This is a genomic window from Deinococcus alpinitundrae (assembly GCF_009982895.1).
Lineage (GTDB): Bacteria > Deinococcota > Deinococci > Deinococcales > Deinococcaceae > Deinococcus > Deinococcus alpinitundrae.
In genome coordinates, this window is record NZ_WXZL01000004.1 from 1 (window position 1) to 54,041 (window position 54,041).

Here is a 54,041-nt window from a genome sequence, read left to right on the forward strand (position 1 = left end):
CACGCCTGAAGGTCGGGTGGCAGCGCGTCCGATATGTGCGCCTCCCTGATCGCCTCCTGCACAGCTACCTCCCATCGTGAACTTCAGCCGAGATCAATAGCCCTCAGCTTGCACCGACAGATTCTGAGCGAGTTGCCGCAGTTGCCCCCGCAACCCGCTCACGTCCAGTCCCTCTGTCAGCAGCTCCATATACACCTCGTCGAAGCGCTCCTGCCCCAACCGCACCGCACCGCTGCGCCGCCCAATCTCCTGGAAGCCCACCTTCCGGTACGCCCGAATCGCCCGCTCGTTGAAGGCGAACACCTTGAGCATGATGTTGTAGAGGCCCAGGTGAAAGGCCCCGTACTGGCAGATCAGCCGGGTGGCCGCCGGGCCGTAGCCCTGGCCCCAGTGGGCCGGGTCGTAGAGGGCGATGCCCAGTTCGGCGGTGCCGACGCGGTGGTCGATGTCGCGCAGGGCCACGCTGCCGATCAGGGTCTCGGCGGCGTCGTAGATGCCGAACATGACCTGCTGGGGCGTGCCTTTGAGATTGGCTTCGAGCCATTCGGCCTGCTCGGCCTCACTGGCGCTGAAGCCGAAGCCGCGCAGATAGGTGGTCAGTTCCAGGTTGTGAAACGCCTCGACGATCTGCGGCAGGTCCTGGCGGCGCAGACGCGACAGCACAAAGGGCGCTCCGCTTGAAGTCTCGCCAGTCATGATCGGGAAGAGGGCCATCACTCAAGAGTAGAGTGCCCGCAGCCACACCTCGCGCTCACGGGGACTCCGGAGCCGGACGACGTGCAGGTGCGGATACTGAGCGAGCAGCGTGGGCGTGGTTCGGCGGCGCTGCCAGTGGGTCTTGAAAAACCACAGCAGAATATTGTTGCGGCTCAGAAAGGTGCGCCACTCTTCGCGGTTGCCGTTCCAGAGTTCCTCGCGGCTGGACATGCGCCGCAAGGTACGCCTGAGCAGTTGCCAGAACACCACGCCCGCCGGGTAGTCGAGCCAGATCAGGGTGTCGGCCCGCGCCAGGCCGAGGTCATGCGCTTTGGTGTAGTTGCCGTCCATCACCCAGGCGGGGCCAGCGGTAAAGGCGTCGACCTGCGCCCGGAACGCCTCCTGCGGCGCTTCCTGCCAGCCGGGGAGGTGGTTCCAGGCATCTTGCTCGGCATAGGGAAGCTGCCAGCCTTCGGCCAGACGGCGGGCCAGGGTCGTTTTACCGCTGCCAGTGGTGCCGATGATCAGGGTGCGCCGGGGCATGGAAGAGGGCATGGGCTCAGCCTGCCGCCCGACCACCGTGCCCAGCATCCGCTGAATGACGTAGCGCTGGCAGCGGCGCGGCATACTACTTTCCATGACCCTTCCCTCAAGTCCGAGGCTGCCGAGTCCCTGGACCCTCTCGGCGTTCTGGTTCGGTACGGCCTTCATGTGGCTGTTGCTGCTGCTGATCCTGATGCCCGCCGAGGTGGTGCACTTCGTGGGCGACGCCGACAAGGGCAAGTACCTGGGCCTGCTCGGCGGCATCGGGGCGATTGTGGCGCTAGTCTTGCCGCCCATCGTCGGCAATTATTCCGACCGCATCGGCAAACGGCTGCCACTCATCCGGCTGGGCGTGGTGGTCAATCTGGTGGGCCTGGCTGTCATGGGCTACGCGGCGGCGGCCCTGGGCGGCCTGACCGGCTTCTGGGTCTACGTCACCGGATTCTTGCTGGTGCAGTTCGGCAACAACTATGCCACCGCCCCTTACAGCGCCCTGGTGCCGGAACTGGTGCCCACCGAGCAGCGCGGGCGCTACAGCGGCGTCATGGGCATGCTCCAGGCGGGCGGGCAACTGCTCGGCGGCGTGGGGGCACTCGTCATCGGGCTGCTGAAGTTGCCGGACGCCCTGAGTTACGTCCTGATCGCCGCCGTGCTGTTGATCAGCGCCGTCATCACCCTGCGCGGCGTGCCGGAAACCCAGCTCAAGCCCAACCCGGAAGCACGTGCCCAGCGGCCCAGTATTGCCCAGTTGTTCGCCCATCAACCGTTTCTGTGGGTCTTCGTCACGCGGGGGCTGTTTGCGCTGGGCCAGTACAGCGTGCAGCCGTTCTTGCAGTTCTACGCGGGCGACGTACTCAAGCAGGCCAACCCCGGCACTGCCACCAGTATTCTGCTGATGGCGATTATTGCCGCGTCCATCGTCACGGCGCTGATCGGTGGGCGGGTCTCGGACCGGATCGGGCGCAAGCCGGTGATTTACCTGGCAGGCACCGTCATGGCGGTCATGGCAATCGCACTGCTGTTCGCGCCGAATTTTTACGTGGCAGTGGGCATCGCACTTGTTTTCGGGCTGGGCTTCGGGGCCTTTTCGAGTGTGGACTGGGCGCTGGGCAGCGACGCCATGCCGAGCAGCAGCAGCTACGCCCGCGACATGGGCATCTGGCACGTGGCCTTCGTGGGGCCGCAGCTCATCGAGACGCCGCAGGGCGCGCTGCTCGACTGGGGCAACCACCAGGGCGGAAATCTGGGCTACTCACTGGTGTTCGGCATCGCCGCCGCCTGCTTCGTGCTGGGTGTGCTGCTGGTCCGCAACGTGCCGGAAACCGTAAGGCCCGCCGGTGCCAAAGCCGTTACGTAGTCTGAACGCGGCCTGAAGCAGACCTTTATCCGGTGGGCTAACTTGCAAAGTCGGCGTCGGCGCAGAGGTCAGAATCGGTCCATGACCACTTCACAAAACGATCAGGGCCACAATCAGCCGAGCCGCGAGGAAGGCGTTCAGACCATCGCCAAACTCATCAAGGGCATCAAATTCGCCATGATGACCTTTACGACCGAAGCGGGCCACCTGCACTCGCAGCCGATGACCACCCAGGAGCAGGAATTCGACGGCGACGTGTGGTTTATCGGCAGCAAGGAATCCGATCTGGTACATAGCCTCGCCAAGAAGGCGCAGGTCAATCTGTCGTACTCCGAGTCGGGCAAGGGCTACGTGAGCCTGTACGGCGACGCCGAACTGATCGAGGACGCCGCCAAACTCGACGAACTGTGGAGCGATTTTTACAAGGCCTACTTCCCGCAGGGCAAGACCGACCCCAACATCCAGCTGATCAAGGTGGAGGCCAAGGGCGCGCACTACTGGGAGAGCGACGGCAAATTGCAGGGCCTGTTTCAGATGGCCAAGGCCGCCGTCACGGGCAGCCAGCCCAACCACGGTGACAGCGACAGCGTCAAGCTGTAATCCCCTAACAGTCAACGAAAAAGCCCCGCTCGCACTGGCCGGGGCTTTTTCGTTGATCGGGGGCGGCTTAGGCCAGGCCCGCCTGACTCAAAAATGCGTTCATCTTGACGATGGAGAAGCCGCTGAGGCTGGCGGCCGTATCGCCGTAGACCAGGGTGGGCACACTGCGCTTGCCACCGTTGACGCGCATCACGGCTTCGGCGGCGTCCTCGACTTCCTCGATGTTGATCTCAGTGTAGGCCAAGCCCTTGCTGTCGAGCGCACGCTTGGCGGCCTTGCAATCGGGGCACCAGCTGGTCGTGTACATGGTGATCGGAGTGGAGGAAGTGGTCATGACCTGACTGTAAAGGCTCACGGGCCAGCATGTAAGGACAGCGCTTACAAAGAGGGCGGTGTCTGCTGCTGGTAGGCCCGCCACTTGATTAAAAGCTGAGGCAGTTCGGCGCGCATGAATTCGAAGAACTGCCGCGTTTCTTCGAGGCGCTGGCCCGCCGACGATTCCTCGCCCAGCGCGGCGATCCCCTCACTGAGCGCGTCGATCCAGCGCGTCAACTGCTCCTCGCGGTTGGTCATCGGCTCATACCACAGATCATTCTGCACCCGGTAATGGTCGCGTCGCTGGCCTGGTTCACGCTCACGGACGACCAGGCCGACCTGCGTCAGGTAACGCACCGCGCCCGAAATGGCCGCCGGGCTGACCTTGAGTTGCTCGCTGAGTTCGGCGGCCGTGAGTTGTCCCTGCGGTGAGACCAGCAGTCCGACAAAAATCCGGGCAGGCATTCTGGGCACGCCTGCCTCACTGAAAATCAGTGCGAAGCGCTCCACGAAACGGGCGACGGCAGCGGGCGGCAGCTCAGCTTGATCCGGCATCTGCACGGCAGTATAGCGGCTCCACAGGCTGGGTATTTATAAGTTTCACAAAGTTGTGAAAAAAGTGTAGAGTCTGGAGATGGACGCCGCGATTGAAGTGTCGGACCTGCACAAGTCGTTTGACCGCGTTTCCGCGCTGGCGGGCCTTAATCTGCGGGTGGAGCACGGCGAGCTTCACGGCTTTCCGGGGCCGAACGGCGCAGGCAAAACCACCACACTGCGGGTGCTGCTGGGCTTCCTGCAGGCAGACCGGGGCCAAGTCAGGCTGCTGGGCGGCGATCCCTGGACGAACGCGGTGGCCCTGCACCGCCGCCTCGCCTACGTTCCCGGTGACGTGACGCTGTGGCCGAACCTGACCGGCGGCGAAACCATCAATCTGCTCGGCAAACTGCACGGCGGCCTCGCCAGCAACAAACGCAAAGCCTTGCTGGAGCGCTTCGAGCTTGATCCACGCAAATACGGGCGCAGTTATTCCAAGGGCAACCGCCAGAAAGTCGCGTTGATCGCCGCCCTCGCCAGCGACACCGAGTTACTGCTGCTCGACGAGCCCACGGCGGGACTTGATCCATTGATGGAAGCTGAATTTCAGCGCTGCATCCAGGAGGAGCAGCGCTCCGGGCGCACCGTCTTGCTGTCGAGCCACATTCTGGCTGAGGTGGAGGCGTTGTGTGACCGCCTCAGCATCATCCGGGCGGGCCGCACGGTGGAAACCGGTACGCTGGCCGAGTTGCGCCACCTGACCCGCACGGCTGTTCACGCCGAGCTGACCCATGCGCCCGAGACGCTCATTCACGATCTGGCCCAGCTCGGCGGCGTGAGCGACCTCAAGCTCGACGGCCTGACGCTGACCTGCCAGGTGGAGGGCGAGCAGGTGGGGCCGCTGCTCTCGGCGCTGACGCCGCTGGGCCTGCGGGCGCTGACGGCCCAGCCGCCCACCCTGGAAGCGCTGTTCTTGCGGCACTACCAGACCGACCAGCCCCAGCGCGGGGAGCGTCCGGCATGAACGGCTTGGGGGTGCTGCTGAAACTGATCCTGCGCCGCGAACGACTGGCCCTGCCGCTGTGGTTGCTGTCCTTTCCGCTGGTCATGGTCGCCAACCTGATGAGCACCCGCAAGCTGTATTCCGCGCCCGAAGCGCTGGCCGCCCTGGCCGCGCAGATCAACCGCTCGCCCGCCGAGGTGGCGCTCTACGGACAGGTCTGGACCCCGACGCTGGCAGGCCTGGCCGAGTGAAAACTGGGCGGCACCCTGGGCGTGCTGGCGGGTCTGCTGAGCCTGCTGCTGGTCACGCGCCACACCAGGGATGAGGAGGAGGACGGGCGCAGCGAGCTGCTGCTTTCCGGGGCAGTGGCGCGCTCGGTGCCGCTGACGGCGGCGCTGCTGCTGGTTCTGGGCGTCAATGCGCTCCTGGCGCTCCTACTGTTCACGGCCCAGGTGTCGCAGGGCCTGGAGGTGGGCGGGGCACTGGCCCTCAGCCCCGGCGTGGCAGGCAACGGTCTGGTCTTTGCGGGCGCGGGCGCGCTGCTTTCGCAGGTGTTCCCGAATGCCCGCACCATCAATTTGCTCGGCGGCGGGCTATTGGGCCTGGCCTTTGCGCTGAGGGTACTGGGCAATGTTGGGGCAGCAGCGCTGGGCTGGCTCTCGCCGCTGACCTGGGGCCACGCCCTGAGGCCATTTGCAGACGAACGCTGGAGCGTGCTGCTCACGTTCGTTTTGCTCAGTGCCGTTTTAATGGCCCTGGCAGTGGGGCTAAATCGGCGGCGCGATCTGGGCGCAGGCCTGCTGCCTGCCCGACTTGCCCCAGCACAGCCTTCGGCAGGACTGAGTGGACTTTGGGCGCTGGCCTGGCGCACCCAGCGCGGGGTGATCTGGTTCTGGACAGTGGCGCTGGGTTTGCTCGGCGCCTTGCTGGGCGGTGTGGCGGTGAGCGCGGCCGGGCAGCTTCCGTTGGGGCAGGTCTTCGCTGCTCGGGGCGCAGGCCCGCTGCCCTCCTCCACCGACACTCTGCTGACACTCTCGCTGGTCATTTTCGGCGGCCTGGTTCCAGCGGCGCTGGCCCTGCAACTGGCACTGCGCCCCCGCCACGAGGAGGTCAGCGGCCTCGCCGAAACGCTGCTGGGCCTGCCCGTCACGCGGCAGCGCTGGCTCGCTCCCCACCTGGCACTGACGCTGCTCAGCCCCGCGTTGGCCCTCAGCGCTTTCGCGCTGGCGGCGGGCCTGACCGGCGGCGGCCCCTGGATGCACACGCGGCGGCTGTGGCTGGCGGCACTCGCCTACCTCCCCGCCGTGTGGCTGCTGGGTGCAGCGGCGCTGGCCCTGTTCGGCTGGTGGCCGCGCCTCGCCGGGCTGAGCTGGGGACTGCTGGGCCTGACGGCGCTGGCCGAGATGCTCGGCGACCTGCACGTTTTCGGCGCGGCGCTCACCCTCTCGCCGTTTGCCCACATTCCCAAACTGCTGCTGGGCGAACAACCGGGCGCGGCACTCTGGACCGAACTGGCACTGGCCGCCGCGTTCATCGGGGCCGCTTTCGCCGGTCTGCGGCAACGCGACCTGAGAGAATGATCGGGAGCGCTGTTGTTGCGGGGCTTACACCCGCACCGTCACCCGCGCGCCGTCGTCTTCCAGATGCACCGAGTCGATAAAGCGCACCACGCGGGTGGCGTAGCCCATCACCAGGGTGTGGGTGCGCGCTCCGCCGCCGAAGCGCCGCACGCCGCTGAGCAGTTCGCCGTGGGTGATGCCGGTGCCGGAAAAGACGATCTGACGGCCCGGCGCGAGTTCCTCGGTTTTGTAGACCCGGCCCTCCTCAACGCCCATCAACTTGAAGCGCTCACGCTGCTCGTCGTTCTCGGCGATCAATCGGCCCTGGATTTCCGCACCCAGGCACTTCATGGCCGCCGCCGTGATGACCCCTTCCGGCGCGCCACCCAGCCCCATCAGCGCGTGAATGCCGGTGCCGCGCACACCCACGGCAAGACTGGAAATCACGTCGCCGCTGGTGATCAGGTTGACCCTGGCTCCGGCCCGCCGCACCCGCCCGATCAGCTCTTGGTGGCGCTCGCGGTCCAGGATACTGATCAGCAGATCGCTGGACTTGCGGCTGAGGGCCTGGGCCAGCGCGGCGATGTTGGCCTCCACCGGCCAGTCGAGATGCACCCGTCCGGCGGCGGGCGGCGGCACCACCAGCTTTTCCATGTAGCAGTCGGGGGCCTTCATCAGCCCGCCCTTCTCGCTGAGCGCGATGACTGCCAGGCCGTTGGGGAGTCCGTTGGCCGTGACCTCGGTGCCCTCCACCGGATCGACGGCGATATCGACCGAGTACTGACCGCGCCCAAGCTTTTCGCCGATGTAGAGCATGGGGGCCTCGTCCATCTCGCCCTCGCCGATCACGACCTCGCCCTGAATGTCCATTTCATTCAGCACGTCGCGCATGGCCTGGGTGCCCGCTTCGTCCACAGCGTGCTTGTCGCCCATACCGACAAAGCGGCTGGCGGCCAGCGCAGCGGCCTCGGTGACGCGGGCCGTTTCCAGCACCAGGGCGTGTTCCAGATCCGATTTCCGGCGGGTGAGGGTCATGTCCGCCAGCTTAACACAATGCTTAGACGGCTAATTAATGGGAGCGCTTCCAAACCCGCTCGGCCCGTTACTTGAAGACCCCAGCCCACAGCAGCAGCAGGTACAGCACCAGGGGAATGGCCACCGAGCCCGCGATCAGCTTGAACAGCCGCCACCAGTAGTCCCAGAACTCACGCATCTGTTCAGACTAACAAACCCCGCCGGGAAGCTCTGGGGGCAAGCTGACAGCGGCGAGGAGAGGGAGCCGCCTGAAGACTCTCCGAAACCCGAATCCGGGCCATGGCCGTTAAACTGGGGTACGGAGGCACCACATGGCGATTTCTGAACTGGCGGGCAAGCTGGCCCCCGAAGCGATTCTGACGAATATTCCGCTGCTGCTGACCCGCTATTACGAGGTCACGCCCGACATGAGCGACCCGGCCCAGCACGTCAGCTTCGGCACCAGCGGCCACCGGGGCAGCAGCCTGGGCGGCTCGTTTACCGAGAGCCATATCTTTGCCATCTCGCAGGCGGTGGCCGAGTACCGCGCTTCGGCAGGCATTCACGGCCCGCTGTTCATCGGGGCCGACACCCACGCCCTCAGCGAACCGGCGCTGGCCTCGGCGCTGCGGGTGCTGGTCGCCAACGGGGTGGACGTGCGCCGCAGCCAGGGCGGGGCTTACACCCCCACGCCGCTGATCAGCCGGGCCATCCTAGACTACAACCGGGGCAAGGAGCACCACATTGCTCAATCCGACGGCATCGTCATCACGCCCAGCCACAACCCCCCGCAAGACGGCGGCTTCAAGTACAACCCGCCCAGTGGCGGCCCCGCCGACACCGACATCACCAGGGCGGTGCAAAACCGCGCCAACGAACTGCTGCGAGAAGGCAACAAAAGCGTCAAGAAAGTCAGCTACGCAGAGGCCCTGCAACAGGGCAAAGAGTTCGACTTCATCACGCCTTACGTGGAGGAGCTGCCCGGCATCGTCGATCTGGACGCCATCCGTGAGGCCGGAGTCAACATCGGCGTTGATCCACTGGGCGGCAGCAGCCTACCGGTCTGGGAAGCCATCAAGGAGCGCTGGAATCTCAAGCTGACCATCGTCAATCGCAAAGTCGACCCGATGTTCGCCTTCATGACCGTCGACAAGGACGGCAAGATCCGGATGGACTGCTCCAGCCCCTACGCGATGGCGAGCCTGCTGGCCCTCAAGGACGACTTCGACGTGGCCATCGGCAACGACCCCGACGCCGACCGGCACGGCATCGTGACGCCCGACGGCCTGATGAACCCGAACCACTACCTGGCCGTCGCCATTCATTACCTGTTCGCCAACCGCCCCGGCTGGCCCACGTCGGCGGGCGTGGGCAAGACGCTGGTGTCGAGCAGCTTGATCGACAAGGTGGCCGCCGACCTGGGGCGCACCTTGGTGGAAGTGCCGGTGGGCTTCAAGTACTTCGTGGAAGGCCTGCTGACCGGCACGCTGGGCTTCGGCGGCGAGGAATCGGCGGGCGCGAGCTTCCTGAAGATGGACGGCAAGCCCTGGAGCACCGACAAGGACGGCCTGATCATGGGCTTGCTGGCCGCCGAGATCACCGCGAAGACCGGCAAGACGCCCAGCCAGCACTTCACTGACCTGAGCGAGAAGTTCGGCACCAGCGCCTACAACCGCGCGGACGCTCCGGCCAGCAGCGAGGCCAAGAAGGTGCTCTCCAATCTCAGCCCTGAGCAGGTCACGGCCACGGCACTGGCGGGTGACCCGATCACCGCCAAGCTGACCCGCGCTCCTGGCAACGACGAGCCGATTGGCGGTCTGAAAGTCACGACTGATTCGGCCTGGTTCGCGGCGCGGCCCAGCGGCACCGAGGACATCTACAAGATCTACGCCGAGAGCTGGAAGGGTGAAGCGCACCTCGAAGAAGTCATGCGCGAGGCCGAGCAGGTGGTCAACGCCGCCCTGGGAGCTGGGAAATGACGGACACGGCGGCCCAAGCCGAGCCGCACACCGTCATCACGCGCGAGGAAATCCGGGACGTGGAGTTCGACTGGTTCGCCCGCGACGAAGCCGGGCACGTCGCCCAGTTTCTGGCAGCCGGTGACGACACCGTGCCATCGGCGGCGCTCGCCAGCGAGGAACTACTCGAAGCGCTGCACGTCTTCATCGACACCCGGCCGGAAAGCGAGCCGGTCAACGCTCCGGCGGGCGGCTTCGACGCGCATCTGGCCGGGCCGCAGCAGCGCGGGGCTTTCGTGTACGACGCCGTGCCAGGCGAAGCGGGCCTGTACCGTCTGGCGGCCCTGCCAGTCAAACCGCTGATGGTGGACACGCTGCCACAGCACTTGCAGGCTTACCTGGGCACCCTGGTTCTGGCCGTGCCCCTGGGATCGCCGCTGCTGCGGATCGATGCGGAAGGTGGAGCAGTGGCCGTACCAAAGTCCACTTCAGCAGAGTTGAGTTCCGCTGAGTTCACCTCAATCTGAATCCGTGCCGACTCGAAGCGCCCACCGCCCTCCCCTGTTCGGAAGGCGGGCGCTCGGCGTTCTCGGGCCAGTGACTGAACTTCAGTCGCCCCGGAAAATCTTACCGATCTTGTCGAAGAAGCCGTGCTGCTCTGAGACGTCCTCGCCGGTGGCGCGGGCGTAAGCGGCCAGCGCTTCCCTCGCCTCGGGGGTAAAAGTCTTGGGCACCACCACCTCGTAGACGACCACCAGATCACCCGTGCCGCTGCCCTGCAACCGGGGCATGCCCTGGCCGCGCAGCCTGTACAGTTCGCCGTGCTGAGTGCCGGGTTTCACGTCCACCGTCTGGGGGCCGTCGAGGGTCGGCACGCTGATCTGGCCGCCCAGCGCTGCCTTGGGAAAGCTGATTTTGGCCGGGAAAATCAGATGCTCGGCCTCGCGCTGGAGTTCCGCGTGCTTGGCCATCTCGATATGCACGTAGAGGTCGCCCGCGCCGCCGGGTCCCTCGTGGCCCATGCCCGCCACCCGGATGCGGTAGCCCTCGTCGATCCCCTTGGGCAAGGCCACCTTCACCGTCTCGGACTTGAGGGTGCGCCCGCGTCCCCGGCAGACCTTGCAGGGTTCCTCAATGAGCTGCCCCTCGCCCCGGCAGGTCGGGCAGGGCTGCTGGGTCATGATGTTGCCGAAAATGGTGCGCGCCTGGGCCTGCACCTGTCCGGCTCCCTTGCAGGTGGGACAGGTCTTGGGCGGCTTGCCGCCGGGTTCGGACTTCTGGCCGTGGCAGTGCTCGCACTCGCTGAGGCGGTCCACCTGCACCGGCACTTCCGCGCCTACACGGGCCTGCTCCAGCGTCACGGTGATCTCGGTCTCGATGTCGTCGCCGCGTGCCGGGCCGCGCCGTCCGCCGCGCCCACCCACCGCGCCGCCGAAGAGCTGCTCGAAGATGTCCATGGGGTCGAAGCCCGCGCCGCCGAACGGATCGCCGCCGGGCATCCCCGAAGCGCTCGGCGCGCTGCCGAAGCGGTCGTAGTGGGCGCGCTTGTCGGCGTCACTCAGCACCGCATAGGCCTCGTTGATTCTGGCAAACTGCTCGGCGGCCCCCGGTTCCTTGTTGCGATCCGGGTGAAACTTCAGGGCCAGCTTGCGGTAGGAACTCTTGATCTCATCGCCGCTGGCGGTGCGCGTAACCTCCAGCAGTTCGTAATAATCCACGTTCATAGCACCTCGTTGACAGCATTCCAGACAAACACAAAATTTGCGGGGCCGGGTCCGGACAGGGCCGCCGCGTTGCCCATAATCCTAACACGGGGGCACTCAAGAAAGGTGACTTGTTTGGGGAAGTCGTCCCTTTCGCATGCAACTCTCTACACTGACCCTATGAGCGATCTGCGCCCCGGTGAGAAGCGTCCCCTGACCCAGACCCGGTTTGAGCTGCACGTGCAACACGACCTGCCGGGCCTGGACCTGAGCCTCTTCGCGCTCAGCGGCGAGCGCCTGATGGCCGGAGACGAAAGCATCGTCTTTTACAACAGTCCAGCGCTGCCCAGCGGCGGCGTCACGGGGCGCTTCAGCGAGTTCGAGGCGCACTTCAGCATTGACCTGACCCGGCTCGGCAGCGCCACTGGCATCGGCCCCGATACCGGCAGCGTCGAGCGCCTGATGCTGACCGCCAGCCACGACGAGTGGCCGCTCAAGCGGGCCGGCCATCTGCGGGCCGAGGTCGCAGGACTGGTGTTCGAGCCACTACCCACACTCCAGAACGAGAAGGCCGCCATGCTGCTGGAATTTTACCGCTACCGGGGCGAGTGGCGCGTCGCCGCCATCGGGGAGGGGTTCGCGGGCGGACTGGCCGACCTGATCGCGCTGTTCGGCGGCGAGGTGGAGGAGACGCCCGCGCCTGCCTCCACTCGCGCCGTCGCCGCGCTCGCCCAGCCCAGCCCGGACCGCCTCAACTTGGTCAAGGTGGTCAGCCTGAGCAAGTCACTGAGCCTGGAAAAAGGCGAGCGGGTGTCGCTGTGCAAGGAAGACGGCGCGCCCGAACTCGGCCGCGTCAGCCTGGGCCTGGGCTGGGACGCGGCCAGCGACAGGAACATCGATCTGGACGCCGGGTGCCTGCTATTTGATGCTCAGTTCAAGCACCTGGAAACGGTGTTTTTTATGCGCCTGAACAGCAGCAACAACTCGGTCAAGCACTCCGGCGACAACCTGACCGGTGAGGGCGAGGGCGACGACGAGGTGATCGAGGTCGATCTGAGCGCCGTGCCGGAGCGGGCGGTTCATCTGGTGTTCGTGGTCAACTCGTTTTCGGGCCACAAGTTCAGCGACGTGAAGCGGGCTTTTTGCCGCCTGTTTATCATTGGGTCGGGCCACGAACTCGCCCGTTTCGATCTCAGCGGCGGAGAAGCCACCACCGGTATGCTGATGGCCCGCCTGAGCCGCTCAGACAGCGGGCGTCAATCTGGCGGCTGGCAGATGACGGCCCTGGGCCTCAGCGCACCGGGCATGACCGCACGCGGCAGCATCAAGCGGGCGCAGCAGGAACTGCGGGAAGCGCGGGAAAAAGGCGGGTAGCAGGTCTCAGCGGCTGGCCCACAGCTCGACCAACCCGCGCAGGGTCAGGGTGTCGTCGTAGTGCTCGATCTCGGTGCAGATGCCCTCGACGGTGCGGGCAAAGCCGCCGGTCGCCACCGTCACGGCACTTGAGGGCAACTCGGCGCGGATGCGGCGCAGCAGGCCGTCCACCATCTCGGCGTAACCGAAGACCAGACCCGATTGCAGGGCGTGTACCGTGTTCTTGCCGATGGTGCTCGCCGGCGCTTGCAGATTGATACGCGGCAGCTTGGCCGCGCGGGAAAACAGCGCGTCCGCCGACACCTGCGCGCCGGTCGCCAGCACCCCGCCGACGAAACGCCTGCCCCTGCCGATCACGTCGAAATTGGTGCTGGTGCCGAAATCCACGACGACGGCGTACTCGTGCGCGCCGAGGTAGCGCTCGGCCCCGAAGAGGTTGCACAGCCGGTCTGCGCCCAGGTTGCCCGGCTGATCGAGTTCCACGGTCACGTCCGGCAAATTGGCGGTGTTGACCTCGAACGGCTCGATGCCGAAGTGCTGACGCAGGGCCAGCAGATAGTTCTCGCCCACCGGCGGAGCCACGCTGCTCAGCACCGCGCTGCGCGGCCAGGACTGAACACTTGGACTTGGACCCAACGGAGCACCCAGATCAAACAGCCCGCCGAGTTGCAGCGCCAGATCGTCGGGCAGCAGTTCGCGGTTGGTGCGCACCCGCCAGGTCCGGGTCAGGGTCAGGGTCTCGTCGGCCAGACCCAGCACCGTGCTGGTGTTGCCGATGTCGATGACCAGCAGCGGAAAGCGGGCCGTCTGAAGCGGGGAGGACATGCGGGCAGTCTAGAGCCGCTGGAGCGGCTGACGGGTTACTGGCCGCCGGACGGCTCGGCGCTGCGCCTGCCCTCGCGGCGCGGATGCTCGTTGAGGCGGGTCCAGAACTCGGAGGTGGCGCTGAGGGTGTTCAGGAACTGCTCGAACTCGACCGGCTTGACCACGTAGGCGCTCGCGCCGCGCGCGTAGCAGGCGCGGATGTCGCGCTCCTCGCGGCTGGTCGAGAGGATGACCACCGGCAGCCCGGCCAGCCTCGGCTGCTCCCGGATGGCCTCCAGGACCGCCAGACCGTCCATCTGCGGCATGTTGAGATCGAGCAGCACCACGTCCGGCAACTGCTCGCCGCTCACCTGACCCAGCAGCCGCATGGCTTCCTGACCGCTGCGCGCCACGATCACTTCCGGCGAGCGCCCGGCCTTTTCGAAAGCGATCAGTGCCAGTTCCAGATCGTTGGGATTGTCGTCTACCAGTAGTATTCGCCCGCGCGCCTGCATCGTCTTCCTCCACCCGGCTGAGCTGCCCCGACTTCTCACCAATCTTTACCTGCTCTTAAGTTTAGCGGACCTTTATGATGGAGATGTGCCGGGAAGTCACGGTCCGCCGCTCAGAAGACCTGGCGCAAGCGGCTGGACCTCCGGCAGGGCGGCAAGCAGGCGGTGCGCAGACGGTGAGCCGGACCCCTGACAGCGGCCTAGACGGAGCGCCGCGCACAGGCCATCTGGGGCCGCCGCACTCTAAACTCTAGAGATGCTTGCCAAACGCATCATTCCCTGCCTGGACGTTCAGAATGGCCGGGTGGTCAAGAACGTCCGGTTTTTCGAGAACCACCGCGACGCGGGCGATCCGCTGGTGCTGGCCCAGCGCTACGAGGCCCAGCAGGCCGACGAACTGGTGTTCTACGACATCACTGCCAGCCATGAGGGCCGCCGACTGATGCTGGACGTGGCCGCCCGCGTGGCCGAGCAGGTCATGATGCCGCTGACGGTGGGCGGCGGCGTCAGCAACTTGGGCGAATTCCGGCAGTTGCTGCTGGCCGGGGCCGACAAGATCAGCGTCAACAGTGCCGCCGTGCGCACGCCGCAGCTCATCCGCGAGGCCAGCGACCACCACGGCGCGCAGTGCGTGATGCTGAGCATCGATGCCAAGCGCCGCCCGGACGGCTCCGGCTGGAACGTCTACGTGGGCGGCGGGCGCGTCGATACTGGCCTCGACCTGCTGCACTGGGCCGAGGAAGGCCAGCGGCTGGGTGCGGGCGAGATCTGCTTGAACGTGATGGACGCCGACGGCACCCGCGCGGGCTTCGATCTGGCAGCCACCCGCGCGGTGGCGCAGGCGGTCGACCTGCCGGTCATCGCCTCGGGCGGCGCGGGCAAGCTCGAAGACTTCCGCGACGTCCTGCGGGGCGGCGCGGCGGGCGGACAGGCCGACGCTGCGCTGGCCGCCAGCGTGTTTCATTTCGGTGAGCTGAGCGTGCCGCAGATCAAGGCGTACTTGCAGACCCAGGACGTACCGGTGCGCCCCGAGTGGCACGATTTCGAAGGACAGCGCGGGGGGGCAGCGTGATGGCCGGGACCCTGAATCTCGACGCCGTGAAGTTCGGCCCCGACGGGCTGGTGCCGGTGGTGGTGCAAGACGCCCGGACCGGCGCGGTGCTGATGCAGGCCTATGCCGACCGAGCGGCCCTCGAACACGCGTTGACGACCCGGCAGGGCACCTACTTCTCTCGCTCACGCGGTGAGCAGTGGATCAAGGGACTGACCAGCGGCCACCTCCAGCACATCGAGAGCGTCTCGCTCGACTGCGACGGTGACAGCGTGCTCTACCGGGTGCGTCAGACGGGTCCGGCCTGCCACACCGGCGAATACAGCTGCTTTCACAGGCCCCTGTTGGACGAAACGGGCGACACGCCTGACACCTCGGGCGGCCTGGACGGCACGCTGGAGCGGGTCTACGCCACCATCCAGGAGCGGCTGATCACGCTGCCGGAACAGAGCTACGTGGCGCGGCTGCACGCAGGCGGCCTCGACCGGGTGCTCAAGAAGATCAGTGAGGAGGCCGGGGAGGTGCTGCTGGCCGCCAAGAACGGCGACAAGGCCGAGCTCGCCACCGAGGTGGCCGATCTGCTGTTTCACACCCTCTTCGCGCTGGCCGAGGTCGGCGTGACGCCCGGCGACGTGGCGAGCGTATTGCAGGGCCGCGAGGGCCGCAGTGGCCTCAAGGGTCCCAAGGAAATCGGCTGAACATCGCCTGCCGCTGCTGGCCTGCTGTCACCCGCCGGGGAACGGCAAGTCAAGGGCTGCACGGTTTCCCACGTATGGCGGCGCAGTCCGTTTACAATAATGCAGCACGCCTCCCACCGCCCGCTTCGGCCCTTTCGCCCGGTATTCCATTTCCCGGAGGAGACTTCTTTCATGCCAATCAACCGTGGGCCTTTGATGGTCTTTTCCGGCCAGAGTAACCGCCCTCTCGCGCAGGCCATCTGCGACAATCTGGGCATTCCGCTGGGCCACAGCAAAACCGAGAAGTTCACCAACGAGAACATCATCGTCCACTTCGAGGATTCGCTGCGCGAGGGCGACGTGTTCATCGTGCAGAGTTTCGCGAACCCGGTCAGCGACTCGATTCTGGAACTCTTCCTGATGCTCGACGCCGCCAAGAGCGCGTCTGCCGGGCGCGTCACCGCCGTGATTCCGTATTACAGCTACGCCCGCAGTGACAAGAAGGATGCGCCGCGTATCAGCATCGCCGGACGGCTAATGGCCGACCTGATTCAGGAAGCCGGAGCCGACCGGGTGCTGACCATGACCCTGCACTCGCCGCAGGTTCACGGCTTTTTCAAGGTGCCGGTCGATCACCTCTCGGCGGACGTGGTGATCAGCGAACACCTCAAATCGCGGGTCCCCAATGCCCACGAGGGCGTGGTGCTGGCCCCCGACGCGGGCAGCATCAAACGGGCCTCGGCGATTGCCCGCCGCCTCGACTCGGGCCTGGCCTTTATCGACAAGCAGCGCGTCTCCGACACTGCCGTCGATCCGCGCGCTTTGATCGGTGACGTGGCGGGCAAGACGGTCTTTATCGTGGACGACGAGATCGCCACCGCCGGTTCACTGGTCGAGGCCGTCAACTTCTCCAAGAACATGGGCGCGAAGGAAGTGTACGTGGCCGTCTCACACGGCGTCTACAGCGGCCCGGCCATCGAGCGCATCGCGGGCCTCGACGCCGTGGAGGTCGCCAGCACTAACACCGTGCATGTCTCGGAGGACAAGATCGCGCGGGCGAACGGCAAACTGGCGCTGCTCAACGTGGCCCCGCTGTTTGCCAACGCCATCAGCAACATCCACACCGGCGAGAGCGTCAGCACCCTGTTCGAGTAAACAAGAAAAGACATGAGCGGCCACCTCGACGGGTGGCCGCTCACGTCTTTGTTACCGCTTCAGGCCTTGACTTCCACACCCTTCCAGAACGCCAGACGGTCGGTGATCTCCTTGGCGGCGTCCTTGGGCTGCGGGTAGTACCAGGCGGCGTCGGGGTTGCTCTTGCCGTCCACCGTCAGGGTGTGGTAGCTGGCTGTGCCTTTCCAGGGACACACCGAATGGGTCTGGCTGTCGGTCAGGTACTCGCTCCTGACACTACTGCGCGGAAAGTAGTGGTTGCCTTCCACGACCACCGTGTCGTCACTCTCGGCAATCACCTGATTGTTCCAAATGGCTTTCATGGGTCCGAGTCTAGAAGGCTTGGGCGGCCGGGTGTGTCGGGAAGCTGACGGTTGGACAGATCCTTATTTGCCGGGCCGCTCGATCACGTCGGGAAACTCCTTGACGGGCCGGATCGGCAGCAGACCCGGCAGATCGAGCTTGAAGCTGAGCGCCGCCGCCGTGCCGAGTTGCAGGCTGTAGACCCCGCCGGAGTAGGTATTGACGCCCGCCACACCCCCGACCTGGAGGCGCTCCAGATCGGCCAGCGCCAGCCAGGGACCACGCTGGGTACCGGCACCCAGAAAGCGCAGGGGCAGGGTGCTGATGTCCTTGCCGCGCTGAACCGTCACGCTGCGCGGCGTCTGCAGCGTGACGCTGGCCCCCAGCGCCCCCAGTACTTCCGGCAGCGGCACCACGATCTGGCCATGGTCGGCCCTGGCCCTCGCGCCTGCCGTCTGGGCCAGCGCGGCAGGGTCCGGCGCGGGAACGGGCGGCTTGACAGCGGCCGGGGGGACTGGAGCCGCCGCAGGCTGGGTCGGTGCTTGGGCAACCGGTGGTTTGGTGACGGGTGTCTGGGCGACGGGCGGCTGTGACGCTGGAGCGGTTGGAACCGCAGGCGGCTTGACCGGCTGGGCGGCAGGAGCCTGGGCCACCACCGGCGGCTGGGTGACTGGCGGCTGGGCAGCCAGGGCCAGCGCCTTGAGGGCAGCGGGGCGCTTGAGGGTCGTCAGGCTGGCAGCCTCGGTGTCGCTCAGGCGACGGCCCGCGCCGGACGCGACGCTGCGGTAGGAGGTCCAGGGACCGTCGGCCAGCGGTGCAAAGCCTGACACGGCGCTGAGCTGACCGCTGGCGGCGGCAAAGTAGAGGGTCCCGGCGGGGCTGGCGTTCACGCTGGTGTCCATCCGCTCGCCCACCTTGAGGGTCCACAGCGCCTGCCCCCCCCCGCCGATGGCGTGCAGCTTACCGCCCATGTCGCCCACCAGGAGCGTGCCGCCCGCGAGTTCGGCGGCTGGGGCCGCCACCGCCGCGCCCGCCGGATACACCCAGGCGTCCTTGCCCTCGGTGCTCAGGGCGTAGACGTTGCCGTCGTAGCTGCCCACCACCACCAGATTCTGTGAGGTGACAATCGGGCTGGCGTTCACGAACGAGGCGGTGGCCCGTGACCACCTGAGCTCGCCGCCGGGAGTCAGGCTATAAATTTTCTTGTCACCGGAGCCGAAGTACAGATTGCCCACCGCGTCGAGGGCCGGACTGCTGAACACCGTGCCGCCGGTCCGGAAGCGCCAGCTCAACTGACCGTCCGCCGTTAGGGCCACCACCTGATTGCCCTGGGTGCCGAACACGACGCTGCCGTCCGGCGTGACGACCGGCGAGCTGAAGACCGGTGCGCCGACCTTGTACTTCCACAGCTGCCCGCCCTGGGCATTCAGGGCGTACACCGTGCCGCCGCTGCTGGCGACAATGATGCTGCCGTCGGCGCGCAGGGTGGGCGAGGCATAGAGGTCGCCGTCGAGGCGTACGCTCCACAGCTTCTGGCCTTTGGCGTCAATGGCGTACAGGGTGTCGTCGTAGGCCACCGCCAGCGTCACATTCTGTGGCGTGATGACCGGCGCGGCGCGGCCAATGTCGCCGAGCGCGAAGGCCCAGACTTCCTTGCCGCTGCTGTCGAAACGGTGGAGCTTGGCATCCGAGCCGATCAGCACCACGTCGCCGTTGTCGGCCACGCTCAGCGCGCTGAGAGCCTTGACATTCTTCGACCAGCTCAGGGCAGGCGCGGCGGCCTGGGCAGTAGAGAGCGCAGCAACGATCAGCAAAGACGGGAAAAGCAGCGCACGAAGCACAAAACGGGTCGGCGTCAAAATGGATTCTCCTTTACATTCTCTTAAAGCAGTTGATCTGGGTATGGTAAATCGTAGACGCCCGCACACTAGCGTCTTAAGATGGGCATTGATATGAAAAAGATTCTCATCTTGACCGCTTTTGCCCTGGCTGGCCTAGCCGCCGCGCAAGATACACCCGCTGACCCCGCGATGGACAGCACGACCCCTATGAGCGCCGCCGATCACTTTACCCGCGCCAGCGAACTGGCCGTGCAGGCTGACGTGGCCTACCCCGCCGCCTTCTACGACCGCACCCTCTGGAAAGCGGCGGTCGATCAGGCCTACACCGCCTCGACCATGAGCACCGACCGCGCTTACGGCGCTTACCTCGCGCAGCTCTACACCAAGACCCAGTGGTGGATCAACGCCTACAACGCTTGGTCGAACCTCGACGACCTGAACGACACCGAAAAGCAGTGGGCCTCGCTGAGCGCCGCCAAGCTGGCCTACATCGCCCTGCAACGCGGCGACCGCGACAGCGCTATGACCTACGCGCAGGCCGGAATGGACTGGGCCGACTCGCAGAGCCTGCAAGACATCATGAAGCGCTTGCAGTAAGCAGAGCAAAAAAGAGCAAGGAAAGCGGGCCGCCCAATACTCTGGGCGGCCCGCTCGATTTGGTTTGAAGGTTACTTGAGGCTGCTCAGGCGCAGCTTGGTGTACTTGCCGTCCTGAATGAAGCCTGCCAGAACGTCGGCGTCCATGTGGCCCTGGGCCGTGACGCTCTTGAGGCTGTAGACGGTCTTGTTGCGCGGCAGTGAGGTGGCGGCCTGGCCCAGCTTGGCGCGGATCGCCGCCGGATCGTCAGTGGTTCCAGCCAGTTCCATCGCCTTGGCGACCACGTTCATGCCCATGTAGTTGAGGGCCGCCTCGCTGGTGGGAATCTTCTTGTAGAGGCGCTGGTACTGGGCGCTGAAGACCTGGGTGCCAGGGAATTCGGCCACCGGCATCACACCGACCGAGCCGTTGAGATACGAGGTGGGGACGATGCTGCCCATCTGCTCGAACTTGGCCTGATCCATGACGATGAAGCCGCCCTTGAAGCCCTGTTCGCGGGCCGCCTTGATGACCAGCGCAGTGGGCTGTGACGGCCCGCCGATAAACAGCACGTCAGGCTTCTCGGAAAGAGCCTTGGTGACGGCGCTGGAGTAGTCCACGGTGGTGCCGTAATCGACGCCGTTGTTGGTGCCGATGGTGCCGCCCTGCTTCTTCCACTCTGCCGACACCACGTCGCCCCAGGCTTTGCCGTAGGCCGAGGTCGTGCCGACCATGCCGAGCTTCTTGCCGAAAGCGGCCATCTCTTTTTTGACGAACGGCGTGACGTACACGTCGTAGCGCGGCGGCAGCATGAAGGTGAGCGGGTTGTTGGCTTCCAGGATCTTGGGTTCGGAGGAGTAGGCCACCAGCAAGAAATTGGGGTCGCGGGTGTTGAGGGCCTGCGCCACCTGAATGCCCCCGGCGTGCGGCACGACAATCACGTTGATGCCCTGCGAGGTCAGCCGCTTGACGTTGGTGCCGGTCTCGTTGGGCAGGTACTTGTCATCGAGCGCCGCCAGCTTGAAGGTGACCTTCTCGCCCTTGACCGTGATGCCGCCCGCCTTGTTGATCTCGCCGATGGCCATATCCAGGCCTGACTGTACGTCCTTGCCGTAGAAAGCCGCGCCGCCGGAGAGTGGGCCACTGTAGCCGATACTGACCACCTTGTCGGCCAGGGCCGCGCCGAGCAGTGAAAAGCCGAGGAGCGCGAGGGTACGGGAGCGAAGTCGCTGATTCATAAGGAACCTCCAGAGGAAGAACTCACCCGCCGATTTCAGCAACACTGACCTGAAAAACGGCGACATTGAACGATGTGGGTGAGTCATGGTGGCACGCGCGCCGCACGCTGTCAAATGCCCAGGTCACGCTGCTCGACGCCGTGCTGGACGGAAATTTTTTGTTGCACAATAAGCCGAAGGCGGCGCAGTGTGGCGGACGCGGCTCAGTCGCCCTGACCGCTGGCCGTTTCGATTGCTTGCAGTTCGGCGGCAATCTGGGCAGCCACCACCGCGTTGTTCCTGACCAGGGCAATATTGGCTGTGAGGCTGCGGCCCCCGGTGATCTCCACGATGCGGCCCAGCAGGTAAGGGGTGGTGTCCTTGCCCTTGATGCCCCGCTCGGCCATATCCGAGAGCGCCTGCTCGATCACCGGGTCGATCTCGGCGCGGCTGATCTCGGCCTCCGCCGGAATCGGGTTGGCGATCAAGACTCCGCCCCCCGTGCGGCCCGGCAAGGTCAGCGACCACTGGGCAAACAGAGCGCGGGCCACCCCGGAAGCGTCTTCGACCATCAGCGGCGCACCGAAGCCCGACTCACGGCTGTAAAAGGCCGGGAACCCGCCGGCGCCAAACCCGATCACCGGCACGCCCTGGGTTTCCAGGTACTCCAGCGTCAGGCCGATGTCGAGAATGCTCTTGACCCCGGCGCTGACGACCGCCACCGGCGTGCGGGCCAGTTCCATCAGGTCGGCGCTGATGTCGAAGGTCTGCCCGGCTCCCCGGTGAACGCCCCCAGTGCCCCCGGTGGCGAACACCCGAATACCCGCGAGTGCGGCCACCCGCATGGTGGTGGCCACAGTGGTGGCGCCGTGACCGCCCATCGCCACTGTCATGGGCAGATCACGCACGCTGATCTTCTGCACGGCCTTGTCGGTGCCGAGGATTTCGAGTTCGTCGTCGCTCAGGCCCGCCTTGAGCCGCCCGGCGATCACGGCGATGGTGGCGGGCACGGCTCCGGAGAGGCGAATCAGGCTCTCGACCTCGCGGGCGGTTTCCACGTTCTGCGGGTACGGCATGCCGTGACTGATGATGGTGCTTTCCAGCGCCACCAGCGGGCGGCGGTCTTGAATGGCCTGGGCCACTTCGGGCGCGAAATCGAGCAGGGGATGAGGCATGCCGATCAGGGTAACGGGTTTGCGGGGCAAATGGTTCAGGGGTCTGTGTCAGTGGTCTGGGACCGCAGGGCAGGCACCAGCACCGCCCGACCCCGCTCGGCCAGCAGCAGGGCGGGCGACAGACCAGGCCGCACCGCGCCCGGCGCTTCGATGGTCAGCGCGGCACAGAGGTGGGCCTGCTTCAAAGCTTCGGGCCACGCCTGGCCGTGCCAGCAAGCGGCGATCAGCCCGGCCAGCAGGGCGTCGCCCGCCCCGGTCACATCCTGCACCTGCGCCTCGTAGGCGGGCGTGGCGATCGGCGGCCCCTCCCCCACCAGCCAGCTGCCGCGCTGGCCGAGGGTGATCAGCACGTATTCAGCCCCGCGCTGCCGCAGTTGCCGGGCGGCGTCCAGGAGGGCGCCTTCTTCCGCGTCGATCAGGTCCAGCCCGGTCAGTGCGGCGAGTTCGGCCCGGTCGGGACTGAGCAGCCACAGCGGGCGCGCGGGCGAGAGCAGCTCTCGCAGCCGCCCGGCTTTGGGCGCGCTGACCGGCTCCAGCACGCTGGGCACGCCGCGCTGGGCCGCTTCGTCCAGCAGCCGGGCCACCACCTCGGGCGGCAGGTTGGCGTCCACGATCAGGGCGCTGGCGCTGCCCAGGGCACTGGCCCAGTGCTGCGCGTCGGCGTCGGTCAGGCCAGCGGTCAGGGCCATGCTGCTCAACCCGGCGTGGAGTTCGCCCTGCTCGGTCAGGACCGCCAGGTAGCTGCCGCTGGGGCCGTCTCTGCGCAGCACCCCCGACATGTCCACCCCGCTGGCGGCGGTGAAGCTCAGCAGGCTGTGGCCGAAGGCGTCGTCGCCCACCACCCCCAGCAACCGGGTCGGCACGCCGAGCTGCGCCAGATTCTGCGCCAGATTGCGGCCCACCCCGCCGGGCGAGAAGGTCGTGTGGGCGGGGTTGCTGGTGCCGAGTTGCAGCGGCGCGGGCAGGCGGCTGAGAATATCGGTGTTGAGACCACCCGCCACCACCACCGGCCCGGACTTCATCACCTGTCTTCCACTCTGCTTGGACTCACCGCCGCACAATACAGGCATGAAGCTGCCCGACGCCCTCGCCCGCGAGATCATCGCCTCGCACCAGCAGCGCCCGCGCAATGTCGGCACGCTGCCGGACGCGCCTCACGCCGAGCGCCAGAATCCCGGCTGCGGCGATCAGATCACGGTCTGGGTTCGTCTGGAGAGCGAGCGACTGCGCCTGAGCTTCGAGGGCAAAGGCTGCGCCATCTCGCAGGCCAGCGCCAGCTTGATGACCGAGCGGCTCGGCGGCCTGACCCGCCCTCAGGCGGCGGAGGTGGCCGCCCAGTTCCGGGCGATGGTGCAGGGCGAGCCGCCCGCCGAGACGCTGGGCGAACTGGCGGCGCTTTCGGGCGTCAGCAAGCTGCTGGCCCGCCGCCGCTGCGCCCTGCTGGCCTGGGACGCACTGGCGCAGGCGCTGGGCGACGCCACTTGAAGGCCAAAGCCGGCACGCTCAGAACTACACCCCGGCTTGCTATTCCGTAAATAGCAGAATTGAGCTACACTGAGCAGTATGTCGCAGCCCGAGAACACCGACGCCGCCCTGCGGCCCAAGACCCTGGCCGAATACGTGGGACAGGTCAAGCTCAAAGACAAGCTGGGCGTGTACCTGCAGGCCGCCCGTGGCCGCCGCGAGGCGCTCGACCACACCCTGCTGTTCGGGCCGCCGGGCCTGGGCAAAACCACCCTGGCGCACATCATCGCCCATGAACTCGGCGTCAATGTCCGGGTCACCTCCGGCCCGGCCATCGAGAAGCCCGGAGATCTGGCGGCCATTCTGACCAACAGCCTGGAAGAAGGCGACGTGCTGTTTATCGACGAGATTCACCGGCTGGGCCGGGTCGCCGAGGAGCACCTCTATCCAGCGATGGAGGATTTCAAGCTCGACATCGTGCTGGGCCAGGGACCGGCGGCGCGCACCATCGAGCTGCCGCTGCCGCGCTTTACCCTGGTCGGTGCGACCACCCGCCCCGGCCTGATCAGCGCGCCGATGCGCAGCCGCTTTGGGATCATCGAGCATCTGGAGTACTACACGCCGCAGGAACTCGCCCTCAACCTGCTGCGCGACGCCCGGCTACTGGGCTTCGGGCTCGAAGAGGAAGCGGCCCTGGAAGTCGGGGCGCGCTCACGCGGCACCATGCGCATTGCCAAGCGGCTGCTGCGACGGGTACGCGACTACGCCGAGGTGGCGGGCGAGAAGGTCATTGGCCTGGAGCGCACCTTCAGCGCCCTCGACAAGCTGGGCCTTGATGCGGCAGGCCTGGACGACCGCGACAAGAAGTACCTGGAGACCCTGATTCACCGCTTCGCGGGCGGCCCGGTGGGGGTAGACACCCTCGCCACCGCCATTAGCGAGGACGGTCTGACCCTGGAAGACGTGTACGAGCCGTACCTGATTCAGCTCGGATTCATCAAGCGCACGCCCAGAGGCCGGGTCGCGACCGCCCACGCTTACCAGCACCTCGGCCTGCCCGTCGCGGGTCACCCGGACGACGATCTGCCGCTGTTTATCAACTGAAGCTATCAACGAAAACGGCCGCCTCGATCATGAGGCGGCCCGTTTGGCGATGGGTTTCAGGCGCTGGGAATCTTGATGACCTGGCCGGCCTGAATGGCATCGGGGTTGGAAATGTTGTTGAAGTGGGCGATGTCCTTGTAGCGCATGGCGTCGCCGAAGTACTTCTGGGCGATGGCGCTAAGGGTGTCGCCCGCCTTGATGGTGTAGGTGGCGTCACCGCTGGCCGCGTCACGGTCCTTGTGCATTTCCTTGGCCTGGGCGACCACCTTGAGGTCGCTCACATCCACGCCCGCCACGCCGGCCACACCGCGCGCGACCTGCTCGGCCAGCCGCTGCTCGTGGTCGCTGTCGACTGCGCCGCGCAGAATGACGCTCTTGCCGCTTTGCAGCACGTCAATGGGGTCGTCGGCCAGTTCGCCGTTGCTGCGAATGGCATGGTAGACGGCTTTGGCGATTTTGCTGCTCTCGACCGCTTGGGCGATGGCGTCGTCGGCGCTGGTGCTCTTGCTGACCGGGCTAGGCACCGGGTCGCTCTGCATGACGCTGCCGCCCTGTGAGCCGGTTTCGGTGACGCTGCTGGCGTCGTCCTGCGTGCTGCCGACCTCAACGCTGCCCACCTCAACACTGGGCGTGGGCGCGCTCACCTGCACCTCGCTGGCCTGCTGGGCCACCAGCCCGCTGATGTCCACATTCTTGACGCCATTGATGCCCTCGGCGATCACCGTGACGAGCTGGCCGTAGCGGTCGGTGGGCACCATACCCGAAACCGCCACGTTGCCGCCGCTTTCGCTGACCTGGAGTCCCAGATCCTTGAGATGGGGCTGGGCGTTGAGAGCTTCCTTGACGCGATCTGCCGTCGATTTTCCAAAGGGCCACATGGGTTCAGGGTACCCTGCCGGAAGTTCAGAATGTAAGAAGATTACTTTTGATGAAGAATTGTTCCGGGCGTTCCTCATCTCGACAGGGTCGAGGCATCATCAATGGCGAAACACTTTTCCAGTACAGGGTGTGACTTTTTTCTCACCTTGCTTCCTTCCCTTCGCCTGCTGCCCTGGTCAGGCGGAGGCTCTGCCTGAGAGCAGACACGAAAGGGAAAGCTATTGCGGCAATCCTGAGAAAAGCGACTTGTCATTCTGCCCAAAACGTAATACAATCGCCCGAGTTATGACGTACGCTCTCCAATCCGCAGCCCGCCAGCATATCGAAAGCCGGTTCCGGGCAGCCATTGACCGCGACATCAGCGGAGTGGCCGCCGACGAGTGCCTGATGCGCGGGCTGATCACGCCGGAAGGCACCCCGGCAGCGCGGCTGTGCCTGGGCAGCCATCCCGCCGTGAGCGATCTGCTGTTCCGTCAGCTGGCCCTCGACTGGGACGCTGTGGTATATGTCTACGACGGCACGCGCGGCGAGCAGTCGCGCTACCTCAAGGCCAAGCTCGACCTCACGGTGGCGCTGGCGGCGAGCGGCGACGAGCTGACCCCCGCCGTCGAGCAGCACCTGGACGCGGCGCACCGGGCGCTGGAAAAACTCTGGCGGGTGTGGGCTGGGTATCAGGCGACCACCACCGACGATCTGGCGCGGGCGGTGGACGAGTTCGGGGAAGTGGGCTAACCAGACGAGAAGTCCGGCTTCACAGCCCGAAACGCCGGTAGATGTGATCCACCTCGCGCAGATACCAGGCCAGATCGAACGCCTCGCCGAGTTCGGTGTCGCTCAGTGGGTTGGCGGGGTCGGCGGCCAGCAGCTCGCGCAGGCCCTCGCCGGTCTCCCAGCTTCGCAGGGCGTTGCGCTGCACGATCTCGTAAGCCGCCTCGCGAGAGAGCTGCTTGTCGTCGATCAGCAGGTGCAAGACCCGCTGGCTGAACACCAGCCCGCCCAGGTCGTTGAGGTTGTGAAGCATCCGCTCTGGGAATACCACCAACCCCTCCAGCACCCCCATCAGGCGGCGGGCGGCGTAGCTGGCCAGCCCTGTCGCGTCCGGCAAGATGACCCGCTCAGCGCTCGAATGACTGATGTCGCGCTCGTGCCACAGCGGCACGTTTTCCAGCGCCGTGACCAGGTAGCCGCGCAGCAGCCGGCTCATCCCGGTCACGTTCTCGGTGAGAATCGGGTTTTTCTTGTGCGGCATACTGGAACTGCCCTTCTGACCTTTGCCGAACGGCTCCATCGCCTCGCGCACCTCACTGCGCTGAAGGTGGCGGATTTCCACTGAAATCTTCTCTAAGGTGGTGCCAAAAATCGCCAGGGCCGACAGCACCTCGGCGTGGCGGTCGCGCGCCAGTGTCTGGTTGGTGACGGGCGCCACCTGCCAGCCCCAGGCCGCCGCCACCTGCTCTTCCACCTGCGGGCTGACGTGGGCGTAGGTGCCCACCGACCCCGAGAGCATCACCACCCGCACCCGCTCGCGGGCCGCATTCAAGCGCTCCAGATCGCGGTCCAGGGTGGTCATCCAGTTGAGAAACTTGAGGCCGAAGGTCATCGGCTCAGCGTGAATGCCGTGGGTGCGGCCAATCGTGGGCGTGTGCTTGTACGTCACGGCCTGGGCGCGGCAGACCGCCCGCAGCGCCTCTGCATCGGCCATGATGAGACCCAGCGCCTCGTCAAGCAGCAGATTCTGGGCCGTGTCCACCACGTCGGTGCTGGTCAGACCGTGGTGCACGAAACGGGCCGCCTCGCCGTAGCGCTCGGTCAGGGCGGTGGTGAAGGCCACGATGTCGTGGCGGGTCACGCTCTCGATCTCGGCCACCCGCACCGCGAAGGCGGCGTCGAGGGGGTCGGCGTCGGTCAGGGGCAGCAGATCGTGGTACGCGCCGGGCGGCACCTCGTCGATCTCGGCCTGCACCTTGAGGGCGCTCAGCTCGACCTTGAGCCAAGCCCGGTAGCGGCTGGCCTCACTCCACAGCTCTTTCATCTCGGGGGTCAGGTAACGGTCAATCATCGGTGCTCAGCCTACACGCTCAGCCCGGCTCTGCAGGTTCAGAACTGGGCCGAGTCGTTGACGCCCACCCACAGCACCTTCACGCCCGGCACCTTGAGTGCGTCTGAGGGCAGCAGGGCGTTCCAGGCGGCGCTGAACGCCACCGCGTCGGGCAGGCCGAGCGAGCGCTGCAAGTCGTTCTGGTAATCCGAGCAGTAGCTGGCCCCCAGCGCACCGCTGAGGCTGTACATCTGGCCCGTGAGCTGCCGCACCCGGCTTTCCAGCGCCGCGAACTGGGCTGGGCGCACGCCCACGTCGAGCACCACGACGGCGTAGCGGGGCAGCAGCGCGTCGGTGGAGCGCACCCCCGCCACCTGGGTAATACCCGGCTGGTCGGCCATCTGGCCCGGCCCCAGCTTGCGGGCCAGGTGCGAACACGGTCCCCAGAAATTGGCCAGGTTGGTGGTGCGCCAGCACGGCAGCAGCAAGCTGCCCTCCGGCGCGCGGGCCAGCGCCTCGGCCACGCTCACGAGTTTGTCCTCGGGCACCTGCCCGCTTTCCAGCAGGTTCGCCGCCCGAAGCTCGCTCCCTGCTGGAACCGCCCGAAAATTGAGGGTGCGCGGCTCGATGGCCGGAAGGCGCAGGCAACCGGAGAGCAGCAGGGCGAGCAGCGGCAAGGCCAGCAGGCGAGAGGCAAGCAGAGAACGGAGCATGGCTCAGTTTGGCGCACAGCTGTGACGTAAAGGTGACGGCGTGCTGCCCGCGTGTCAGGCAGCTCACCTTGTCGGCGTGAACAGAGGCGCGGGCTGACTGCGCCGCTACACTGATCAGCATGACCACGCCGCCCGCTGAGATGGCCCCCACCGCTCTGGCCGCCTTTCTGGACACTGCCGTTGCCGCCGCCCTGGCCGCCGGGGCGATTCAGCTCGCCCGCGCCGGCCTGCCGCACGAGGTCCGGGCCAAGTCCATCTTCAGCGACCTGGTGACCGAGGTGGACGCGCTGTGCGAGGCCGAGATCCGCCGCATCATTCTGGCCGCCCACCCAGACCACGCGGTGCTGGGCGAGGAGGAAGGCCAGGCTGGAGACGGTGAATTCCTGTGGGTCGTCGATCCGCTGGACGGCACCGTAAATTACGCGCGCGGCTACCCGGTCTACTGCGCCTCGGTGGCGCTGGAGGTGCGCGGCGTGCGGGTGGTGGGGGCCGTCTACGATCCGACCCGGCGCGAACTGTTCACCGCCTCACTCGGCGGCGGCGCGTTTCTCAACGGCGCGCGCATCCGGCCCTCCGAGACGCCCCGGTTGCAAAGCCCGGCGCTGATCTCCACGGGCTTTCCCTACAACGTGGCCGACGACGCCAGCAACCTGACCCGGCTGGGCAAGCTGCTGGCACTCGGCGTGCCGGTGCGGCGGCCCGGCGCGGCGGCGCTCGATTTGTGCAACGTGGCCTGCGGGCGGATGGACGGCTACTGGGAGTCGGGCCTCAAGCGGTGGGACTCGGCGGCGGCCAGCTTGATCGTCGAGGAGGCGGGCGGCGTCGTCAGCGATTTGGCCGGCGCACCGACCCCCTACGGCCTGGGCATCGTGGCGGCCAACCCAGCGCTGCACGCCGAACTGCGCTCGGTCCTGGGGCACTCCGACCAACCGGAATGAACAGCCGCGTCGTGGGATGGATGGTGGCGCTGCTGGTGCTGCTCAACGTGGGCGGGGCCGCCTCGGTGCTGCTGAGCCTGGGGCGCGGCGACTGGGGCGGCCTGGGCACCCTGGCCTGGGTGCTGGGGCTGGATGTGGCCGGTTTCTGGTTGCTGCGGCAACTGAGAGACTAAACTGAGGAGTGTGGCGGCCAACGCCTCCAGCACGCTGTATCCTACCGGCCTCCCCTTCGTTGTTTTCGATCTCTGAACCACTTCATTTTCACGGTAAGGGAGGGCGTCTCGTTGGCCTCGGACATGCTGCAAGCTCTGGTTCGCCGTGTGGAGCGCACTTGCTCACGCCGGGGCCGCCTGGCGCTGGGACTGGTGGGTGAACCGGGCATCGGCAAAACCCATCTGGGTCACCAGTTGATGGCCGGGGTGGACGCCTTCAAATTGACGCTGCCTGCCCGCGCCTACGAAACGGGATTCGCTGCGCTGCGCCGAGTTCAAGACGGACCGGTGTGGGCGCAGCGCACCCTGGAGCGCAGTCTGGCCGGACAGTCGGTGGAGGCGGGGGGGCTGGCCAGCGCCGTCGGCGCTCTGCTGGGTAAAGTCGCTCCGGCAGTGGTCTGGGCCGAGGATTTTCACGAGGTGGGTGAACAAGCGGCGGAGTTCTGGACAGCGCTGGCCCGCAGTTTGCCAGCGGGCCTGGGCGTGGCGCTGATTCTCAGCAGCCGCACGCCGCTGCCCGACACCTTCAGTGAGCAGCGCCTGACGCCGCTGAGCCAGACCGAGGCCCGCGAACTTCTCGCTGAGCAAGCGGGCGGGCCGCTGCCCCCGGCGGCACTGAAGTGGATCGAAGCGCGTGGGCACGGCAATCCGCTGTTTCTGATGGAATTTTTCCGCTTCCTCAGCCGCAGCGGAGCACTCTACCGGGACGCCGCTGAAGGGCGCTGGCACTGGCGTGAGCCGCACACGGCGGCGCTGCCGATGGGTGTGGAAGCCTTGATCGCCGAGCATCTGGCCCGCCTGTCGTCCGGAACGAACCACCCGCACGCCGAGCGCTTGCTGGGTCTGTGGGCGCTGTGGGACAGTGCTTTGCCCGCAGAAGCGCTGAGCGTTGAGCTGGCCGCACACCTCAGCGGACTGAGTGCGGCGCAGAGTGCCGCGCTCGACGCCGTGGGGCAAGCCAGCGGCGTGCGCACCGCTGAGGGCTTTGCCCACCCCCTGTTTCGGGAAGTGGCGCTGCGGGAGTTACCTCAGTCCACCCGGCGCGAACTGGCCCGCCGCTGTGCAGAGGCCCTGACGGATCAGCCGGAGCAGGCCGCCGCGTTTCTGAAGTGGGCCGAGTGGCCGGCGGCTGAGGTCGCGGCGCGGCTCAGCAGCGCCCTCGGCGCGGCCCAGGCGCGGGGTGCGCTGCGGCGCGTGGCGACTTACCTGGACGCCCTGGTGGATGTGGTATCCCCCCAGGAGCGGGCCGGGGCCGCCCTGGCCGCCGCTGCGGCGCTGCAGCCCATTCATACCGAACACGCCCTGACCCGCGCCCGCCAGGCCCAGGCGCTTGAGCCGGGCAGCCCGGAGGCGCTTTACTTATGCGCCCGCTTGCTGGCCCAGACGGGACGCGGACAGGAAGCCGAGCGGCTGCTGAGCGAGGCCCCAAGCCCCATCAGCCTTCAACCCAAGTACTGGGCGACCTTGCTGGAAACGCGGGTCAGCGCGGCGGATTTCAGCGGGGTCATGCAGGTCTGGCAGGCCCACGCGGCCGAGCTGGAACGCTGGCCACTGCTTCAGACTGGGGTGGCGCTGGCCCGCGTGCGGCTGGGCGAGCCTGAGGCGGCGGTGGCGGGCATTCGGGAGGCACTGGGCCGCAGCACGGATGCGGGCGAACAGGTCGCGCTGCTGCACGCACTGTCGCGGGCGCAGATTGCCCAGGCCGATCCCGAGATGCTCAGCAGCATGGGCCGCGCCCTGGAGATTGCCGCTGAGGCGGGCCTGAACGGGCCGCGCACCGAGATCCTGCTTGACCGGACGCGGGTGCTGACCTGGGCAGCCCAGCTGCGCGGCGCGGCGGCAGACGCCAGCGAGGCGGTTCGTCTGGCCGAGGCCCACGGCGACTTGCGGTTACTGGCCCGCGCCCAGAGCGACCTGGCCAATTGCCTGACGAATCTCGGCGAGTTTGAGCAGGCCGAGGAATTGCTGCTGGCGGCCCTGGAGGTCCTCGGCAGCGAAGAGGCTTCACGCTACACCGTGCTGACCCAGCTGTATTTGACCAACCTGTATCTGGAATGGGCCAGACCGCCGGACGCCCTGTTGGCGGTGCGCCACGCCCGCAGGACCTTGAAGCTGGCCCGCGAGGTTCACGACACGGCCTTCTTGACCTGGATGCTGAGCATCGTCGCCTGGGCCGAAGCGGTTCACGGCGACCTCGAGCGTGCCGAGGCCCTGATCGAGGAGGGCGAAACGCTGATACGCCGCAGCAGCCAGCGCGCCACCCAGCCGTTTTACTCGTTTGCACGCGGCTTTGTGCTGGAGCGCCAGCAGCACCCCGAAGCCGCCGCCGAGATGTTTGACACCGCTTACCAGCAAGCCGCCGCGCTGCGAATGCTGAACTACGCCGAGCGCTTCGGCCTGGAAGCGGACCGGCTGCGCGGCGACCGGGCGCGGGCCGAGACACGGCTGGCCTTTTTTCAGGACCATCAGCTGCTGGGAGCGGCCCACACCGCCCTGATTTATTTTCCGCCGCTTCAGGGCACGGCCAGCCCGTCGCCTGCGCCGAGTGCCCCGCTGCGCCTCGAGGTGCTGGGCGAGGTGAGGGTGACGCTGGCTGGGCAGCCGCTGGCCTTCAACTCTCCCCGCGGGCTGCGCCTGCTGGTACGGTTGCTGGAAGCGCGGCTGGCGGGGCGTCCGGGCCTGGCGCAGGCTGAGCTGCTCGACCTGCTCTACCCCGACGATGATCCGCAGCGCGCCGCGGCCAAACTGCGTCAGCAAGTCCACCGCCTGCGCTCGGTGCTGGGCGCGAGCAGCATCGTGGGCCGCCAGAGCTCTCTGGGAAGCGCTGACGGCTACGCTCTGGGCGAGCTCAGCAGCGACGCCGAGGACTTTCTCAAGACCCGTGAGCCGCAGCTCTGGCGCGGCGCATACCTGGCTGGCCTTGACGACGACCTCTCCAGCGCCCGCGACGTACTGCTCTACGGCCTGCGCAGCGCGGCCTTCACCGCCGGGACCCACGACCCCCGCGAGGCTGCGCGGCTGGGGCGCATCGTGCTGGAGATGGAACCCTTTGATTGGCCCGCGCTCTCCATGACGCTGACCAGCTTGCGTGAGAGCGGCGAGATCATGGCCCTGCTTTCGGTGTACGCCGAGGTTCGTCAGCGCTGCGCCCTGATCGGTGAGCGGCTGCCCGAAACCTGGGAAGATTTTTTGGAAACCCAGCAGATGAGTGTTCTCTGAGCCCACACAACCGTTGACCTGAAGAACCAACTTAGGAGCCGCCGCAGACAGCATCGGCCGCGGCGCTGCGGGGGTGTCACGGGCATGTCACCGCCGCCCATTAGGCTTGGCGCAGTTCAAAACGCAGCTGTTGACCGCACAGCGGTCAGCTCCCTTCATCCAACGGTCGGTCGTGGGTGGCTGCCTTTTGGCTGCCGCGTTCCCGCAACATCAGCTGATGTGTTGACCCTCTGCTTCAAAGGAGAACCGAAATGAGAAGTGTAGCGATTATCGGCGCAGGACAAGCGGGCCTTCAACTGGCGCTGGGCCTGCAATCTCAGGGTTACCGCGTCACAGTGGTCAGTGACCGCAGCGCCGAGCAACTGGAGACGGGCCGGATCATGAGTACCCAGGCCCTCTTTCACGACGCCTGCGCCACCGAGCGCGCCCAGGGCCTCGATTTCTGGTCCTCGCAGTGTCCGCCGATCGAGGGGATCGCCGTGAACGTGTCGCCGCCCGGCGCTCGGGGTCAGCCTGCCCTGTCGTTCGCCGCCCGCCTGGATCAGCCTGCCTACAGCGTCGATCAGCGGCTCAAGTTCGGGGCCTGGCTGCGCGAATTTGAGCGGCGCGGCGGCGCGGTCCTGATTGAGCAAGCCGACATCCAGCGCACCGACCTGCTCAGCGCTGAGCACGACCTGACGCTGATTGCCAGCGGCAAAGGCGATCTGGGCCGCTTGTTTGAGAACGATCCCCAGCGCAGCCCCTTTCACGCTCCCCAGCGCCATCTGGCCCTGGCCTACCTCAAGTCGGCGCGGCCCAGAGCGGGTCACAGCGCGGTGAGTTTCACCCTGATTCCGGGTGCGGGCGAAATCTTTGTGCTGCCGGGGCTGACCCGCACCGCCCAGGGCCACACCCAGCCTTACGAAAATGTCTTGATCGAGGCCGTGCCCGGCGGCTCCTTAGACGTGTTCGGGGGTGTGCGTGAGCCACAAGAACACCTAAGGCTGATGCTCGAGTTGCTGCGCGAGTACTGTCCGTGGGACTACGACCGCCTCAAGGACGCCGAACTCACTGACGAGCAGGCCACCCTGAGCGGCAAAGTCACGCCGCAGGTGCGCCGCCCGGTGGCCCGCTTGCCGTCGGGCCGCTGCGTCCTGGGTCTGGGCGACACCCTGGTGATCAACGATCCCATCACCGGCCAGGGCGCGGGCAGTGCGGCCAAAGCGGCGGCGCTGTACCAGGAACGGATCATCTGGCGGGGCCAGCAGCCGTTTGACCGCGTCTGGATGGAACAGACCTTCGAGGAGTACTGGAGCTACGCCCGCTACGTCACCCGCTGGACCAATGCCATGCTCGGCCCGCCGCCGCCGCACATTCTGGCGGTGCTGAACGCGGCCCAGTCGCGCCCAGGGTTGGCCCACGCCTTTGTCAATGCCTTCAATCACCCGCCGCAGTTTTTTCCCTGGTTGGAGCACCCCTCGGAAGCCGAGCGCCTGATCGAGCAGCACCAGGTGGCCTAGCGGTAGCGGCCTGCCCCTGACCGTCCACGGCCACCGCCCCTTGCCATGAAGGAGTTTGACCATGAAAATGACCCGTAACGCCCTGATCTGCAGCGTCCTGATCAGTGTCCTGGCCGTGTCGTGTGGCAGCACCGCGCCGCCGATCACCCCGCCCGACAGCGACTTTACTGCGCCCGCCGACACCACCCTGTCGCCCGACACCCGCGTCCTGACGTCCGCCGCCCGCACAGCGCTGGTCTACGCTTCTGCCGACCTCAGCGTGCTGCGCTTCCAGGACGCCGGCCTCAACTTTGCGCCGGGGCAGATTCTGGTGTCCGAAGACACTGCCGTCATTCCCGACGGAATGTTGCGCCGGGTGCTGTCTGTCAAGGCTGTCGGGAACCTCACCGAACTGCAAACCGAGCAGGCCAGCTTGGAAGACGCCATCGAGAACGGCGACCTGCAAGCAGTCGAGCCGCTGAGCCTGGACGACATCGAGGAGCGGACCATCGCCACCGAAGGTGTGGAGGTCCTGATCAACGGACAGCCCCTCCCGCCCCTCATCCCGCAAGGTCTGGGCCACCCCGCCGCGTCCCTGACACCCCAGGCGACCAAGACCGTCGGCAAACTGGAACTCAAGATCAAGGACAAAGTGCTGTGTCAGCTTGACGGCGACAGCAAAGTGGTCATGAACGGCTCGTTTTACGCCGACTTCAAGGTGTTTGCCAGCGCCAAATTGAAATTGTTCAAGCTCAAACACTTTGACGCGGGCGTGGAGATGAACGAGAAATCCACCATTCGGCTCACCGGCGAGTGCAGCAAAACCCTCTTTGAAAAGGAAGTCGAGCTGGCCCGCTTCAAGATGCGGGTCAGAACCTACTGGATCGGCCCGGTGCCGATCGTGGTGCGCCCTGAAGTCGTGATGACGGCGGGTGCGAACGGCAAAATCTCGGCCAAGGTGGACTTCACCGCCACCCACGAGTTTCATGCCCGCTACGGCGTCAAGTGGGACAAAGGCGACGGCTGGAACTGGATTAACGAAAAAAGTCAGTCCTTTACCTTCACGCCGCCCAAGTTCTCGGTCAGCCTCAACGCCGAAGGCTACATCGGGGCGCGCGCGGGCCTGCGCTTTTACGGCCTGGCCTCGGCCTTCGTGCACCCCAAAATCTTCGCCGAGTTCGATGCCAGCGTGACTGCGCCGCAAAATACCTACAAGTGGGGCCTTGACGCCGGATTCCGGGTGGGCGTGGGCGCGGAGGCCAGCTTGTTTGGCCGTGAACTGGGCAAGGTGGAAAAAGACCTGGTGGAGTTCCGCAAAACGCTGGCCTCGGGGTCGGGCAAGCTCTAAGAATTTAAGATGAAGTCGCGTCTAGCCTGCCTGTGCTAGACGCGACTTTACTGGAACAAATGGAGGGGAAGGGAGGTGATTCTGGTCATGGACTGCCCGGCAACTGCTGGGGCGTCACACCCAGGGCCACCAGCACCAGAGCGGCGATAAAGCCCGCGCAGATCAGAGCGATCAGCAGCATGAATCCGCCCAGCAGCACGCTCAAGGCCGACTTGAGTACGCTCAGGCGCTGAGCGGCGGCCAGCGACTGCACGAGCAGCAGCAAGGTCCAGCCGCTGAGCAGTAAGCTCAGGCCGCTCAGCAGCGCTGCCCCCGCCGATTCTCCGTTCATCAGCGGCGAGAGCAAGTACGACACCAGCACCGGCAAGCTGCTCCAGGCCGCCGCCAGCCGCGAGGCCCGCAGACTGCCCTGACCGCCCAGCAACCGGGCCGCGCCCTGCAACATCAGCGGCCAGCCCAGCGCCTGTAGGGTGCCCAGCACCAGCCCGCTGACGAGCGCCACGTTCAAGACGTTGGTGCCCGCCGGGAGCAGCGGGGCCAGCGCTTCCCTGACCTGCGGCGCGAGCGACGAGAGGAGCCCCGCGCCGAGCAGCAGTGGCCGTGCCCAGCTGTCACCCTGCCCGAACTGAAGCAGGTTGAGCAGGGTGGAGGCCGGGGCCGTCCACATACGCTGCCAGGGATTGACCGGACCGGACGACGGCGCGGGAGCAGAGGGAGACACAGGCATCCGGGTATTTTGGCACGGCCCGCCGCCCGGCCCACTTCATCCGTTGTCCGCTCAGGAGTTGCCGACCCGCTGCGCGCACTCGGGCGCTGGAAACAGTCCGGTAAAGCGCAACGACCCGGCCAGCGGCCCCGAGCGCGCGCGCAGCGCGGCGGGCGACAGCACCGCGTCCTGAAAGGCCAGGACCAGCGGCTGACGACTGGCCTGCACCGTCGCCACGCTGCCGACGGTGCGCCATAGTGGAGCGGGCAGCGGGTAGGCTTGCAGGCCCGACGGCAGCGGCCACACCACCAAGCGGGTCAGCACCGTGAAGCCGTGGCCCTCGGCCACCATGCCCAGCGCCACCTGCGCGTCTTTAAGGCGCACGGCGGGCGTGGGCGGGCGCGAGTGGAGGGCGATGTGGGCCGCGATGTGCGGCGCGCAGTCTTCCTCGCAGACGATGTAGGCGGCGCGGTGAAAGGCGTCCCAGGTCTTCAGCCGCGGCTGCCCGGCAGCGGCGACGATCAGGTACTCGTCGGCGAAGAGCGGCTGGCTGCACAGCTCGGGGCGCATCGGCAATCGGCCCAGCCCCAGGTCGGCCTCGCCCGACGCCACCATCCGCTCGATGTCGTCGTGCTCGCCGCTGGTGTCGTGCAAGACGACCTGCACCTGCGGATAGCGGCGCTGAAAGCCGCCCAGGGCCGGGGTCAGGAAATGGCGGATGACGCTGCGGCATGACACGATATGCAGCGGCCCGCAAAGGTCGGCGGTCTGGTGGTCTGCCGGGTGGTGTGTGCCCTGGTCTGACGCGGCCCGGCGCAGATCATCCAGCGCGGCGGCGGCGCGGCGGGCATGGATCAGCACCCGCACGCCTGCTGGGGTCGGGAACGCGCCGCGTCGGCCCCGCTCGAACAGGCGCGTGCCGAGCTCCTTTTCGGCCGCCTGCACTGCCTGGCTGACGGTGGACTGCGCCACGCCCAGCCTCAGGGCCGCCTCGCTGAAGCTGCCGGTATCGGCCACCCCGATCAGCGCGGCCAGATGATGGGTGCCCAGTGCGGGTAGGCGACCTGGCAGGGATTCGGCTTCAGCGTCGGGCGCGGGCAGACTCAACCGCAGCGTGCCCGGCCCAGACACGGCGACAGGGGCGGGAGGCACAACACTTCGGGAGTCGGTCACCGCCGCAGTCTAGCGCCCGACTTCCATAGGCAGAACCGATACAACCTCGCTCCTGGCATCGGCAGCGTGCTTTGTTTCTCTGCAGCCCAAGCGCCACAATAGCCGCAAGCACGCTTCTCCAGCCCGGCCCAGCTCTCTCCACGCCCGCACCAGAAGGAAGGCCCCATGACCCGTGACAGCCGATCCCACGACTGCCGACCTGCTGACTCCTGCTCAGAGCGGCTCCCAGGTTCTTTCGCTGCCCGGCTCCCGGCGAAGCTGAGCGCGGCGCTCCTCACCGCCCTGCTGCTGCCAGCAGCGCTCGCAGGCGGCGCGGGCGGGCCGCCGCTGCCCAGGGCCACCGCCCTGCCCGCGCCCGCCGACCTGAGACAGCCGGTACGCGAACTGCAATTCGCCGCCGCCCCGGACGGCAGCCTGATTCTGGCGGCGCTCAGCGATTCGGGCGAATTTTTCAGCGGCCGCGGCTGGTTCACGGGCCGCAACCTGACGGCCTGGAAGTACGGCAGCGGCGCGTGGCAGCAACTTGGCGGGGTGCTCAACTACGATGTGCCGCGCCCCGCCTCGACCCTCAATCTGGCGCTCGACGAGCAGGGCCAGCCGCTCCTGGTCTGGAACGAGAACTACGGCGACAACGACGTGGTGGTGATGCGGGCCTACCTTGGGGGCACGTGGACCAACTGGCACATTCGCTACCTGGGTGACGACCTGCCGTATGCCGCCCGCACCAGAGCGGTGGCGATGCACGGCGGCGAGCCGCAGATCGCCTGGGGCGAGTACCTGCGCAAGCCCTACGGCAGCCGCCTGACCGTGCGCAACTGGGACGGCAAGACCTCCTGGGTGCGCAGCCCGGCCTTCAACGATGTCAAGGCGTTCTCGCGCACGCCTGCACTGGCGCTGGACGCCGGAGGCGAGCCGACCGTGGCCTGGCTGCAAGGAGAGGTGCTGGCCAGCAACGTCTACGCCTCGCGCTGGACCGGCGCGAGCTGGCAACCACTCGGCGGCTCGCTCAACCGCCATCCCGGCAGCTACGTCGCCTCCACCCGGATGGTCATGGACCCCACAGGGCAGCCGACCGTGGCCTGGCTGGAAGACCTGGGTGGGCAGGACACCCTCTACGCCTCGCGCTGGACCGGCACGAACTGGCAGGCGCTGGGTGGCCCGGTCAACCAGCACTTCGCCTCGGCCCCCAGCCTGACGATCAACTCCCAGGGTCAGCCGGTGCTGGCCTGGGTGGAGGAACAGGGCGGCCTCGGTCAGATCCGGCTGGCCCGCTGGACGGGAACGGCCTGGCAGGACTTCGGGGTGCAGAACGTCAGTCCCCGCAAAGACGCCCGCTCGCCCGCCGTGGCGGTGGAGCCGGACGGCACGCTGGCGCTGGCCTGGCGCGAGGACGTGAACGGGATTTATCAGGTGCAGGTGCGGCAGTTCGGGCCGTGAATCTGGCAACCCCAGATTGATCAACGCTGGGCTGCTACACTCCGGGCCATGCTGCCCGCGCCGCCCGAAGAGTGGTTCCAGATCCCCATCCTGAGCGGTCAGGTCGTACGGCTGGAACCGCTCACTCCCGCGCACGCTGCTGGCATCACCCGGCACGCCACCCCGGAAACGGTGGCCTTTCTATCGCGGGGCGGGCCAGCCGAGAACACGCCGCAGGAATGGGCCGCCTACATCGAGCGTCTCAATGCCCTGCCCAACCGCCTCAATTTTGCGGTACTCATCGACAATGAGGTGGCGGGGCGAATCAGTTACAGCGAGGTGCGTCCCAGCGATTTGTGGCTGGAAATCGGCACCATGCTGACCCCACCGTTTCAGGGAACGGCTGCCAACCCGGAGGCCAAATTGCTGCTGCTCACCCGGGCCTTTGAGGTGCTGGGCGCAAACCGGGTTCACTTCAAGGTCGATGAGCGCAATGCCCGCAGCTTGAGGGCCCTGGACAACCTCGGCGCGGTGCGGGAAGGCACCCTGCGTCAGTATCAGGTGCGGCCCGGCGGCTATGCCCGCAACAGTGTGATGTTCAGCATTCTGAGCGGCGAGTGGCTCACCGTGCGGGCACGGCTCATGCAACGTTTAGAAGCGCTCACGAAGCAGCCGCTAAGCTAAGACCATGCGCCTCCCCTTTGCCCGCTCGCTGACCACCTGCGCCCTGCTCAGCGGCGCGGCCCTGGCCCTCACGCCCCCGCCCGGCTGGGTCCAGGTCGGCCCGAACTTCTGGCGCGATGCCAGCGGCGCGTGCGTGCTGCGCGAGCAGGCCTACCCACAGGACTTCGCACCGATTCAGAGTCAGCAAGACGCCCTGAGCTTGGGCAACAAGCTGCAAAAGACCCTCGCCAAAGAAGGCATGACCCGTCTCAGCATGCAGCCGGTGTCGCAGCAAAGCGACTGGAGCGTGCTGCTGGCCTACACCTATGCCCAGGGCGGCGTGAAATACCAGATCGCCCAGCTGTACCTCTCGCAGGGCGGCAAGCTGCACACGATTAGCGGCAGCAACGCCGAGAGCGAGGCCAGCGCCTGCGTGGGCGTGATGCGCAATTTTCTGAAAGGAAAATGACTCGAAAGGTGAGTTGATCGGCCAGTGGGCTGTGCCGAGCCTCTAAGCTGGGTCGAGATGCCGTCCCGCGCCCTGCCTGCCCCCACCCGCGCCGCCGAGCATCTGCGCGATCTGGCACTCGACCTCGGCTTCGACGTGGCGGGTTGGGCCTCGGGGCAGGTGCCGAGGAGCGCCTGGCAGAACTACGGCGAGTGGCTGGCCAGCGGGCGGCAGGCGGGCATGACCTACCTGGAAACCGGGGCGTGGCGGCGCGCTGACCTCTCGACCTCGCTGCACGCCGCGCCGCGCGTGGGCCAGGTGCTGGCGCTGGGCATCAGTCACGCCTTCGGAGAGGTGGCGGTGCCTGCGGGCGGCCTGCGCGCCGGGCGGGTGGCCCGTTACGCCTGGACACCGGATTACCACGCCCAGATCGAGCCGCTGCTGGAGAGATTGGTGAGCGAGGCCGCATCCTTGGGTATCCGGGCACGCGGCTACGTCGATCACGGCCCGATCATGGAGCGCGATCTGGGCGGGCGGGCCTTTCTGGGCTGGCACGCCAAGTCGGGCATGCTGGTCAGCACCGAACTGGGCGCGTTCGTGACGCTGGCCGCCGTGCTCACCGATTTGCCTGACCAGCCCGACGAACCGGCCCACCCTGACCGCTGCGGGCGCTGCACCCGCTGCATCTCGGCCTGTCCCACCGGAGCGATTGACCCGGACCGGGCCATCGACGCCCGCAAGTGCGTGTCGTACCTGACCATTGAGCACCGGGGGCCGGTGGACTGGGCCATGCGCTCCGGCATCGGCGGGTGGCTGCTGGGCTGCGACGTGTGCTGCGCGGTGTGTCCGTGGAGCGTGAAGGCCGGAGCGGTCGCTCGCAGCCTGACACCCGACCCCGACCTGGCCCACCCCGATCTGCTGGGCTTCTTCGGCATCTCGGAGCGCGAGTTCCTGCGGCGCTATGGCAACGCCGCTCACGCCCGCCCGCGCCGCAAGGGCATGGCCCGCAACGCCGTCACCGTGGCCGGGAACCTGCGCGAAGATCGGCTGCGCCCAGTGCTCGACCGAGGGATGGTTGACCCGGCCTGGGAAGTGCGTGAGACCGCCGCCTACGCCTTGATGCGCTGGGAAGACGTGGCGGGCCTGGACAAATTGCGCCGCGATTCGCATCCCGAAGTCCGGGCCGGGGCCGAGCGCGGGCTATCCGAACTGGGTGAGAACGGGGCAATTGCAAGCCGCTCGGCCACCCGCCCGGACCCAACCCCCTAGAATGCCTCACGTGCGCCTCGCCTTTATCGCTGACATTCACGGCAATCAGGATGCTCTGGAAGCGGTGCTGGCCGACCTTCAGGCACAGGGAGCCGAGCGGCTCTACGTCAACGGCGACGTGGTCAACCGGGGACCGGACAGTGTGCAGGCGCTCGAAACCCTGCTCAATCTGACGCCGCAGCCGATGTTCGTGCTGGGCAACCACGACGACCTGATGCGGCTGTGGCTGACCCGAGATGAGGCGCTGCCCGGCGACTGGTTCGATGATCCCTTCTGGGCCGCCACCGCCTGGAGCGCCGGGCAACTCGAACAGGCCGGGCTGATCGACGCCATGCTGAGCTGGCCGCTAACGCAGCACCTGAGCTGGAGCGGGATGCCCACCATCGAGCTGGCGCACGGCACCGCTGCCCACTACCGCGAGAGCCTCAGTCCCCACACCCCCGAGAGCCGCCTGATCGAATTGCTCGACGAATCGGGCACGGGCCTGCTGATCGGCTCGCACACCCACAAGCCAATGGTGCGGACCGTGGAGGGCGGGCGGCTGGTCCTCAATACCGGGGCGGTAGGCGCACCCTTCAACGAGGACCCGCGTGCCCAGTACCTGCTGCTCGACAGCGCCCAGGGCCGCTGGGAACCCATCCTGCGGGCCGTACCGTATGACCGCTCGGGGGTGCTCTCGCGCTTTGAGAAGAGCGGTCTGCTGGCCGAGGGCGGAGTCAGCGCCGAGATTTTCCGCGAGGAGGTCCGGCTGGCACGCAGCCTCTACACGCCGTACTGGATGTGGACCGAGAACGCCGGAAAACCCCGCACCCCGGAAAGTTGGAGTCAATTTCGGGCCGAGTTTCCCGAACGCTTCATGTAAGAGCACTCAGCCGTTCTTCGGAGCGGCGGGAACCGGTGAACACCGCTGGCTGCCCAGAAGTTTGAGCTGCATGATTGCCGCACCATCAACCAGAGCGGCGCAGCCCCTGATGCCGAAGGAAGCACTCGACCACACCGCGTGACTGGGCCTGAGCGCCCGAACTTCTATAGCCCCCCTTACTCCAGCACGTAGCGCAGGCCTTCCTCGAAGCCCACCCTGGCCCACTCGCCCTTACTCAGCACCACGTTGCGCCGCCAGGGCATCCACTCGGTCTGCCCGGTCACCGAGCGCAGAAACCCGCGCAGGCCGACCTCGATGCGGGTCGCGTCGCCTCCCTCCAGCAGGGCGCGGAGCTGCTCGGCAGCCAGCCCACGCTCCACCTGGCCGGTGACGCGCGCGCCGCGCACTTCCTCGGTGCCGTACGGCTCGATGTGAGCGCCGAAACCGCGCAGCAAAACCATGACCTCCCCGGCGGGGCGCGGACGGCTGAGCGTGATGTGCGCGTCGAACTCGAAGCCCCGGACCCCTTTGGACGGCGGCTCGGTGCTCAAGCGCTGGCCTCCGCAGGAGCAGTCTCGGGCGTGCCAGCCTCGAGCGTGCTGAGGCCCGCGTCGAGCAGCTTGCGGTGGTGGCGCACATGGTAGGCCGCCATCCTCAGCCAGTCGAGAGCCGTCAGTTCGCCCATCGCGCCGTGCCAGAACTTGCGCTCCGAGCCGTCCTGCGCCCGCAGCGCCGCGCCCTGCAGAGCGGTCAGCGAGGCCGTATGACGCGCTTCGAGTTCGCTCCAAGCCAGCCCCTCCCCGGGCACGGTGCCGGGGGGGGCCAGGCGGCGGCCCTGCGCGTCGGGCTCAATCACCTGCTGCGGCGTGGGTCTCAGCGGCTTGTCGGAGAGCAGCAGCGCAGCCACCTTGGCGCTGCCCTCATTTACCAGGATGGTATGCTCGACTTCCTGCGCGGGCGTCCAGGTGCGCTCCGGCAAATGGGTGTGCCAGTACGGCTGGGCGCGGGCCACCGACGCCGTGAACTGGCTGGACTCGCGCTCCAGACGCTCGGACACTTCCGCAGGCGTCTTGCCGAAAGCCCGCAGCCAGGCAAGGCGATGATCGTATTCGGTTTGGGTCATGAAAGCAGTTTATCCGGGTTACGGGCCGCAGGTGCGGTAGGGCCGGGCCGCGTGGTGCAGCAAGCGCTGGGGCCTTTGCCACCGAACACGCAAAAAGCGCGAGGTCGCCCCCACGCTTTTTGAACCTGATGAAGTCGGCGCTGCAACCGCGCCCTTCCTTTCATTTTTTTAGTACGGCTGGGCCTCGCGGCTGCGGTCCTGGGCCTGCTTGACCGCTCCTTCCTCCGCCTGCGCTTTGCTCACATTCTCTCTGTTCATCTTCGCCTGCGCCAGACCGTCTTGCACGCGCTGGCCGTAGTCCTGATCGCACTTGAAGAACAATTCGACCATCTTGTCCTGAATGACCTGCTGAGCGCCACTCAGGTTGGCGACGATATTGCTGATCAGCTCGTCGCGCTCCCAGGTCTCGAAGGTGCGGTAGCGCTCGCCCGCCTGACCGAAATCATTGGTGCGGTCGATCGTTTGGCGCACCAGGTTGCCCTCCACGCGCGGGCTGTGATCCGGCAGATCGCGGGGCGCTTCCTTGAGGGCGCTCAGGTTGCTCGGCTCGTAGTTGACGTGGTTGTTCTGGCCCTGGGCGGTGTCGACCCGGTAGGTCATCTGGCCGTCACGCTGGTTGGTGGCCGCCTGCATGCGCGGCGCGTTGATCGGCAATTGCAGGTAGTTGGGGCCGACCCGGTAGCGCTGGGTGTCGGAGTACGAGAAGGTGCGGCCCTGGAGCATCTTGTCGTCGCTGAAGTCCAGCCCGTCCACGAGGACGCCGGTGCCGAAGGCGGCCTGCTCCACCTCGGCGAAGTAGTTCTCGGGGTTGCGGTTGAGGGTCATCTTGCCGACCTTCAGAAACGGGAACTGCTCCTCCGGCCACAGCTTGGTGTCGTCGAGCGGATCGAAGTCGAGTTCGGGATGCTCGCCGTCGCTCATGATTTGCACGCACAGTTCCCACTGCGGAAAGTCGCCGCGCTCGATGGCCTCGTAGAGGTCCTGGGTAGCATGATTGAAGTTCTTGGCCTGAATCGCCTCGGCCTCGGCCTGGATCAGGTTGCGAATTTCCTGCAAAGGCTCCCAGTGGTACTTGATCAGCACGCCCTCGCCCTTGTCGTTGACCCATTTGTAGGTGTTGACGCCCGATCCCTGCATCTGGCGGTAGTTGGCCGGAATGCCCCAGGGCGAGAACAGGAAGGTGACCATGTGCATGGCCTCAGGCGTGTTGGAAATAAAGTCGAAGATACGCTCGCCGCTCTGGCGGTTGTGCACCGGGTCGGGCTTTTGCGAGTGGATGAAGTCGGGAAACTTGATGGCGTCGCGGATAAAGAACACCTTGAGGTTGTTGCCGACCAGGTCCCAGTTGCCGTCCTCGGTGTAGAACTTGACGGCAAAGCCGCGTGGGTCGCGCAGGGTCTCCGGCGAGTGGGTGCCGTGCCCCACTGTCGAGAAGCGCACGAACACCGGGGTCTCTTTCCCCGCTTCCTGAAACAGCTTGGCCCGGGTGTACTTGCTGATGGCCTCGTCGCCGACCTTGCCGTACGCCTCGAAGACGCCGTGCGCTCCGGCCCCGCGTGCGTGCACCACCCGCTCGGGAATGCGCTCACGGTCGAAGTGGCTGAGCTTTTCCATCAGGTGGTAATTTTCCATGGTGGTGGGGCCGCGACTGCCCACCGTGCGCGAATTCTGGTTGTTGCTGACGGGATGGCCCTGGCGGGTGGTCAGCGTATTGCTCTCGGCATGGGCAGAACCGTTTTTCTCGATCATGAAAACTCCTCGTGTGGGTGCACCGCAGTGAAGTGGGCGACGGTCCGGTACATACTTAGTCGTCTAAATACTACCATATCCGCCCTTCTGTTTCAAAGGCAGCCGCTCCAGGCAACACCGACAATGCAGGTCGCATTTTATAGAAATGCCGCCTCCGACTCGGTAGGCTGGAACCGAGTCGGAGGCGCGGGTAAAATCCGGGGCGGCGAAGTTACAGCCGCGTACCGGGCGGAGCGCTCAGCCCCTGACCAGCTCGATGCCCGCCAGCTCGTCGACCTTGAGACCCCAGCGGTTCATCTCGGCCACGAACGGATCGGGGTCGAACTCCTCGACGTTGTGCACGCCGACCTTGTTCCAGACGCCCGTGAGCATCAGCGCCGCACCGATCATGGCCGGAACACCAGTGGTATAGCTGACGCCCTGCGCCTGCACTTCTTTGTAGGTCTCGGCGTGGTCGCAGACGTTGTAGACGAAATGCACCTTCGGCTGGCCGTCCAGCCCCAACCCCTTGGCCTGCACACCGATGCAGGTCTGCCCGGTGTAGTTCTCAGCCAGCGATTCGGGCGCGGGCAGCACGGCTTTCAGGAACTCGATCGGCGCGATCTTCTGGCCCCGGAAGTCGATCGGCACGATGCTGGTCATCCCGATGCCCTCCAGCGCGCTGAGGTGCTTGATGTAGCTCTCGCCGAAGGTCATCCAGAAACGGGCGCGCTTGATGGTCGGGAAGTTGAGCACCAGCGATTCGAGTTCCTCGTGATACAGCACGAAGCTCTTGCGGGTGGCGACCTTGGGGTAGTAGATATCCTGCGAAATCTCCAGCGGGGCCGTCTCGACCCACTCGCCGTTCTCGAAGTAGCGTCCGTTGGCGGTAATTTCGCGGATGTTGATTTCCGGATTGAAGTTGGTGGCAAAGGCCTTGCCGTGGTCGCCGTTGTTACAGTCCACGATGTCGAGATAGTGGATCTCGGAGAAGTGGTGCTTGGCGTGGTGGGCGGTAAAAATGTTGGTCGCGCCGGGGTCGAAGCCGCAGCCGAGCAGCGCCATCAATCCGGCTTCCTCGAAACGCTGGCGGTAAGCCCACTGCCAGGAATATTCGAACTTGGCCACGTCGAGCGGCTCGTAGTTGGCCGTGTCGAGGTAGTGCACCCCGGTTTCCAGGCAGGCGTCCATGATGGTGAGATCCTGGTAGGGCAGCGCCACGTTGATGACGAGTTCGGGCTTGAAGCTGTTGAACAGTTCCACCAGCGCTGGAACATTGTCGGCGTCCACACTGGCGGTGCTGAAGCGGGTCTTGGAGTCCGGCAGGTGCCGGTGAATCTCGGCCACGATCTTGTCGGCCTTGCTGACGGTGCGGGTTGCGATCAGCACTTCGGTAAACACGCTGTCGTTCTGGGCGCACTTCTTGGCGACGACGTTGCCCACGCCGCCCGCGCCGATGATGATGACTCTGCTCATGCCGAGCAGTCTAAGCGATTCTGGAAGAATGGGCGGCCCGTCAAGCCAGCAAAACGCCCCCAACGAGGGGAGCGCCGTGCTTGCCATGATTCGCTGGGCTTACTTGTTGAGGTTCAGGCCCACCAGCACCGGGTCATGATCGCTGGCGCGGAAGGGGCCAGGGCCGAAGAGGTCCTGCCCCGTGCAGGTGTTTCCCTTGGGCGTGTTGACGACGCAGCCGGGCACGTTCTTGAACTCGAAGTTGTAGTCGGCCACCGTCGGCTCGTCACTGTTGATGTGCCATTCGGTGATGCCGGTCACCTGACTGCTCAGGCTGGCGCTGGCGAGCGCGTGGTCGAGGTAGCCGAACTGTCCGCTGAACTGGTAGCTGTAACGCTCCGCAGCGGGAATGCGCTTGTTGAGGCTCTCGAAGTTGCCCTTGACCAGCGTCTGAATCGGGTCCTCGTCGCCGTAAGCGTTGAGGTCGCCCATCACCAGCACGTCGGGATCATTGCTGAGGGTCTTGAGCTTGTCCACGAAGGTCAGCACCGCCGAGGCCTGCTGCACCCGCAGCTTGTTCCAGCAGCCCTGGCCCAGATCAGGGTCGGCGTTCTCGCAGCTGCCCTTGCTCTTGAAGTGGTTGGCGATCACCGTCAGCACGCCGCCCTGGGTGTCCTTGAAGGTCTGGGCCACCGGGGGGCGCGAGTAGACGGGGTCGGTGTCGATCTGGACCGCGCCCACCGGGGTCACGCGGGCGGGCTTGTAGATGATGGCGACGTGAATGGCGTCACTGCCGACGGTGCCAGTCTTGACCAGATCGTAGGTACCCGCACCGACTTCCTTGTTGAGCGCCGCCACCAGCGCCGTGAGGGCCGTGTCGCCGTTGTTCTCGACTTCCATCAGGGTCACGATGTCGGCGTCAAGCCCTTTCAAGGACGCCACGATCTTGGCCTGCTGACGCTCGAATTCGCCCGCCGAGTTGGCTCCGCGCGGCCCGGTGCTGCTGTAGGTGGGATTGAGATCGGTGAAGTAGTTGAGCACGTTCGCGCCCGCCACCCTCAAAGTGCCGCCCACCGCTGCGGGTGCGTCCGGGCGCGGGTTGGCCGCTGAGAAGACCGGCGCTTCGACGGGTTCAAGCATATAGCCGCCCGCGTTCTGCACCCACACGCCGCTGACGCCCGAGACCGTATCGCCGGTGCGCCGAGTCTGCTGACCATTCTTGTCAGCACCCAGGTACGGCAGCGCCGCCGGGTTCTGGGCGCTCACACCGTCGTCGATGACGATCTTGCGTTCATCGTTGCTGGCCTGGGTCGAGGTGTCGTTGCCGTTGGTGGGGTTGAACAGCCGCCCACCTGCGCTGAGGCCGAGCTGCCCATAGCGGCCGTAGCCGAAGTTGTCAGTGACGGTCAGGGACTGCGGAAAATTCAGGCGCATGCCCTCGTACTTCTCCCAGCTGCCACTGTAGGGCAGGGTCACGGTGATGGCCTTAGGCAGCGGCTGATTGGAGGCCACCACCGTCTGGGCCGTCACGGTGTCGAGCTGGGTGCCCTTGGCGAACTCCTTGACGGTGCCGCTGACCTGCACCCGGTCCCCGACGTTGACCTGGCCGCAAGTCGTGACGCTGCCGCAGAACACGAACAGCCCCTCGGAGGTGTTGGGGTCGCTGTCGGCCACGCTGTCGGCGTCCTGCACGGCGTAGCCGCTGAGGCTGGGAAAGACCCCCACCACGATGCTCTCGATGCTGACCGCCTGACCGACTTTCGGCGAGGCCACATCGGCGTCCAGCGTCGCGCCCTGAATGTCATGAATGCGGGTGCCGCCGTAGGGCAATTCGGGCGTGACGAGTTCGGCGCAGGCGCCCAGGCCGAGGGTCAGCAGGGTCAGAGCGGCGATAGAAAAGGGTTTTGTGGGCATGGATTCTCCTGAAAGGCGAGCGGGAAGACTGAGGCGAAAGGGGTTCGCCTTCCACCTTAAGCGAAAAGCGTCAGCCGGAGGCCAGCCGTTCATGACTCCTCGTTCATGAGAAGGTGGGGCATGAGAACGCGCGCGCCGGGGTAACCTGAGTGATGCGCTCGCCGCCACCCTCCCCGCTGGCCGCCGTCATCACCGCTGGCGGCGCGTCAAGGCGCTTCGGCAGCGACAAGGCACTGGCCCGGCTGGACGGACAAACGCTGCTGGAACGGGTGGCCCTGAGCTTGCCCGCCTGCTCGCCACGTTTGATTGTCACGCCGCCGGGCAAGTACGTTCTCGGCGGCTGGCTCCCCGTGCCCGACACCCGCCCCGGCGAGGGGCCACTGGCCGGACTGGAAGCCGGGCTGGGCGCGCTGGACCCCGGCACCTGGACCGCCTTCAGCGCCGTGGATTTGCCACACCTGACGCCGGAATTCTGGCGGCGGCTCGCAGCCTTCGTTCGGCCCGGCGGGCAGGTGGTCATCGGCCTGAGTGCCGACGGGCGCAGGCAACCGCTGGCGGCGCTGTACCACACCTCTGCGCTGGGACAGGTCACGGCACTGCTGGACGCGGGTGAGCGGCGCATGCTGGCCCTGCTGGAGCGAGTCCGCGTCGTGGAGGTCAGCTGGGCCGAGCTGGAAGAAACCGCGCCACGGGCCTACCGAAACGTGAACCGTCAAGAAGACCTCGGCTGAGCGCCGAAGCTAGACCTTCTGGAACAGGCGGCTGGAAACGTAAGCCCGCCAAGCCGGAACGCTGACGAGTTCGCGCTCCGGGTAGCGCAGAGCTGTCAGCGCGCCGCCGTAAATGCAGCCGGTATCGAGGTTGAGCGCCTCTCCCCTGCCGGGCTGCCCGGACCAGCGGGGTCGCCGCACTGGGCTGTGGCCGCTGACGATCAGGTGCGGGCCGCCGTGCCGCGCCGCCCAGTCCTCGCGCCGCAGGTGGCCGAAATCGTCGAGCTCGCCAGAGTCCAGGCCGTGCACGTTGTAGTCGTCGCGCTCGCTTCCGCGCAGATCGGCCCGGTCCCCGGCGTGGGCGACGAGCAGGCGGCCCTCGTCGAGCGGGAGGCGCGTGGGCAGGTTCAGCAAGAAGGCGGCGGCGCGGCGACGAAAGGCGGGCGACTCGCCCGAAAGCTGCACCAGGCTCTGCACCAGGCGGGGACTCGGCTTGCGGACGTGCGCGCCCGACAGTGCCTGGCCCAGCCGCTCGTCGTGGTTGCCGCGTGCGGCCAGCGCCTGACCCGCCGACACGGCCTGCATTATCAGTTTCAGCACGCCCGGCGTGTCCGGCCCCCGGTCGACCAGATCGCCCACGAACACCAGTTGACGGTCAACGGGCGGCGTGAGGCGCAGCTCCCCGTCCACCCCGTAGCCCAGCTTGGCGAGCAAGGTCAGCAGTTCGGGCAGGCAGCCGTGAACGTCACCGACGATGTCGAACCCGCTCACACTCAAAAGAGCTGCCCGCCCTCGCGCAGCAGCATCGGCGCGGCGAAATACCCTTCCGGCACCTCCGGCGACATCACGATGACCTGCGGCGGACAGGAATCGGCGCAGGCCCGGCAGCCGGTGCAGGCCGCCAGATCGAGATGCAGGGTGATCCGCCCGTCCGGCTCAACCTCGCGCTCGATGGCCTCGGTGGGGCAGACGTTGGTGCACACCGGACAGTCGATGCAGCCCGGCTCGATGCGCGGCGAGGCCCAGGCCACCAAAGTGTCGGGCGCGGGGGTGGGCTTGAGAGCCCGCCGCCGCCACAGCCACTCGGCGGGGCGGCGCTCCTCCGGCACACTCCAGTCCACGAACGGCAGCGGGCTTTCGGGAATGACCTGGGCCACCACCCGCCCGGCCCCACGGGCCAGCGCGCCGAACATGCCCCTACGCGAGACCTGCGGCCCCTTGAGCTGCTCGCCCGCCGCCTTGCGAATGCTGACGCGCGCAGGCCGCCCCGTCGCGGCCCGGAGCTGCTGGGCATCGGCCACCACCGCTGCCAGGCGCTCCGGCACGTCCGGGCGGCCTACCGCGCAGCTCGGGCAGTCGCCGTGCAGCAGGGTCAACTCGATATCCCAGCCGCCAGCGGCGACCACCGCGCTGGGCGTCACCCGGCCCAGGCAGGTCAGGCTCTGGCCGCCCGCGCCGCTCTGCGAGCAGGTCAGGGTGGCCCCGCTCTCGCCGTGCGCCTTGATGGCTCCCAGGGTGGCGGTCACGTCGTATTCGAGCGCGCCGGAAGGACACACCTGCACGCACAGCCCGCAACTGGTGCACTTGGCCGGGTCGATACTCACGCCGCGGTCAATGCTCACGGCCTCATGCGGGCAGACCTGCTGACACAGATCGCAGCCGCCCACCGCCATGCGCTCGACCAGACAACGCTGGCCGGTGTAGCGCGGCACCGGGTTGCCGTACTCGCCGAGCAATTTGAACATCCCTTCTAACATGGGCAAAGTATGCACCGCGCCGGACCGCCGCAATGAGGAGTCAGGACAGCTTCAGGTGCCCCTTACGGCACGTTGCCCGCGAAGTCGGGGTTGTCGCGGGTCAGGGCGGCCACGGCGGGCCGGGCGGCAGGTTGCAAGTCAAAGTGGCTGCCGCTGAAGGTGTACGTCAGACGGTAGGTCCGACTGGGCGCGGCACTCAGCTTGCCCGCGCATGGACCCTCCGACTTCGCGCCGCCCTGGGCGCGGGTAAAGGTGGCCGACTCGATACGAACGTCCAGACCGGCAACGCCTCCTGACTCAGGCAGTAGCTTCCAGTCCACGATGTGCTGAATGCTGCCGCTGGGGGAGCAGGCTTCGGCAGTGTCGGAGGTGCTGAAGAAGTTCTGGACCAGCACGTCCGACCTCGTCAGGTCGAGCAGCATCAGATTCTCGACCACCGTGCCCATGCCGCCGTAGTTGCCCTGGCACAGCAGCAGGTCGCGGCCACCTGCGGCAGGTACTTTCGAGCACTGGTCAGTGCGAAAACCCTGCACATATCGGATCAGCTTCCAGCTCGTCAGGCCCTGCCAGCGCAGCAGCAGACTGCCGCCGAAGTTGTTGGCATGTGGTTCGCAACCATCCATATCGACCAGGGCGTCGGTGAACTTGGGACCCGCGAAGTGGCCATAGTTGACAGCGGTGGGGGTCAGCCGCTCTTCCGGGTTGTCGTGAAATGAGGTGAGCACCGGGCAGGGCGTGCAGGCTCCGGTCGCGGCCCCGCTGGCGCAGACCGGGGCCAGCAGCTCACGGGCCACTTTGGAGGTTATCTTCTGGCTGGCCGCACCCGCCGGGGCCGCCTGGGCACCCAGGGCAACCAGTCCCAGCAGCGCGACCTGAAGGCCCAGTCCTGGCGGGAATAACCTCATTTGTAGTCAGGCCAGCCCGCCACCTTGAAGGTCACGTCGTTCCACTTGGGATGCATGCCCTCGTCTTCCTGCAAGCTGGTGAGTTTGGACTTGGCGCAGGCCTGGTACTTGAGCAGCTGCGCACGCTTTTCAGGCGTCTTGAAGTCGCGGGTCACCAGCAGACTCTGCACGCTGAAAGTGTCGACCGCCGCGCCGAAATCCGGGTAGATCAGCTTGGCCTTCTGGTAAAACCCGCTGACCTTGTCGGGGTTGAGGTCTAGCGGCAATAAGTTGTACTGCTGCGGACTGAGTGCCTTGACCCAGTCGGCGGGCTGGCCCACCACCGCCAGCACCGCGTCCACCTGTCCGCTGGCGAGGGCGGCCAGCGCCGCGTCGCGGGTGGGAAAGGCAGCGACCTCGAAGTTCACGCCCGACTTGGCGCGCAGTACGCTGGCCGTGACCACGCTGCCGCCCCAGGCCCCCACCTTCTTCCTGGCGAGTTCGCTGAATTTGGTGACGCCGCTGAGACGCCCCAGAAATCCCTTGGTGGGCTTCTTGGCGATCAGATGCACTTCTTCCTGGTGCAGCGGCAGCAGGGTGCGAATCTCCTTGGCGCGCGGGTCGCCGTCGATCTGGTCGCGGGCCTTGAGCACGTCAAGCTGTACGAAGGCCAGGGACACCTGATTGCTCAGCAGCAAGTCCACGTTCTCCACGCTGCCGGACGTCTGACGCTCGCGCAGCCACGAGGCCGAAGTGCAGATGTCACCGAGATTCTTGTACATGGTGGCGTAGGTGCCGCCCTTGCTGCCGGTGGCGACGTTCAGCACGCTGATGGCCTGGGCCAGCGCCGGGCTGCCCAGACTCAGCAGCAATGCGCCGCTCAGGGCCAGGTGGGTCATGGTGGGGCGCTTCATTTCAGACCTCCGTAGGGATCGTCGGTGGTGCCGGAGCCGGATGAGCCGGAGGAACCCGAAGTGGACGAGCCGGACGACCCCAGGTTGCCGAGCATGCCGGTCTGGTCGAGGTACACCAGCCCCGCGCACAGCAGCAGGATGCCCAGCAGTACGCCGATCAAGAGGCGGGGGCGTTTCACGGCTTGTCCGTCCTGACGCTGACCGGCTCTGCCCTACCGGACCCACCACCGAGGCTGGCCGATAAATCTGGCAGTGGCCTGCCTCCATTCCGGCGCTGCTGGTTGGTCGCCTGGGTCAGCAGGGCGGCGTCAAGCAGCTCGGCGGTGCGCCCGGAGCGGCGAGTGATTTCCGACAGAGCCGCCTCGGTGGTGTGCTGCTCCGTAACACTGAGACGGGCCACCTGCAAGGCTCCGGCCACATTGCCGCGTGCCTCGGCCAGCCGCATGTCGATGCGGGCCTTCTTGATGACCAGATCGAACTCGCGCAGATCGTCCTGCATGGTCGCGTAGTAGCTCTGGGCCTGGGCGAAGGCGGCGTTACTGGCTTCCAGCTCCTGCTGCCAGTTCTCGATGTCGGCTTCCGGCAACTGGCCCCGGCTCTCGTCAATGACCCGCTTGAAATCCTGCAGGTAGCCGCGCGCGTTGGCGAGTTGCTGACCCTTCTGGGCGATCAGCTGTTCCATGTCGCCGCGCTTGGCGATCAGTGTTTCGATGGGCAGGGCGCGGGCCACCGTTTCCTCGACCTTGGTGCGGGTGGCCCGCAGGCCCAGCAAGATGGCGGGCCACAGCACCACGAAGGCCACGACGGCGATGATGAAGGCCGCGATGGTCACGGTGGTGAGCGCCACGTTGAACACGGCGATGGCCGCGCCCGCAATGGCCGCCAGCACCAGCACCCCGAGAATGGTCGTGACGATGATGCTCGGTCCTGATCTGGTGGTCTGGACGGTCTGCGTACCGGGTTTCTCGATCATGGATGTGCCCTCCGAACGTTAAGTCGCGACTCTGGGTGTGCAGCTGCTTTGATGCAGAATACGCGGCCCGACTCCCGAACGTTTCGACCCGCAGGTGCCCGAACGAAAAAGCGCCCACCCACTGGGGGCGAGCGCGCGGCAACGGCAGAAGCGTCAGCCGTTGAGGTACTGCGAATAGCTCTTGCGGAACTTGACCACCTTGGGCGTGATCACGGCCGCGCAGTACGGCTGATTGGGGTTGTTGGCGAAGTAATGCTTGTGGTAGTCCTCGGCCACGTAAAACGGGCTGGCCGGTTCCAGCGTGGTCACGATGCCTCTGTCGTAGATGTGCTGGGCCGAGAGGTCGCCAATGAATGCCTCCACCTCGGCCTTCTCCGCTTCCGACTGGTAGAACACGGCGGAGCGGTACTGGGTGCCCACGTCGTGGCCCTGGCGGTTGAGCTGAGTGGGGTCGTGGGTGGCGAAGAAGATGCCCAGCACGTCTTTGTAGGAAATGACGCTGGGGTCGAAACTCAGGCGCACCGCCTCGGCGTGGCCGGTTCTGCCGGTGCAGACCTGATCGTAGCTGGGGTTGGCGACCGCACCGCCGATGTAGCCACTCTCGACCTTGTGAACGCCCTTGACGTTCTCGAATACAGCCTCGATACACCAGAAGCAGCCGCTGGCGA

The 54,041-nt window shown here is 66.5% G+C and carries 56 protein-coding genes and 1 pseudogene (1 of these 57 running past the window's edge); 27 read left to right on the forward strand and 30 right to left on the reverse strand.

The genetic code is table 11. The features are described 5' to 3' along the window. Nucleotides 1-93: 93 nt before the first annotated feature. A complete protein-coding gene (locus GUI70_RS04380; protein WP_161881097.1) occupies nucleotides 94-714 on the reverse strand; it encodes a GNAT family N-acetyltransferase in 621 nt (206 codons plus the stop codon). Between the two features lie 3 nt (nucleotides 715-717). After that, the gene (locus GUI70_RS04385; protein ID WP_237724695.1) at nucleotides 718-1,323 is read right to left on the reverse strand and encodes a P-loop NTPase family protein; all 606 of its coding nucleotides are present in this window, start codon (nucleotides 1,321-1,323) and stop codon (nucleotides 718-720) included. Between the two features lie 10 nt (nucleotides 1,324-1,333). On the opposite strand from GUI70_RS04385, the gene GUI70_RS04390 reads away from it, so the two are divergent. After that, on the forward strand, nucleotides 1,334-2,596 hold the full coding sequence (locus GUI70_RS04390) for an MFS transporter (protein ID WP_161881098.1): 1,263 nt from the start codon (nucleotides 1,334-1,336) through the stop codon (nucleotides 2,594-2,596). An 81-nt stretch (nucleotides 2,597-2,677) separates the two neighbouring features. Continuing rightward, nucleotides 2,678-3,196, forward strand: coding sequence for a pyridoxamine 5'-phosphate oxidase family protein (locus GUI70_RS04395; RefSeq protein WP_161881099.1), 519 nt, complete (start codon nucleotides 2,678-2,680; stop codon nucleotides 3,194-3,196). A 67-nt stretch (nucleotides 3,197-3,263) separates the two neighbouring features. Here GUI70_RS04395 and GUI70_RS04400 read toward each other — a convergent pair whose 3' ends face one another. After that, nucleotides 3,264-3,530 (reverse strand): glutaredoxin family protein, encoded by a 267-nt coding sequence (locus tag GUI70_RS04400; RefSeq protein ID WP_202630401.1) that lies wholly within the window; start codon nucleotides 3,528-3,530, stop codon nucleotides 3,264-3,266. Nucleotides 3,531-3,574: 44 nt separating this feature from the next. Continuing rightward, nucleotides 3,575-4,066, reverse strand: coding sequence for a GbsR/MarR family transcriptional regulator (locus GUI70_RS04405; RefSeq protein ID WP_161881100.1), 492 nt, complete (start codon nucleotides 4,064-4,066; stop codon nucleotides 3,575-3,577). 79 nt (nucleotides 4,067-4,145) lie between these two features. On the opposite strand from GUI70_RS04405, the gene GUI70_RS04410 reads away from it, so the two are divergent. The 3 genes from GUI70_RS04410 to GUI70_RS04420 are packed head-to-tail and all read left to right on the forward strand — an operon-like array spanning nucleotide 4,146 to nucleotide 6,628. Continuing rightward, nucleotides 4,146-5,069 carry an ABC transporter ATP-binding protein gene (locus tag GUI70_RS04410; RefSeq protein WP_161881101.1) on the forward strand — a complete coding sequence of 308 codons (924 nt, stop codon included), beginning with the start codon at nucleotides 4,146-4,148 and terminating at the stop codon, nucleotides 5,067-5,069. Further along, nucleotides 5,066-5,299, forward strand: coding sequence for a hypothetical protein (locus tag GUI70_RS04415; protein ID WP_161881102.1), 234 nt, complete (start codon nucleotides 5,066-5,068; stop codon nucleotides 5,297-5,299). Before GUI70_RS04410 ends, GUI70_RS04415 begins: the two co-directional genes overlap by 4 nt. A 21-nt stretch (nucleotides 5,300-5,320) precedes the next feature. Beyond that, nucleotides 5,321-6,628, forward strand: a complete 1,308-nt coding sequence (locus GUI70_RS04420; protein ID WP_161881103.1) for an efflux permease Rv1217c-related protein — start codon at nucleotides 5,321-5,323, stop codon at nucleotides 6,626-6,628. Between the two features lie 24 nt (nucleotides 6,629-6,652). On the opposite strand, the gene glpX is transcribed toward GUI70_RS04420, so the two are convergent. Then, nucleotides 6,653-7,642 carry a class II fructose-bisphosphatase gene (gene glpX, locus GUI70_RS04425; protein ID WP_161881104.1) on the reverse strand — a complete coding sequence of 330 codons (990 nt, stop codon included), beginning with the start codon at nucleotides 7,640-7,642 and terminating at the stop codon, nucleotides 6,653-6,655. Between the two features lie 311 nt (nucleotides 7,643-7,953). Between glpX and pgm the strand changes: the two genes are divergently transcribed. Next, on the forward strand, nucleotides 7,954-9,600 hold the full coding sequence (gene pgm, locus GUI70_RS04430) for a phosphoglucomutase (alpha-D-glucose-1,6-bisphosphate-dependent) (RefSeq protein WP_161881105.1): 1,647 nt from the start codon (nucleotides 7,954-7,956) through the stop codon (nucleotides 9,598-9,600). Then, nucleotides 9,597-10,106, forward strand: a complete 510-nt coding sequence (locus tag GUI70_RS04435; protein ID WP_161881106.1) for a hypothetical protein — start codon at nucleotides 9,597-9,599, stop codon at nucleotides 10,104-10,106. The genes pgm and GUI70_RS04435 overlap by 4 nt, the downstream gene beginning before the upstream one ends. Before the next feature lie 81 nt (nucleotides 10,107-10,187). Here GUI70_RS04435 and dnaJ read toward each other — a convergent pair whose 3' ends face one another. Beyond that, nucleotides 10,188-11,297 (reverse strand): molecular chaperone DnaJ, encoded by a 1,110-nt coding sequence (gene dnaJ, locus GUI70_RS04440; RefSeq protein WP_161881342.1) that lies wholly within the window; start codon nucleotides 11,295-11,297, stop codon nucleotides 10,188-10,190. A gap of 165 nt (nucleotides 11,298-11,462) precedes the next feature. Here dnaJ and GUI70_RS04445 point away from each other — a divergent pair, with 165 nt between their 5' ends. After that, nucleotides 11,463-12,656: a TerD family protein gene (locus tag GUI70_RS04445; RefSeq protein WP_161881107.1), complete on the forward strand. Its 1,194-nt coding sequence runs from the start codon at nucleotides 11,463-11,465 to the stop codon at nucleotides 12,654-12,656. Between the two features lie 6 nt (nucleotides 12,657-12,662). Here GUI70_RS04445 and GUI70_RS04450 read toward each other — a convergent pair whose 3' ends face one another. Together GUI70_RS04450 and GUI70_RS04455 are read right to left on the reverse strand one after the other, a co-directional pair. Beyond that, nucleotides 12,663-13,481, reverse strand: coding sequence for a type III pantothenate kinase (locus tag GUI70_RS04450; RefSeq protein WP_161881108.1), 819 nt, complete (start codon nucleotides 13,479-13,481; stop codon nucleotides 12,663-12,665). A 35-nt stretch (nucleotides 13,482-13,516) separates the two neighbouring features. Then, on the reverse strand, nucleotides 13,517-13,975 hold the full coding sequence (locus GUI70_RS04455) for a response regulator (protein ID WP_161881109.1): 459 nt from the start codon (nucleotides 13,973-13,975) through the stop codon (nucleotides 13,517-13,519). Nucleotides 13,976-14,228: 253 nt separating this feature from the next. Between GUI70_RS04455 and hisF the strand changes: the two genes are divergently transcribed. From hisF to GUI70_RS04470, 3 genes are all read left to right on the forward strand, one after another. Next, a complete protein-coding gene (hisF, locus tag GUI70_RS04460; RefSeq protein ID WP_161881110.1) occupies nucleotides 14,229-15,044 on the forward strand; it encodes an imidazole glycerol phosphate synthase subunit HisF in 816 nt (271 codons plus the stop codon). Continuing rightward, nucleotides 15,044-15,721 (forward strand): bifunctional phosphoribosyl-AMP cyclohydrolase/phosphoribosyl-ATP diphosphatase HisIE, encoded by a 678-nt coding sequence (gene hisIE, locus GUI70_RS04465; protein ID WP_161881111.1) that lies wholly within the window; start codon nucleotides 15,044-15,046, stop codon nucleotides 15,719-15,721. The genes hisF and hisIE overlap by 1 nt, the downstream gene beginning before the upstream one ends. Nucleotides 15,722-15,892: 171 nt before the next feature. Next, nucleotides 15,893-16,855, forward strand: coding sequence for a ribose-phosphate diphosphokinase (locus GUI70_RS04470; RefSeq protein ID WP_161881112.1), 963 nt, complete (start codon nucleotides 15,893-15,895; stop codon nucleotides 16,853-16,855). A 59-nt stretch (nucleotides 16,856-16,914) separates the two neighbouring features. On the opposite strand, the gene GUI70_RS04475 is transcribed toward GUI70_RS04470, so the two are convergent. Beyond that, entirely contained in the window at nucleotides 16,915-17,196 is a 282-nt protein-coding gene (locus GUI70_RS04475; RefSeq protein ID WP_161881113.1) for a DUF427 domain-containing protein, read from the reverse strand. A gap of 63 nt (nucleotides 17,197-17,259) precedes the next feature. After that, the gene (locus GUI70_RS04480) at nucleotides 17,260-19,035 is read right to left on the reverse strand and encodes an outer membrane protein assembly factor BamB family protein (protein WP_237724696.1); all 1,776 of its coding nucleotides are present in this window, start codon (nucleotides 19,033-19,035) and stop codon (nucleotides 17,260-17,262) included. 93 nt (nucleotides 19,036-19,128) lie between these two features. Between GUI70_RS04480 and GUI70_RS04485 the strand changes: the two genes are divergently transcribed. Beyond that, a complete protein-coding gene (locus GUI70_RS04485) occupies nucleotides 19,129-19,614 on the forward strand; it encodes a hypothetical protein (RefSeq protein ID WP_161881114.1) in 486 nt (161 codons plus the stop codon). Nucleotides 19,615-19,685: 71 nt separating this feature from the next. On the opposite strand, the gene GUI70_RS04490 is transcribed toward GUI70_RS04485, so the two are convergent. The 3 genes from GUI70_RS04490 to GUI70_RS04500 all read right to left on the reverse strand — a co-directional run bounded on the left by GUI70_RS04490 (nucleotide 19,686) and on the right by GUI70_RS04500 (nucleotide 23,007). Next, the gene (locus tag GUI70_RS04490) at nucleotides 19,686-20,831 is read right to left on the reverse strand and encodes an ABC transporter substrate-binding protein (RefSeq protein WP_161881115.1); all 1,146 of its coding nucleotides are present in this window, start codon (nucleotides 20,829-20,831) and stop codon (nucleotides 19,686-19,688) included. Nucleotides 20,832-21,034: 203 nt separating this feature from the next. Next, a complete protein-coding gene (locus tag GUI70_RS04495; protein ID WP_161881116.1) occupies nucleotides 21,035-21,985 on the reverse strand; it encodes a pseudouridine-5'-phosphate glycosidase in 951 nt (316 codons plus the stop codon). Between the two features lie 35 nt (nucleotides 21,986-22,020). Next, entirely contained in the window at nucleotides 22,021-23,007 is a 987-nt protein-coding gene (locus GUI70_RS04500) for a carbohydrate kinase family protein (protein WP_161881117.1), read from the reverse strand. Between the two features lie 46 nt (nucleotides 23,008-23,053). Between GUI70_RS04500 and sufU the strand changes: the two genes are divergently transcribed. After that, the gene (gene sufU / locus GUI70_RS04505) at nucleotides 23,054-23,470 is read left to right on the forward strand and encodes a Fe-S cluster assembly sulfur transfer protein SufU (protein ID WP_161881118.1); all 417 of its coding nucleotides are present in this window, start codon (nucleotides 23,054-23,056) and stop codon (nucleotides 23,468-23,470) included. A gap of 78 nt (nucleotides 23,471-23,548) precedes the next feature. Further along, nucleotides 23,549-24,553 (forward strand): Holliday junction branch migration DNA helicase RuvB, encoded by a 1,005-nt coding sequence (gene ruvB, locus GUI70_RS04510; RefSeq protein WP_161881119.1) that lies wholly within the window; start codon nucleotides 23,549-23,551, stop codon nucleotides 24,551-24,553. Between the two features lie 56 nt (nucleotides 24,554-24,609). Here the strand turns inward: ruvB and GUI70_RS04515 are convergent, their stop codons facing one another. Beyond that, the gene (locus tag GUI70_RS04515) at nucleotides 24,610-25,431 is read right to left on the reverse strand and encodes a BON domain-containing protein (RefSeq protein ID WP_161881120.1); all 822 of its coding nucleotides are present in this window, start codon (nucleotides 25,429-25,431) and stop codon (nucleotides 24,610-24,612) included. A gap of 286 nt (nucleotides 25,432-25,717) precedes the next feature. On the opposite strand from GUI70_RS04515, the gene GUI70_RS04520 reads away from it, so the two are divergent. Continuing rightward, nucleotides 25,718-26,164, forward strand: coding sequence for a hypothetical protein (locus GUI70_RS04520; protein WP_161881121.1), 447 nt, complete (start codon nucleotides 25,718-25,720; stop codon nucleotides 26,162-26,164). Between the two features lie 19 nt (nucleotides 26,165-26,183). Here the strand turns inward: GUI70_RS04520 and purB are convergent, their stop codons facing one another. Beyond that, a complete protein-coding gene (gene purB / locus GUI70_RS04525; RefSeq protein WP_161881122.1) occupies nucleotides 26,184-27,491 on the reverse strand; it encodes an adenylosuccinate lyase in 1,308 nt (435 codons plus the stop codon). A gap of 38 nt (nucleotides 27,492-27,529) precedes the next feature. Continuing rightward, on the reverse strand, nucleotides 27,530-28,183 hold the full coding sequence (locus tag GUI70_RS04530; RefSeq protein WP_161881123.1) for a hypothetical protein: 654 nt from the start codon (nucleotides 28,181-28,183) through the stop codon (nucleotides 27,530-27,532). 119 nt (nucleotides 28,184-28,302) lie between these two features. Between GUI70_RS04530 and GUI70_RS04535 the strand changes: the two genes are divergently transcribed. The 5 genes from GUI70_RS04535 (at nucleotide 28,303) to GUI70_RS04550 (ending at nucleotide 35,378) form a co-directional block, all read left to right on the forward strand. Then, nucleotides 28,303-29,121 carry an inositol monophosphatase family protein gene (locus GUI70_RS04535; RefSeq protein WP_237724697.1) on the forward strand — a complete coding sequence of 273 codons (819 nt, stop codon included), beginning with the start codon at nucleotides 28,303-28,305 and terminating at the stop codon, nucleotides 29,119-29,121. Beyond that, on the forward strand, nucleotides 29,118-29,294 hold the full coding sequence (locus GUI70_RS23940; RefSeq protein ID WP_202630402.1) for a hypothetical protein: 177 nt from the start codon (nucleotides 29,118-29,120) through the stop codon (nucleotides 29,292-29,294). The genes GUI70_RS04535 and GUI70_RS23940 overlap by 4 nt, the downstream gene beginning before the upstream one ends. A gap of 123 nt (nucleotides 29,295-29,417) precedes the next feature. Further along, complete coding sequence (locus GUI70_RS04540) at nucleotides 29,418-32,552, forward strand: tetratricopeptide repeat protein (RefSeq protein ID WP_161881124.1); 3,135 nt, start codon at nucleotides 29,418-29,420, stop codon at nucleotides 32,550-32,552. 251 nt (nucleotides 32,553-32,803) lie between these two features. Further along, nucleotides 32,804-34,051, forward strand: coding sequence for a styrene monooxygenase/indole monooxygenase family protein (locus GUI70_RS04545; RefSeq protein ID WP_161881125.1), 1,248 nt, complete (start codon nucleotides 32,804-32,806; stop codon nucleotides 34,049-34,051). A 61-nt stretch (nucleotides 34,052-34,112) separates the two neighbouring features. Further along, nucleotides 34,113-35,378: a hypothetical protein gene (locus tag GUI70_RS04550; protein WP_161881126.1), complete on the forward strand. Its 1,266-nt coding sequence runs from the start codon at nucleotides 34,113-34,115 to the stop codon at nucleotides 35,376-35,378. Nucleotides 35,379-35,463: 85 nt separating this feature from the next. Here GUI70_RS04550 and GUI70_RS04555 read toward each other — a convergent pair whose 3' ends face one another. Both GUI70_RS04555 and GUI70_RS04560 read right to left on the reverse strand, forming a co-directional pair. Beyond that, nucleotides 35,464-36,105: a YIP1 family protein gene (locus GUI70_RS04555; protein ID WP_161881127.1), complete on the reverse strand. Its 642-nt coding sequence runs from the start codon at nucleotides 36,103-36,105 to the stop codon at nucleotides 35,464-35,466. Nucleotides 36,106-36,156: 51 nt separating this feature from the next. Next, entirely contained in the window at nucleotides 36,157-37,257 is a 1,101-nt protein-coding gene (locus GUI70_RS04560; RefSeq protein ID WP_161881128.1) for a LysR family transcriptional regulator, read from the reverse strand. Nucleotides 37,258-37,422: 165 nt separating this feature from the next. Here GUI70_RS04560 and GUI70_RS04565 point away from each other — a divergent pair, with 165 nt between their 5' ends. Genes GUI70_RS04565 through GUI70_RS04585 form a run of 5 tightly spaced genes read left to right on the forward strand, consistent with a single transcriptional unit; the run spans nucleotide 37,423 to nucleotide 41,915 of the window. Continuing rightward, nucleotides 37,423-38,694, forward strand: a complete 1,272-nt coding sequence (locus GUI70_RS04565; RefSeq protein ID WP_161881129.1) for a hypothetical protein — start codon at nucleotides 37,423-37,425, stop codon at nucleotides 38,692-38,694. A gap of 48 nt (nucleotides 38,695-38,742) precedes the next feature. Continuing rightward, on the forward strand, nucleotides 38,743-39,357 hold the full coding sequence (locus GUI70_RS04570; RefSeq protein ID WP_161881130.1) for a GNAT family N-acetyltransferase: 615 nt from the start codon (nucleotides 38,743-38,745) through the stop codon (nucleotides 39,355-39,357). A gap of 4 nt (nucleotides 39,358-39,361) precedes the next feature. Next, nucleotides 39,362-39,805, forward strand: coding sequence for a hypothetical protein (locus GUI70_RS04575; RefSeq protein WP_161881131.1), 444 nt, complete (start codon nucleotides 39,362-39,364; stop codon nucleotides 39,803-39,805). A 57-nt stretch (nucleotides 39,806-39,862) separates the two neighbouring features. Beyond that, nucleotides 39,863-41,053, forward strand: coding sequence for a tRNA epoxyqueuosine(34) reductase QueG (gene queG / locus GUI70_RS04580; protein ID WP_161881132.1), 1,191 nt, complete (start codon nucleotides 39,863-39,865; stop codon nucleotides 41,051-41,053). A gap of 1 nt (nucleotide 41,054) precedes the next feature. Next, on the forward strand, nucleotides 41,055-41,915 hold the full coding sequence (locus tag GUI70_RS04585; protein WP_161881133.1) for a metallophosphoesterase family protein: 861 nt from the start codon (nucleotides 41,055-41,057) through the stop codon (nucleotides 41,913-41,915). A 176-nt stretch (nucleotides 41,916-42,091) separates the two neighbouring features. Here the strand turns inward: GUI70_RS04585 and GUI70_RS04590 are convergent, their stop codons facing one another. The 3 genes from GUI70_RS04590 to GUI70_RS04600 all read right to left on the reverse strand — a co-directional run bounded on the left by GUI70_RS04590 (nucleotide 42,092) and on the right by GUI70_RS04600 (nucleotide 44,745). Next, entirely contained in the window at nucleotides 42,092-42,466 is a 375-nt protein-coding gene (locus tag GUI70_RS04590; RefSeq protein WP_161881134.1) for a hypothetical protein, read from the reverse strand. Further along, nucleotides 42,463-43,038 (reverse strand): DinB family protein, encoded by a 576-nt coding sequence (locus tag GUI70_RS04595; protein ID WP_161881135.1) that lies wholly within the window; start codon nucleotides 43,036-43,038, stop codon nucleotides 42,463-42,465. Before GUI70_RS04595 ends, GUI70_RS04590 begins: the two co-directional genes overlap by 4 nt. Before the next feature lie 168 nt (nucleotides 43,039-43,206). Then, nucleotides 43,207-44,745, reverse strand: a complete 1,539-nt coding sequence (locus GUI70_RS04600; protein WP_497747232.1) for a catalase — start codon at nucleotides 44,743-44,745, stop codon at nucleotides 43,207-43,209. Between GUI70_RS04600 and GUI70_RS26110 the strand changes: the two are divergent. After that, nucleotides 44,745-44,789, forward strand: a pseudogene (locus GUI70_RS26110) (hypothetical protein); the annotation flags it as partial. The gene GUI70_RS04600 and the pseudogene GUI70_RS26110 overlap by 1 nt on opposite strands. Before the next feature lie 235 nt (nucleotides 44,790-45,024). On the opposite strand, the gene GUI70_RS04605 reads toward GUI70_RS26110, so the two are convergent. Both GUI70_RS04605 and GUI70_RS04610 read right to left on the reverse strand, forming a co-directional pair. Continuing rightward, nucleotides 45,025-46,242: a saccharopine dehydrogenase family protein gene (locus GUI70_RS04605; RefSeq protein WP_161881137.1), complete on the reverse strand. Its 1,218-nt coding sequence runs from the start codon at nucleotides 46,240-46,242 to the stop codon at nucleotides 45,025-45,027. A 99-nt stretch (nucleotides 46,243-46,341) separates the two neighbouring features. Next, complete coding sequence (locus GUI70_RS04610; RefSeq protein ID WP_237724698.1) at nucleotides 46,342-48,135, reverse strand: ExeM/NucH family extracellular endonuclease; 1,794 nt, start codon at nucleotides 48,133-48,135, stop codon at nucleotides 46,342-46,344. 152 nt (nucleotides 48,136-48,287) lie between these two features. On the opposite strand from GUI70_RS04610, the gene GUI70_RS04615 reads away from it, so the two are divergent. Then, a complete protein-coding gene (locus GUI70_RS04615) occupies nucleotides 48,288-48,866 on the forward strand; it encodes a molybdenum cofactor guanylyltransferase (RefSeq protein WP_161881139.1) in 579 nt (192 codons plus the stop codon). Between the two features lie 9 nt (nucleotides 48,867-48,875). Here the strand turns inward: GUI70_RS04615 and GUI70_RS04620 are convergent, their stop codons facing one another. The 7 genes from GUI70_RS04620 to msrA form a co-directional block, all read right to left on the reverse strand. Then, entirely contained in the window at nucleotides 48,876-49,616 is a 741-nt protein-coding gene (locus tag GUI70_RS04620; RefSeq protein WP_237724722.1) for a metallophosphoesterase, read from the reverse strand. Nucleotides 49,617-49,618: 2 nt separating this feature from the next. After that, nucleotides 49,619-50,602 carry a 4Fe-4S dicluster domain-containing protein gene (locus GUI70_RS04625; RefSeq protein ID WP_161881140.1) on the reverse strand — a complete coding sequence of 328 codons (984 nt, stop codon included), beginning with the start codon at nucleotides 50,600-50,602 and terminating at the stop codon, nucleotides 49,619-49,621. Between the two features lie 62 nt (nucleotides 50,603-50,664). Further along, nucleotides 50,665-51,507 carry a hypothetical protein gene (locus tag GUI70_RS04630; protein WP_161881141.1) on the reverse strand — a complete coding sequence of 281 codons (843 nt, stop codon included), beginning with the start codon at nucleotides 51,505-51,507 and terminating at the stop codon, nucleotides 50,665-50,667. Next, the gene (locus tag GUI70_RS04635) at nucleotides 51,504-52,400 is read right to left on the reverse strand and encodes a TAXI family TRAP transporter solute-binding subunit (protein WP_237724699.1); all 897 of its coding nucleotides are present in this window, start codon (nucleotides 52,398-52,400) and stop codon (nucleotides 51,504-51,506) included. Before GUI70_RS04635 ends, GUI70_RS04630 begins: the two co-directional genes overlap by 4 nt. After that, nucleotides 52,397-52,579, reverse strand: coding sequence for a hypothetical protein (locus GUI70_RS04640; protein WP_161881142.1), 183 nt, complete (start codon nucleotides 52,577-52,579; stop codon nucleotides 52,397-52,399). The genes GUI70_RS04635 and GUI70_RS04640 overlap by 4 nt, the downstream gene beginning before the upstream one ends. Beyond that, nucleotides 52,576-53,373, reverse strand: a complete 798-nt coding sequence (locus tag GUI70_RS04645; RefSeq protein ID WP_202630403.1) for a hypothetical protein — start codon at nucleotides 53,371-53,373, stop codon at nucleotides 52,576-52,578. Before GUI70_RS04645 ends, GUI70_RS04640 begins: the two co-directional genes overlap by 4 nt. A 153-nt stretch (nucleotides 53,374-53,526) precedes the next feature. Next, a protein-coding gene (gene msrA, locus GUI70_RS04650; protein WP_161881143.1) for a peptide-methionine (S)-S-oxide reductase MsrA crosses the window boundary here: on the reverse strand, nucleotides 53,527-54,041 show its 3' portion. It continues 34 nt past the right edge of the window; only the last 515 of its 549 coding nucleotides appear in the window; the start codon falls outside the window, past its right edge; the stop codon is at nucleotides 53,527-53,529.

Bases quoted from the DNA above. Each gene is read 5' to 3' on its own strand.
- GUI70_RS04380 (WP_161881097.1), bottom strand. From the start codon at position 714: ATGGCCCTCTTCCCGATCATGACTGGCGAGACTTCAAGCGGAGCGCCC.
- GUI70_RS04385 (WP_237724695.1), bottom strand. From the start codon at position 1,323: ATGCCGCGCCGCTGCCAGCGCTACGTCATTCAGCGGATGCTGGGCACG.
- GUI70_RS04390 (WP_161881098.1), top strand. From the start codon at position 1,334: ATGACCCTTCCCTCAAGTCCGAGGCTGCCGAGTCCCTGGACCCTCTCG.
- GUI70_RS04395 (WP_161881099.1), top strand. From the start codon at position 2,678: ATGACCACTTCACAAAACGATCAGGGCCACAATCAGCCGAGCCGCGAG.
- GUI70_RS04400 (WP_202630401.1), bottom strand. From the start codon at position 3,530: ATGACCACTTCCTCCACTCCGATCACCATGTACACGACCAGCTGGTGC.
- GUI70_RS04405 (WP_161881100.1), bottom strand. From the start codon at position 4,066: ATGCCGGATCAAGCTGAGCTGCCGCCCGCTGCCGTCGCCCGTTTCGTG.
- GUI70_RS04410 (WP_161881101.1), top strand. From the start codon at position 4,146: ATGGACGCCGCGATTGAAGTGTCGGACCTGCACAAGTCGTTTGACCGC.
- GUI70_RS04415 (WP_161881102.1), top strand. From the start codon at position 5,066: ATGAACGGCTTGGGGGTGCTGCTGAAACTGATCCTGCGCCGCGAACGA.
- glpX (WP_161881104.1), bottom strand. From the start codon at position 7,642: ATGACCCTCACCCGCCGGAAATCGGATCTGGAACACGCCCTGGTGCTG.
- pgm (WP_161881105.1), top strand. From the start codon at position 7,954: ATGGCGATTTCTGAACTGGCGGGCAAGCTGGCCCCCGAAGCGATTCTG.
- GUI70_RS04435 (WP_161881106.1), top strand. From the start codon at position 9,597: ATGACGGACACGGCGGCCCAAGCCGAGCCGCACACCGTCATCACGCGC.
- GUI70_RS04445 (WP_161881107.1), top strand. From the start codon at position 11,463: ATGAGCGATCTGCGCCCCGGTGAGAAGCGTCCCCTGACCCAGACCCGG.
- GUI70_RS04450 (WP_161881108.1), bottom strand. From the start codon at position 13,481: ATGTCCTCCCCGCTTCAGACGGCCCGCTTTCCGCTGCTGGTCATCGAC.
- GUI70_RS04455 (WP_161881109.1), bottom strand. From the start codon at position 13,975: ATGCAGGCGCGCGGGCGAATACTACTGGTAGACGACAATCCCAACGAT.
- hisF (WP_161881110.1), top strand. From the start codon at position 14,229: ATGCTTGCCAAACGCATCATTCCCTGCCTGGACGTTCAGAATGGCCGG.
- hisIE (WP_161881111.1), top strand. From the start codon at position 15,044: ATGGCCGGGACCCTGAATCTCGACGCCGTGAAGTTCGGCCCCGACGGG.
- GUI70_RS04470 (WP_161881112.1), top strand. From the start codon at position 15,893: ATGCCAATCAACCGTGGGCCTTTGATGGTCTTTTCCGGCCAGAGTAAC.
- GUI70_RS04475 (WP_161881113.1), bottom strand. From the start codon at position 17,196: ATGAAAGCCATTTGGAACAATCAGGTGATTGCCGAGAGTGACGACACG.
- GUI70_RS04485 (WP_161881114.1), top strand. From the start codon at position 19,129: ATGAAAAAGATTCTCATCTTGACCGCTTTTGCCCTGGCTGGCCTAGCC.
- GUI70_RS04490 (WP_161881115.1), bottom strand. From the start codon at position 20,831: ATGAATCAGCGACTTCGCTCCCGTACCCTCGCGCTCCTCGGCTTTTCA.
- GUI70_RS04495 (WP_161881116.1), bottom strand. From the start codon at position 21,985: ATGCCTCATCCCCTGCTCGATTTCGCGCCCGAAGTGGCCCAGGCCATT.
- GUI70_RS04500 (WP_161881117.1), bottom strand. From the start codon at position 23,007: ATGAAGTCCGGGCCGGTGGTGGTGGCGGGTGGTCTCAACACCGATATT.
- sufU (WP_161881118.1), top strand. From the start codon at position 23,054: ATGAAGCTGCCCGACGCCCTCGCCCGCGAGATCATCGCCTCGCACCAG.
- ruvB (WP_161881119.1), top strand. From the start codon at position 23,549: ATGTCGCAGCCCGAGAACACCGACGCCGCCCTGCGGCCCAAGACCCTG.
- GUI70_RS04515 (WP_161881120.1), bottom strand. From the start codon at position 25,431: ATGTGGCCCTTTGGAAAATCGACGGCAGATCGCGTCAAGGAAGCTCTC.
- GUI70_RS04520 (WP_161881121.1), top strand. From the start codon at position 25,718: ATGACGTACGCTCTCCAATCCGCAGCCCGCCAGCATATCGAAAGCCGG.
- purB (WP_161881122.1), bottom strand. From the start codon at position 27,491: ATGATTGACCGTTACCTGACCCCCGAGATGAAAGAGCTGTGGAGTGAG.
- GUI70_RS04530 (WP_161881123.1), bottom strand. From the start codon at position 28,183: ATGCTCCGTTCTCTGCTTGCCTCTCGCCTGCTGGCCTTGCCGCTGCTC.
- GUI70_RS04535 (WP_237724697.1), top strand. From the start codon at position 28,303: ATGACCACGCCGCCCGCTGAGATGGCCCCCACCGCTCTGGCCGCCTTT.
- GUI70_RS23940 (WP_202630402.1), top strand. From the start codon at position 29,118: ATGAACAGCCGCGTCGTGGGATGGATGGTGGCGCTGCTGGTGCTGCTC.
- GUI70_RS04540 (WP_161881124.1), top strand. From the start codon at position 29,418: ATGCTGCAAGCTCTGGTTCGCCGTGTGGAGCGCACTTGCTCACGCCGG.
- GUI70_RS04545 (WP_161881125.1), top strand. From the start codon at position 32,804: ATGAGAAGTGTAGCGATTATCGGCGCAGGACAAGCGGGCCTTCAACTG.
- GUI70_RS04550 (WP_161881126.1), top strand. From the start codon at position 34,113: ATGAAAATGACCCGTAACGCCCTGATCTGCAGCGTCCTGATCAGTGTC.
- GUI70_RS04555 (WP_161881127.1), bottom strand. From the start codon at position 36,105: ATGCCTGTGTCTCCCTCTGCTCCCGCGCCGTCGTCCGGTCCGGTCAAT.
- GUI70_RS04565 (WP_161881129.1), top strand. From the start codon at position 37,423: ATGACCCGTGACAGCCGATCCCACGACTGCCGACCTGCTGACTCCTGC.
- GUI70_RS04570 (WP_161881130.1), top strand. From the start codon at position 38,743: ATGCTGCCCGCGCCGCCCGAAGAGTGGTTCCAGATCCCCATCCTGAGC.
- GUI70_RS04575 (WP_161881131.1), top strand. From the start codon at position 39,362: ATGCGCCTCCCCTTTGCCCGCTCGCTGACCACCTGCGCCCTGCTCAGC.
- queG (WP_161881132.1), top strand. From the start codon at position 39,863: ATGCCGTCCCGCGCCCTGCCTGCCCCCACCCGCGCCGCCGAGCATCTG.
- GUI70_RS04585 (WP_161881133.1), top strand. From the start codon at position 41,055: ATGCCTCACGTGCGCCTCGCCTTTATCGCTGACATTCACGGCAATCAG.
- GUI70_RS04595 (WP_161881135.1), bottom strand. From the start codon at position 43,038: ATGACCCAAACCGAATACGATCATCGCCTTGCCTGGCTGCGGGCTTTC.
- GUI70_RS04605 (WP_161881137.1), bottom strand. From the start codon at position 46,242: ATGAGCAGAGTCATCATCATCGGCGCGGGCGGCGTGGGCAACGTCGTC.
- GUI70_RS04610 (WP_237724698.1), bottom strand. From the start codon at position 48,135: ATGCCCACAAAACCCTTTTCTATCGCCGCTCTGACCCTGCTGACCCTC.
- GUI70_RS04615 (WP_161881139.1), top strand. From the start codon at position 48,288: ATGCGCTCGCCGCCACCCTCCCCGCTGGCCGCCGTCATCACCGCTGGC.
- GUI70_RS04625 (WP_161881140.1), bottom strand. From the start codon at position 50,602: ATGTTAGAAGGGATGTTCAAATTGCTCGGCGAGTACGGCAACCCGGTG.
- GUI70_RS04630 (WP_161881141.1), bottom strand. From the start codon at position 51,507: ATGAGGTTATTCCCGCCAGGACTGGGCCTTCAGGTCGCGCTGCTGGGA.
- GUI70_RS04635 (WP_237724699.1), bottom strand. From the start codon at position 52,400: ATGAAGCGCCCCACCATGACCCACCTGGCCCTGAGCGGCGCATTGCTG.
- GUI70_RS04645 (WP_202630403.1), bottom strand. From the start codon at position 53,373: ATGATCGAGAAACCCGGTACGCAGACCGTCCAGACCACCAGATCAGGA.